We start from the raw sequence: 57671 nt of genomic DNA on the forward strand, positions 1-57671 counted from the left end.
CGTCGTAATACAGTTAATCGATGGAGCCAGGATTATATCATTTTCCGTCTTTTTGCAGGAAATGACCACGCATAAGAACAGTAAAAATGATAAGGCCAGTTGGATGGGTTGTCTGTTCATGAGCGTAAACTAACGATCTGCTTCTATTGGTACGTTGGTAATTAAATTCTGTTGCAACTGGTTAGTATAACTCTGGCAAACCAAGGTGAGTGACTGAACCTATGCAACGGTGCTTTCTATCCCACATGGCGGAAAGAGCAGGTAAATTGGCCAATCAGGTTATAACTCCTGTTTCTTCCCACTGTCTGAGCCAGTCTTTTTTCACCCCCTGTACCTGCGAGAAAAATTCGTAAAAAGGAACCATGTCGCTTGCGTAATTGCCCGTTGCATATAGGGGTTCGCCCAGGATAATAAGCTTGCGAGGCCAGTCGAAACCGACCGGAATAAAGGGAACGTGGGCTTCGAGGGATATGTAGTAAAAACCCGTCTTTAGTTTCGATACGTTGCTGCGGGTGCCTTCAGGCGCAATACAAATGTGAAGCCGTTCATGCTGATTGAAAACAGCAACCATCGCATCGACCAGGTTATGCGATTTATCACGATATACGGGCTTGCCACCTAATGCCCGAAATAACCAGCCTGAATACCAGGTGAATAGCGAACTTTTAGCCAGATACTGAATCCAGATGTGAATGGTGGGACGAATGCCCAGGCCCAGCAGAAAATCCCAGTTGGTTGAGTGCGGAGCAACTACCCAAATGGCTTTTGGTAAGGTTGGAATAGGGCCAACTACCCGCCAGCCAGCAATTTTGAATAACCAACGGGTAATGGCACCAAGCATAATAGTCAATAGTCGATAGCTAACCGTCGATAGTCAATAACTAGTAATCACGATCGACTATTGACACCCCGGCGGTCCGGTAAAATTAATACTTCCGATCGTTGCGCTCTAACCAACGGCCCGTTATAAACGAAGCGGCCAGCAGAACAGCGTAGAATAGAAGTGTCAAAGGTGTTGATAAATCCATGTCAGTATTCAGTTGAATGTCGCTGCAAAAATAAGACAGCCTTTTGACTTTAAACCTATAAGGTCTTTTAAACCTTGTAGGTTTTTATTACAAAACGCCCTTCGTGCTTGGAAGGTTGTCCAGTTCTTTAATGTCGCGTCGAACAGCCATCCTGATCGCTTTGGCGAACGCTTTGAAAATAGCTTCGATCTTATGGTGTTCGTTATCGCCTTCGACTTTGATATTCAGGTTGCACTGAGCCGTATCGGAGAACGATTTAAAGAAATGAAAAAACATTTCCGTAGGCATATCCCCAATTTTCTCCCGTCGGAACTCGGCATCCCAAACCAGCCAGGGCCGACCCGAAAAGTCAATAGCGACCTGCGCCAGCGCTTCGTCCATCGGTAACAGAAACCCGTACCGGCTAATGCCTCGTTTGTCGCCGAGGGCGCGTCGGTACGCTTCGCCCAAAGCTAAGGCTGTATCTTCGATGGTATGATGCTCATCAATGTGGAGGTCGCCGTTGACATGGATTGCCAGATCGGCTCCCGAGTGTTTAGCTACCTGGTCGAGCATATGATCGAAGAAGCCAAGACCCGTATGCATGTTGGCCCGACCTGTACCATCCAGATTTAACTCGACCCGAATCTGGGTTTCTTTGGTGTTCCGTTCAACCGTGGCTATACGCGATGGCAGCCGCAGAAATTCGTAAATCTCATCCCAACTATCGGTTTTGAAAGCAATCGCCTGTTGCATCGTATCCGTCAGGCCATCTACATCCGCAAATTGAACCGCCGATAACCCGTTTGGTGGCAGAAACAGAATCGCTTTGGCACCCAGATTAACCGCTAACTGTACATCCGTGAGTCGGTCACCAATGACGTAGCTATTCGCCAGATCATACGTATCGCTGAAGTAATCCATTAACATGCCAATGCCGGGTTTGCGAGTTGGCGAATTGTCCCGTGGGAAATGGCGATCAATGTGAACCGCATCGAACTGCACATTTTCACCCGCGAACGTAGCTAACATTTTGTTGTGGGCGGGCCAGAACGTATCTTCTGAAAACGAATCAGTACCGAGTCCATCCTGATTCGTCACCATGACCAGGGCGTAATCGGTTTCTTCAGCAATCCTGCGCATGGCTGAAATCGCTTTCGGAACGTAATCAAGTTTAGCTAATGAATCGACTTGCTGATCGGGCTGGGGTTCGATAATGAGGGTTCCGTCGCGGTCAATAAACAGTATTTTTCGCATAGTGGGCCAAAGTAAACCGACAAAGATACACTCTCGGAACATTGCATACGAAAATGTGTTATGTTTGCAGACGAGTTCTTGTAGTGGTTTGTTAGTGTTACCTAGATACGTAGTTTTTAGTTTATTAAGTAGTAAGTATTATACAGTGCCTTCTGGATAGTAGCCCTTGCCCCGTGATTACAGGCCCAAATAGTACCTCCTTCTAATTAATAGCTTGTTACCAAATAGCTTGCTTACGTTTTTAGTTGTGCATATAGAACAAACGATTAAAAAATCAGCTTATCTAAAAATACACACCATATATAAAGCTAGAATCACAAAAGAACAGTTTTGCCTTATAAAGGAATTACTCTATAAAATCATACAAATTATAAACTCTAAAGTAAGATATGTCTGCGACATCATCCAGATTAACCCGTATTGGGGTTTTTTATGACGGAAATTATTTTCTACACGTAAGTAACTATTACAACTATTCTCACGAAAGACGTAGTCGGATCAGTATCTCAGGCTTGCATGCATTTATTCGGCGGCAGGTAGCCGAAGAAGAAGGAGTCAATGAACGGTTGTGCCAGATTGTTGATGCCCACTATTTCCGGGGCCGTCTGAATGCGCACGAAGCTAATCAGCGGGGTAATCAACTCTTTTATGATCGCTTATTCGACGATATTCTGATGTCGGAGGGAGTCGTAACACATTACTTACCTGTTAAAACGTATCAGGGTTACCGGCAGGAAAAAGGGATTGATGTATGGCTGGCGCTCGAAGCATTCGAGTTGGCGCAATACAAAAAATTCGACGTAGTTGTGCTGATTACATCGGATGGTGACTACGTACCGCTGATCCGTAAACTGAATACGCTCGGCTCACGAATTATGGTGTTGAGCTGGGATTTTGAATTCCTGAACGAACAGGGTGAAAAACAAGTGACGCGCACCTCGCAGGATTTACTGGAGGAGGTATCGTATCCGGTTGGTATGCATGGAGTCATTGACGATCGGAGTCGCCGGAACGACATGGTCATTCAGAATCTTTTCGTAAAGCAGCAAACGCAGCCTCGGCCAGCTTTTGCAACGGCTGCCAATGGGAACAGCTATGCCACCGGATTCGCCAATGGACATTCTTACGACGATTATGCACCCATTGACGAACCCAACTACAATGTCGATCCAATGGTCGATGATGATCCGGAAGGGCGTAAGATCAGTACGGTGCGTAGCCTGAAAACGGGATATGGGTTCATTAATTTTCCGCCTAACAACCTGTTTTTTCACTATACAAGTTTGATAGATACTGATTTTAATGAATTGCAGGTCGACGATGAAGTTGAATTTACCGTCAGTCAGAATGCCGAAGGCAAGGATATCGCTGTTGACGTACGTCTGGTACGCTCGTAAGGATGAATAGCCTGCGCGTAACGGTTGATGACCTGACTACGTTCCGTTGGCGTGCGCTGGCCTGGGCTGTGTCGCAGCAGAATACGAAGGAAGGCTTTGTGGCTTTTCTGAACAATAATCATATTGCTTACCCGAATGACCCGTTTCCGAACCGACTCTTTATCGGTGCGAAGCGGGTCATTCCGTTTTCTGATGCGCTGACAAAGAGCGCAAACGTGTTTCAAACACTATACGCAGCTCATCGCGCTCAACCATCGTTTTTGGTTGGTTATTTTGGGTACGATCTTAAGAACCAGCTTGAATCGTTAAGCAGCCGTAACCCAAACCGACTAGGCTTTCCGGATGTCTATTTTGTTGAACCCGAATGGGTTATCGATTTCGAGTCAGAAGCAATAGTGATCAATGGGCATGGCGACCCAGACAAATTATGGGGCCAGTTACAAACGCACAGTCAACCCCATACCCCGTCTCCCATGCCCCGCGCCCAAATCCACTGCCGCGTTACGTCCGATGAGTACCAGACCAATGTTCGGCGGATTCAGCAGCACATTCGGGCGGGCGATGTTTATGAGTTGAATTACTGCCTCGAGTTTTTCAGTGAACGTACTCAACTCGACCCGTTGGCGACGTATCGCGCGTTGAACCAACGGTCGCCCATGCCGTTTTCGAGTTTTCTGAAAATTGGTCACCAGTACGTTATAGGAGCGTCGCCGGAACGATTTCTGAAAAAAGAAGGACGTAATATTTTATCACAACCAATCAAAGGCACCATCCGGCGTGGACAAACGCTCGAAGAAGACGCTAACCTACGGGCTCAGTTGCTGAACTCCGAGAAAGAACGGGCCGAAAATCTGATGATTGTCGATCTGGTTCGTAACGACCTTGCCCGTAGCGCCGAAACGGGTTCCGTACAGGTTGATGAGCTATTTGGTATTTACGGATTTCAGCAGGTCTATCAAATGATCTCTACTGTCTCAGCAACACTACGTGCGGACGTGACGTGGGCGGATGCTATCCAGAATGCGTTTCCGATGGGGAGCATGACAGGCGCACCTAAAATCCGGTCGATGGAATTGATCGATGAGTTGGAAGTGAGTCGGCGGGGTGTTTATTCGGGGGCGATTGGCTACGTAACACCCGACGGCGATTTTGATTTCAGCGTCGTGATTCGAACATTACTCTTCAACGCTCAACGTCAGTATGCCTCTTTTTCGGTCGGGAGTGCCATTACCTACGATGCCGATCCGGCGCAGGAATGGGAAGAATGCCTGTTAAAAGCGCGAGCTATTCGGGAAGTATTGGAAGAAGCTAAACAAGTGCGATTAACTCCCGATTAAAAAAAGTAACCTCTCGCTTGTGGAATTTCTCTTTTTTTATCCTCTTATACGATAAGGCTTGCAACGTTCAGGGATAAACTTGACTCATTGTGAGTGTGTTGACCGTTTACTAAATTTTGCTACTATAAATTTAGTTAAAAATCGTTAACGCATAAACAGAGCTACATTTATCCAATTAGCTTTGCCAGCATACTTCCTAATCTCTTTAGTACTAACACTCCATGAAAAACCTTTTCCTGTTGGCCGTGCTATGTCTACTGACGGCCGCGCTTTACGCGCAAAGTCCACCACCTGCCCGTTTTACACTTCAGGGACGTGCTGTAGACACGGCAGCGGCTCCGCTGGCCGAATCGACGGTTATGCTACTGAATCCGAAAGATTCATCGCTGGTTAATTTCACCCGAGCGAACACAACGGGGGCCTTCGCCTTCAAGAACATTAAAACGGGGACGTATACTCTGAAAATCTCGTTTGTTGGTTTCATTCCGTACAACCAGCTCATCAAGCCAACCGGCGAAGCGGTTATGGATCTGGGCGCGTTGAAAATGAAACCCATCACCAAAGAGTTATTCGAAGTGGTGGTAAAAACAGCGAAGGCTCCGCTAACGATCAAAGGGGATACGATTGAGTATAACGCCAGTTCGTTTAAGGTGCCGCCCGGATCGACGGTTGAGGATCTGCTACGTAAACTGCCGGGTGTTCAGGTCGATCAGGACGGTAACATCAAGGCGCAGGGACAGGACGTGAAGCGGGTAACGGTCGATGGGAAGAATTTCTTTGGGAACGACCCAAAACAGGCCACCAAAAACCTACAGGCCGAAGCCATTACGAAAGTGCAGGTCTTCAACGATAAAACTGAGCAGGCGAAGTTAACCGGCATCGACGATGGGAAGAAGGAAAAAACGGTAAACCTGGAGTTGAAAGAAGAATTTAAAAAGGGTGGGTTTGGGAAAGTAACGGCGGCCGCCGGTCCGGCTTCTAACAACGTATCGGCCCGTGCCGAAGCCAAAGGCAGTTATAATAAATTTAACGCCAAACATCAGTTTTCGCTCGTTGGCCTGGGCAATAACACAAACCAGCAGGGTCTCTCGCGCGATGATTATCAGGATTTTCGGGGGAGTAACGCTTACAACGCTAACCAAAACGCCGACTTCGGTTTCAGCGGGAATTACTTTTATTTTTCAGACAGTGGCGACGAGGGGTTAGGCATTCCGGTAAGTGGACGGCAGGGGGTAGGTTTCTCCAATAACGCGGCTGCGGGCGCTAACTACAACTACGATACGAAGCAGAAAAAAGTCAGTGGAAGCTACTACTACAATCAGACCCGCATCGACCTGAATGCCCGGCGTAATCGCGACAATACGTTACCGCAGGATCAGTACAAAACTGACGAGACCAGTAATCAGATTAATTTTAACGGGAATCATCGGGCAAGTTTACGCTACGAAAAGGAAATTGATTCGCTCAATACGTTGGTCTTTATCAACAACAGTCGCTACGGTGTTGGGAACGCGCAGCTTTTCCGGAAGCAATTGCTAACCCGCAGCAACGGCGCCATCACTGACAACGAAAGCGTTAATAACAGCGAACAAAAGCAATTCGCTATGTCGAACTCGTTGATTTACCGGCATAAAATGCGCAGTAAAAAAGGCCGCAGCTTTGCTGCCAGCGCTACATACGAAGTTAATACCAACGACGCTACGTTGAATCTGGATTCGCGCAATACGTATACCGGACCCATCAGCGCGGGTAATCGATTGCCGGATATTCATCAGGATCAACGCAATGATATTATTCGCAGTGAATATAAGGCAAGCCTGCAGTACGTAGAACCCTTTGCCAAGCGATACACCTGGGAAACCTTCTTTAATTTTAGCCTGCGCAATGACGAAGTCGACCATGACGTCTTCAATCGGGGTGATAGCCGGTACATTCGGAATGATACGTTGAGTCTTTATTATAAAAACAACTACGTCTATAATCGACTGGGGAGCAGCGTTCGTTATTCCTATAAAGGGCTGAATATATCGGCGGGTCTGGCGGGCCAGCGATTTACGCTCAACGGCGAGTTTGCACCCGACCAAACGGCGGCTACGTTCCAGAACATAAACCGGGTTTTTACGACCGTCATTCCAAACGTCGGGCTGAATTACAGTATGAAAAATAACCGGTATCTGGGGGCTGGCTATAACGTAAATGTTCAGATACCGACCTCACGCGATTTGCAGCCCGTTATCAATAACAGTAATCCGCTGTTTATCAACCAGGGAAACCCGGATTTACTGCCTCAACTGGGTCATAACCTGAACGCTTATTTCAACTATTTCAACCCAGGGAATTTTATCAATGCCTATATCAGTCTATACGGTACAAAATTCGTTAACCAGATTGTCTATAGTCAGAATACCGATCCTCAGACGCTGGTAACGGTGATCAAACCCGAAAACTTCTCGGGTGGTCAAAACCTGGGCTCCTACATCGGTTTTGGATTCCCGTTGAAAAAGACCAAAGCAACGCTGGATCTAAACGGAGGTTTCAATCTGGGCAATAATCCGTCCCGAATCAATGGCGTGATTAACGATACAAAAGTGCGAGGCTACAACCTCGGCGCCCGACTGAGCCTGACGCCCGTTGAGTGGCTGACGTTCTACGGAAATGCTAATGTGAACGTAACGAATAACGAATTTTCGATTAACCCGAACCGGAATCAGTCGTTTACGAACAACAACTTCAGTGGTGAACTGACGCTGAAACTGCCGCACGAATTTTACATCAATTCAAACCTGAACTACCGGGTCAACAGGAATGAGCAGTTGAATTTCGATCTGCGCATTCCAATCTGGAACGCATCGGTCTATCATATTCTGGGCAAAGCCAAACGGGCTGAAATCCGGTTGACGGCAATTGATATGCTGAATCGGAACGTATCGGTTTCGCTCAACCGGGGCGTCAATTACACCCAGTCGGAGACCATTGAAACGCTGGCGCGGTATTTTACCATTGGCTTTACGTATAACATGCGGGGCGTTCAGGCCAAAATGCGCCGGGACGGATATTGATATAACACGTATCTAAATTGTAACATGAAAAAACTAGTTTTCCCCGCTGTGGAGTCAGGTTTGAGAACCTGACTCCACAGCGGGGAAAACTGAAACTACTACCCAATGAAAAGACTACTCGTAATCCTGTGTTTGCTGATCAGCTCAGCAACGATGGCCCAGAAAACTGAAGGTGTTGTTACGTACGTTCGCAAAGAACAATGGCTGAAGATCATCAATCGACTGCCGTTTTTGAGTCAGGAGCAAAAGGACCGGGAGTCGCAGACCTGGAAAAACTGGGCCGAAAAGGACAAAGGAATCAAAATGAAAATGGCGTTCAGTCCCAACGAGAGTTTGTATACGTATTTCAGCGATGAACCCGAAGAAGGAGGCTATTCCTGGCGAAAATCGGAATACTATATCTATCGTAATTTCGAAAAAGAAAAAAAGACTGACATCATCGAGATGTTGGGCAAAACCTATATTATCGACGATTCACTGAACGCGCCGGTCTGGAAAATTGGGAATCAGATCAAAGAAGTGGCGGGCTATATATGCATGAAAGCCGAAACAGAAGACCCCATTAAAAAGCAGAAAATTACGGCCTGGTTTGCGCAGGATATTCCCGTTCCAGCTGGGCCAGAACGCGTCAATAGTTTGCCCGGCCTGATTCTGGAACTAGACGTTAACGATGGCGATATGGTGATTGAAGCGACAAATGTAACGTTTAAGCCGGTGACTCCCGATGATCTGAAACTACCTAAAACAAAAGGGAAGAAAATTAATGACAAAGTGTACGACGCGGTTATTCAGCAGAACATTGCCGAGAGCATGACAGCCCACCGAAACCCTTTCTGGACCGTTCGGTATTGAGTCTCGGTCTCAGCTGAGTTCTACCGTGAATCATAGACATGGGCTAATGGGGCTAGTGGTGTCGGGTTTGAGAACCCGACACCACTAGCCCCATTAGTGTAACATGACCAGATAGAACAGATTCGGAACAAAACAAATAGCCTGCCTGAATGTCCAACAAAAAGCCCCGGAAATCACTTCCGGGGCTTTTTGTTGGACAGAAACGCTGCTCTCTTACATGCCCTGTGTGCTAAACTGGACCTTATCGACGGCAAACAAAGGTTTTTGTCCGGCACTCGGGTTTACGAAAACGAAGTAAAGCTTGTGAACGCCCGTAACTGGTTGGCGGAACGGCAGGTTAACCATACCCGTTGCGCCAACTTTGGCCTCAACGTCTCCCAGCAACGTACCGGTTGGAGAATCCAGTCGAGCTTCCAGTTTGCCACCCGCCACCTGGTCGTTTGAGGCAAAGACCGAAGCCGTAACTCCCTGAATACCGGTTAAATCAATATCAGTAAATTCCAGGTAACTACCCGATTTTAAACCGATGGCTGATAGGCCAATTTTGGGAACATCATACTCGAAAATGTCCCGTTTCACATCGGCCGAAACCGCTTTCAGCATGGGCGACCGTAGCGCCAGCGACGTTGAACCCGTTAACGGGCCGATGGTGCCATTGCCCCGGTCAGTATACGTAGCGGTCAGTACGTAGGAACCGTCTTTTTTCTGCTGAGCCGGTACGTAATCGCCCGCAATAGGCTTACGATTCGCGGATTTATCATCGGCCAGGGAAAGAATGTAGCGGACCATGTCGGTAACTTCACTTTCTTTCAGTTGCGGGTGAGCACTCATAGCCTGTTCGCCCCAGACACCGCCACCGCCCGTAATGATCTTACGAACCAGTTTGCTTTCCACCTGCGAGCCTTTGTACTTCTTCGCTACGTCGAGATAAGCGGGCCCGATTGACTTTTGATCAATCGTATGGCAAGCTTTGCAATCGCTTAGATCAATTAATCGCTTACCAGTCGAATAACCTGTATTGGCCTGGTGTCCCTGCGCCAGCATCGTCTTATCGAAACCTTCAAGGTAGTCGATCGTCATCGTTACGTCTTCGGGGCTAATGCCTTTCTGCAACGTACCATCTTCTTTATCAACGACTTTTACGGCGTATTTGACTGGTTTGTCCGGGAAGTAAAACGTTTTGTTACCCGTCACGGCTACCTCTACTTTAGGCTCGTCATTGCCTACTTTGATATCCATCGTTTTCGTCGCTACGTTCCCGGCAGCATCAGTCACTTTTAGCGTAGTCGGATAGACACCTGGCTTCGCGAACGTAACGGTCGGGTTCGCCGTCGTTTGTTTCGGCATCCCCTTGCCAAACGACCATTCGTATTTTAGCGCATCGCCATCGTAATCCATCGACCCTTTCGAATCGAATTTCACGACCAGTGGAGCCCCACCGACCATCTTATTGGCATTGGCAACGGCAACGGGCTTACGATTACCCGCGTTATACGTGATGTGCGACAAGCGGGCATCGGCATTGGCACCGAACCATTTCTGACCGTATTCGATTGTGTAGAGCGAACCGTCATTGGCGAACTGCATGTCGATGATGTGCGAGAATTTCGTGCTGGGCATAAAGCCCTCCATTTTCACGAAATCGCCGTTTTCTTTCATCGTAACAGGGTGAATCCAGTCGCGAATCCAGTCGTATGCGAAGAATTTGCCATCGTAGTGACGAGGAAATTTTACGGCTGATTCCGGATAATCGTCGTAGTAATAGACCGGGCCGCCCATGGCGTTACGTCCACCTTTGCCAACAATATCCCCAAATTCCGGCGAATCGGCGTAAGGGTAATAAATGTAGGCTTTCTGAGCGGGAGGTAATTCTCTCAGGCCGGTGTTGTTCGGTGAGTCGTTGATAGGCTTCTGCGCATCAAATAATGGCCCGGTGGTGCTGTCGGCAAACGTACGCTGGTGATAGGGGCGGTTATCCGCTACGAACAGCGGCCAGCCAAAATAGCCTGCCTGCCGGGCTTGATTGATTTCGTCGTGACCACGTGGACCGTATTTCTCGCTGTTGTTACCAGCGTCTGGACCTACTTCTCCCCAATACAAGTAACCCGTGCGCTGATCGACCGAAATACGGTAGGGGTTGCGGTTTCCCATGACGTAAATTTCGGCTCTAGCTTTTGGATTACCTTTCGGAAACAGGTTGCCATCGGGAATGGTATACGTACCGTCAGCTTCCGGATGAATGCGTATGATTTTTCCGCGCAGATCGTTTGTGTTGCTGGATGTCAGGCGAGCGTCCCAGCCTTTACGACCTGGCCGTTCATCAATGGGCGCGAAGCCGTCGGAATTGAACGGATTGGTATCATCGCCCGTCGAAAGAAATAAATTGCCTTTCCGATCCCAGGCAATCGAGCCGCCTGTGTGGCAGCAGCCGTCGCGTTTGACGGGGATTGTCAGCAGCACTTTTTCGGTGTTCAGCAGAACGGTATCTCTTACGTCGTCATAAACAAAGCGTGACAGGTGCTGGGCTGTATCTGCAACGGTAGCACCTGTTACGGGAGAATAATAAACATAAATCCATTTGTTCTGCTTGAAGTTCGGGTCAACGTTGAGCCCCATCAGGCCGTACTCGAACTTGGTGAACACTGGGAAGTTAGCGACTATTTTTTTGGTTTTTTTTTTAGGGTCGTAAACGCTCAACTCCCCTTTGCGTTGTGCGTACAGGACTTTACCGTTGTCCAGCACGGCTAACTCGGTTGGTTCGTCCATCCCCTGAACCAGAACCTCTTGTTGAAAGCGAGTTTCTTCGGGGAATGGTTTCGTTTTGGCTTGGCCAAATTTCAGACTGGTCGCCATAACGGATTTGATCCCACCCAGAATGTGCTGCAGGAACATAGGATCGCTATACGATTCGTCGGTATGACCGGCGCCGGTATAAAACGACTTTCCACCGTCGAAATCACGGTGCCAGATGAAGGGGTGATTGTCGCCGTTTTTTCCGCCCTCGTAGGTTTTTTCGTCCAGCTTACCCAGCACTTTCATTTCAGGAACAATGCTCTTGTAGCTGTACCATTCGTCGAACCGTTTCCAGCGGTCAGGCAGCATTTTCGTCGATGGATGACTTTTATCAACGATAACGATCTCAGCGTTTTGCTGCTTTGGGTGATTTAAGAAATAAGCACCCACTAACTGATTGTACCAGGGCCAGTCATACTCGGTATCGGCAGCCGCGTGGATACCGGCAAAACCACCCCCTGCCTGGATATACCGTTCGAAAGCTGCCTGTTGTGCATCGTCGAGAACGTTACCTGTCGTACTAAGCCAGATAACCGCGCTGTATTGCTTCAAATTGGCTTCGGTAAATTTACCCGCGTCTTCGGTCGTATCGACAGCAAATCCATTCTCTTTGCCGAGTTTCATGATGGCCTGCTTGCCGACTGGAATGGATGCATGCCGGAATCCTTTGGTTTTCGAAAAAACCAGCACTCGATTCAGGGCAACCGGATTCTCGGTGGCAGCTGTTGTCGATCCAGCAGCTGTACTACGCTTGGCCATCGTTTGTGCCCAGCCCGGTATATCCGTACTGAGTAGGGTAGTGGCCAGCACACCCGTTAGTAGCCACGCACGGGTGGGAAGCCGTAAGTTTTTCATAAAGTTGTTAGGTTGGTTAAATAAATGAAAGAGTAGTTAAACCCTTAACTTATTTAGAGATACAATTGGCTTTTATCTAGAAACAAAAGTAACAAAAAAGCGAACTCCATAGAACAGGCATTCGCTTGTATTAAGGATTAAAATCAGCTTAATCTACTTTCTTGAAGGTCATTAATTGCTTTCCGTTTTGGAGAAAGGTTAGTTTGCCTTCCGCTACCTGATAAGCAAGGGGCTGAACCAGCGCATTCAGAAACGTATTTTCGAACGTACCGACTTCGCCTACACAAGCCATTTTGGTCATTGCCATAGGACCGAACTGAATCTGACGCGTATCGGCCTTGACCGTTCCGCTAAGCTGGTTGCAGCCAGTAGTGCCTGTAACCCGGCCTTCCGTCAAGGATATTTCCAGACGGGGTACTTCGTTACGCGGCCCACCGGCCTTAATGCTACGTCCCTGAAAATCAGTAAGTACCCAGATATCCTGCAATAAAGCCACTTTTTGCAGGGAAACGCCACAACCTACGTAGTTTTTACCCCCCACGTCGACCTGAACCCGGTAGTCGTACCGTTGCTTCGATACCGCATCGACACAACTATCAGGTCTAAAAACAACGTTCAGGCTACCAGACTCGGCTTTGGTATTATATCGAAATACACCATCCGAATCCGTCTGGCGCTCTGGGATGGACATGGTCAGACTGTCCTCTTTCCCTGCTTTAAAGACCATGTTTCCTTTCGATGGATTGATCCTCAATGACCAGGCAGGATCATTACCCAGAGCTACCAGTTCGTCACCGGATTTTAGGTAACGTGAATAATCAGCTAATTCGCTAATAGGCGAGAGCATGGACGCAAACTGGGTTGATGGTCGTCGGCAGGCAGCAACCAGAAAAAGTATGCCAAACAAAACGGTACGCATGTGCAATTGAATCAATAAAGTGTATTTGTAAGACTTACTGACAACAGAAAAGTTTAATAACTCTGGTAGTAAAGCACCAGAACTATAGTTTATTGTCACATTTAGAACAGCCTGATTATCATCACGGTTACTAGTTTACATACAACCGAATAGATACGTTATGAAAAAGGGCTGGCTTATTGTGGGATTGCTATTGCTAATCGGCTTTGCTGGAGCCTATATCTGGTATAAAAACACGACCGATAAGCGAGCGATTAGTGGCGATCCGCACGATAATACGCTCAAACCTCGCCTGGAGTTAAGCCGGATGAACATCAATGATATGAGCGATGAAGCCATCAATATGACGATGGAATTGCTTATCGATAACCCGTTGCCCGTAGGATTCAAGGCGCATCAGATGGACTATACGGTATACATTGCCAATACGCCTGTCATTAAGGACACGTACAAAAAAACGATCGAACTTAAATCAGGTGACAGTACGCTAATTACGTTGCCGGTCAAAGTGATGGCCAAAACATTAACGGACGTACTGAAAACTCTGGAACGGAAAGGCATTGATAGTACAACGTATAAGGTGCAAGCATCCTTTGCGCTGGACGTGCCGATTGTCGGCGAAAAAACATTCGCTGTTACAATTGAGCGAAAACTACCGACATTTTACATTCCACAGATTAAGATCGAGGACATCGACTTTGGTCCGTTGGGACTTAAGCGAACGGACGTAGCCACCAAAGTGAACATAGTGAATAAAAATAAATTTGCGTTCAGCATGGCCGATGCACGGTATACCGTTTCGATTGATGGCAAAGAGATTGCCGATGGTCATCAGCCCGATCCTGTTTTCATCAAAGCGCAGGCTACTACGCCTGTTATTTTTCCCGTTACAGCCCGGCCGGGCAAGACGCTGAGCGTATTACCTAAACTACTGTTCGATAAAAAAGGTACGCCCTATCGGGTTAATTTTAGCTGTAAACTCATTGACAAAAAGGGCAATATGGCCATCGACGACAGTAAGTTTGCGGCTGTGATCAAAGGTACGCTGGATGATTTAAGGAAGCTGAAAAAATAAGTTAGTCTACTTCTCTGCGACGTACTGCCTGTAGCAACTGGAACTGAAAATGTCGCGTGAGTACAATTCGTCCGTTTGATTAAGAACGTATATTTGTTCGATGCCTCACTACGCCAGGTCCGTTGGTTAGCACACGGACTGTGGAAACGTATCGGAAAATAGTTGTTATAAACTGGCCTATCATACCCCTGTGGAACTGGTATGATAGGCCAGGATCAACCGGATTACCTGATCAGCGAATGGCCCGTTTCTTACTCCTATTTCTTCTGGTCAGCGTTTTTTGTAGAGTTGGGCAGGCGCAGGACAGGCCTCGTTTAGATACACCTTACGTTTTAGAGCACTTTTCGCAGGAGAGAGGTCTTTCGCAGGGGACTGGCTATGATATTGACCAGTTTGACGATTACATGTGGTTTGCCACGCAGGACGGATTGAATCGATTTGATGGGTACGAGTTCAAAGTTTTTCGACCTGGTGGCAAGCACAGCCTGAATAACAGCGTTGTTCAGGCACTACTGGCTGACTCAAAGGGACGTTTCTGGGTGGGTACGGGGGGCGGCTTGAACGTATATGATAAAACCAATGAACAGTTCGATCAAGTTAGCAACGTATTTAAACGAGAGCACTTACTGGATACCGTTTCCATTGAGAAACTGCTTGAGGATAGACGGGGCAATATTTGGGTAATGACCGATGAGCGAGGACTATACCGTATAGACCCTAATACACAAAAAATCAACTCGTATTTTCCAGACGATAATTCGCTCTACAACCTCTGTCTGTCGCTTGATGGAGAACTTTGGGTGTCAACCTATCAGGGTATTTATCGATACGACGCTTCCAGAAACGCGTTCAGAACAGTCATAAATCAACAGCAGCTCGGCACACAGTCGCTTCTTGGGAGTATCGTGTTTGACAATCAGGGAAATCTCTGGATAGGCACGCGCGAAGACGGTGTATTTGTTGTCCAGGCGCCCCTGGCTGATCGATCCGTTCGTCATTACCGGCAGGGTACGACTGAACAGACGCTTAGTAGCAATGAGATGACCGCTTTATTACGTGATCATCTGGGCCGAATCTGGATAGGATCCCGAACCGGCGGCCTATCCCTTTATGACCCCACGCGTCAGACCTTTACGCAACTTGTTCACTCCAGAAATAACCCCCGAAGTCTGGCAGAAAACAGTGTCTGGAGCTTGTATGAAGATCGGCTGGGTATTATCTGGATTGGTTTCAGTAGTCACGGCATCGATAAATATGATCCACACCGCCTGTTGTTCCATACCCTGCAGCGCGATGCCGATAACTCATCACGCTCCCTACCTGATAATATGATTTTCAGGCTTTTTGGGCAGGATGATGATCTGTTTATTGGAACCGGAACAGGAGGACTGGCGCGGTACTCGCTAACAACGAAGCAAGTAACCCCTCTTCTGACAACGGGCGGTGTGCATAGGTCAGACGATGTGGTCAGTAATGAAGTACGAGTCATTGTTGGCGATTCGGATAAAAAACTCTGGCTGGCTAATGTGCACGGACTTATTCACTACGATCCCGTTAAGTGTACCTATCAGTCGTACAAATTCACGGATACGCGCAGGCAGTTGTACGTATATGCAGCTCATGTACTAAAGGATTCGGTGGGTCGGGTTCAGGAGATCTGGACGGGAGGGGGAGCAGGACTTTCCCGGTTCAATGTCCTGACGAAACAGTGGATAAATTGGGACGATATCCCCGCTATCAAAGCTGTTGCTACGTATACAGTTCGGCTGATGTATGCCGACGCCCGGCAAAACCTATGGCTTGGCACCCTCGGACATGGCCTAATCCGGTATAATCTGAAAACACGAAAAGTCACTACGTTCGATAGAAAAAACGGGTTGGCTTGCACCAATATTCGCTCCATGCTGGCTGATCGGGAAAAACTATGGATTGGTACTGATTGTGGACTATTTCTTCTCAATCTGAATACGTACCAGCTGAAAAAACACTATTCTGCCAGTGCGCCATCGGCTGCCTTTCGCTTACCGAACGACGTTATTTATGGGATACTTACTGATAATCAGGGGTATCTGTGGTTAAGTAGCAACAAAGGACTTACCCGTTTTTCACCAGTACGTGGAATTGCCAAAAACTATGATCGCAATGATGGCTTGCAGAGCGATGAGTTTAATACGAACGTTTGCTATCGTCGTCCAGATGGTACGTTATTCTTTGGCGGGATCAATGGCATTAACTTCTTTAAGCCCGATGACGTGAAAAAAAATACGTTTGTGCCTCCCGTACGAATCACGAACGTTACGGTTCTGGACAGTGCGTATGCCCCAAACCAACCTCAGCTGACGCTTTGTTATGATCAGAATTTCATTGATTTCACATTTACAGCCCTAAATTTTTCCAATACAGATAAAAACCAATATCAATATCAGCTAGAAGGCATTGATCCGACCTGGGTATACGCGCAGCATCGCCGTTACGCGAATTATACGAACCTGCCGCCGGGCCATTACGTATTCCGGGTGAAGGGCAGTAACGATGATGGTGTCTGGAACGAGCAGGGCGCTTCGATTCAGATCCTGATTGAGCCGCCATTTTGGGCAACCTGGTGGTTTCGGGCGTTACTAATTGTCTTACTGCTCGGCGGTATGTATGGTCTGTACCGCTATCGGATTTATGTCTTAAAGAGTCGTCAGGCACATGAGTTACGTGTATCGATTCGCACGCAGGAACTCGAACGGCAACGGGTTGCTAAAGAGCTACACGATGGAGTAGGCGCGAACCTGGCTGTGCTAAAAATGTACCTGGCTTCGTTAGGAACGCCAAACCTATCTGTCGAGGATTTGAAAACCCGTTCTTTGTCGGTGTTGAAAGCGTCTATCGATGATATTCGAAGCATCATTCACGACATGCACCCACGTAGCCTGACTGAAGCGGGTCTGGTTCCAACCATTCAGGAACTGGTTTCGCTTCTTAATGAAAGCCAGCAACTGTCGATTACGTTTGTTGCGCAGCACGTACCGCAAAAATTGTCCTCAACGGTTGAAATCAACGTATTCCGGGTTGTGCAGGAGTTAGTGCAAAATGCCGTAAAGCATTCACAGGCCAGTGACGTCTGGCTTACGCTTCGGTACGAAGAAGGTACGTTACAACTCACCTATCGGGACAATGGCCGGGGCTTTAATCCGTCGTTAGCCGAACGGCCATCCGGTAATGGGTTAGTAAATATCCGGCAGCGTATCGCTCTGTTAAAAGGCACCTGCCAGTTTACGTCGTCTGAAAACCAGGGAACCACCGTTGATATTAACGTGCCCGTATAGAGCGCAGTTTATCTCTTCTGCTTATCGCCTGGCAAAATTCTGCGTCAGAAACATAGCATCCGCTTTCGACCAGCCCTGCCGAGCCAGTTTTTGCTCCCGTTCAGCTGTAGCGGCATCACCTTTCAGCATAGCGACATGAGCCAGGGCATAATGCGTACCCGGATAATTTGGGTCGTGTTGAGCCAGAACCTTGGCCGACTCTTCGGCAAAATCGGTTAGCTTAAGTTGGTACGCTAGCTGGGCAATTATTTCCAGTTGGAATAATGCTTCTGCCCAGGGATCTGGACCCGACTGCTCGCGAGCGCTGGCCTGAAACTTACGAACGTCAGCCAGGCCTTTTTCACGTTCAGCAGGGTTGGATAAAGCAATCAAAGCTGCCAGGAACTTCGGGTGTGGATCGAGCCAGGCGTTAAGCCAGTCATCATAAGCCGCTTTTTTCGCTTCTTTTAATTCGTTTTGAGCCGCTTTCAGCGAAAGACGAGCCTGATCGAGCTGGTTTTTCTTTAACTGTGTCATGCCCAGTAAATAATGCCCAATAACCCGTTCGCCCGGTGTTTTACCTGTTGTCAATTCCTTTGCGATAGGAACGGCTTCTGCATCGCGGTTCAGCGTAATAAGTAAAGCCGGATAGCCCATTTTGTTGTAAAAGGTTCGCTCCGTATTGATAGGCCGTTCGGTCATGAACCGTTCTTTTACCAGCTGTTCTGCCTCCCGCATCCGGCCCTGATACTGATAGCAAAGCGCCAGCAGTGAAATATTGTGAATGTGATGCCAGTCGTACATCGACTCGTAGCGTTCGGTCTTGTAGAGATTTCGCTCAATGGCATCGGTTTGTTTCATCTGCGCAATGGCTTCATCAACATCTCCAGTTTTCATCAGGTCATGCCCATACATGTGCAAAGCGTGCGCCAGGTTCGGAGCCAGCCGGGCGTAAGCTTCACCATGCTCACGCGCTTTACCATAGTCGGCCATTCCTTCATAGGCATGGACCAGAAAATGGTGGGCGGATGGATTATTGGGCTGCGTCTGTAAGATTCGTTCGTAAATAGCGATGCTCGCCGTCGATGTGCCCTGCCCCCGACCAGAGGCATAACGCTCATAAGCATTACCTGCAATCAACCAAAGCTCAACATCCTGTGGAAAGCGTTTTACCGTCTGATTAATTTTTGATCGGTACTCATTCAGAAGCTTTTGATTATCGAGCGAATCAACGGCTTTCAACTGTGCAAAACGTAGATCAATGTGGCCTTTTTCACGATCAGAGGCATGGTTGGACAGTGCTTTTGCCCTTTCAGCAGATTTCCGGGCAGCCGCATTGTCGTCCATTTCCATGTAAGCCCGGCTTAGACCAACGTGTGCCATCACCATCGTCGAATCATGACGTAGTGCTTCATGAAACGAGCGAGCTGCTTCGATCAGAGCATACCCGTGCAGATAGCCCATACCCTGCTCAAAATAAGCCTGTGCTTTTTCATTTTTGGTCGAGGTGGGCGCCGAGAACTGTCCCACATCGGATCGGAGCGCAACCGGTTGTGTCAGCAACGTATTGGGAATGCCCCCCACGTGCGCCAGACCACAAACCGGTATCATCGAAACCGAACGTATCGACGAAGATTCTGACAGATGATAAGGCTCGGGTTTGCTTAGTGAGCCGACCAGCAGAATAAGTAAGAGGAGTGGTAGAAACGAGTACAGGTAATTACGTTGCATGAGATAACTGCTTGATACGTATTGAAAGTTAGCAACTTACTCAGATACAGACAAGTAAATACTACTACTTCTTATTTGCCGGTTATCATGCTGTCACCTGTTTTTGAGCCGTATAAACTAATGACTACATTGCTTGCCTGTTTAGAATTTATCCCATGAACCAATTTAACCCAAACCTCGCTTTGTGGATCTGGCAATTGATTAATCTGGTCCTTTTGGGGCTAGGTATTTTCGTACTGATCAAATTTTTGATCGTACTCTTCAAAGCCGATAAAGCTATTGACGAGGTGCGGGAGTATATCAAACGACGTAATTAACGTTTAACGCGCTACAAGCATTCGTTTGGCAAGTAATCCCTGTCCTGTTTCAACGCGGAGAATGTAGTCGCCTGTAGGTAAATTATTGACATTGAATCGGATGGACGTAGCGGATGGTCGGGACGTATCGATGGACATAAATCGCCCCTGCATATCGGCAACCTGTATCGACGTAATGCCCTGAGCGAGTCCACTCGCTTCGAGTATGGCTTCCGACGAGGCTGGGTTTGGGTAAAGCCGGGCATCGGCGAAAATAGGTTCCGTCCCCGTAACGGTCTGACGGAATACCGGCGCAACCTGAAAATCTTTGAACAACGCAGCTGTCTCGGTGCTGGCGTCGGTACCAAACCAATCCGTTAAAATGGCTGCGTACACCTGTCGGAAATCCGTCTGCATCTTCAGATTGCTATTATCCAGATCGCTCAGGTTTGGGTTCTTGCCCACCATCGGTGTCTTAACGCCATTACCAAAGACAAACATAGGAGCCGACGTGCCGTGATCAGTTCCGTAACTGCTATTCGAAATGGCCCGTCTGCCAAATTCCGAGAACGTCATGCCGATCACCCGGTCGTCAACTTTCAATTGACCTAAATCGGTCTGGAACGCCAGAATCGCATCCGATAAGGTTTTGAGCAGATTGGCGTGAGTGCCGGTCGTGGTATCAGTCGAAACCACCTGCGCTGCGTGGTTGTCGAACCCGCCCAGCGTAACGTAATAGACCTTGGTTTTCATGCCGCCACTGATGAGTCGGGCAATGATTTTGAGCTGCGCTGCGAGGGCGTTATTAGCCGGATACGTAGCGATGTTCTGTCCTTTGCCAGCCGCTGTCTTGATCTGCCCCGCGTAACTTACCGAACTGGCCTGCTGTTGCCGAATGTATTCAACCTGCTGTCCGGCATAACCTTTAACGTCTGTCGTAGGGTCGTTGGGTTTGTCGCCAACCAGACGGGCAAACGTATCAGGGTCCTGCAAAACAATCGCCATCGAGTCAGAGGGGCCAAGTAGGGTGGTTGCCGTTACGTAGCCAATCTGAATAGCGGGTGGATCAGGCATGGTAGCCGTTGGGTAGCTCGTCGGAAACCCAGGATATTGTTTGTCCAAATAACGACCTGCCCAGCCGGACGTAGATGTCTGGCTGGAATCAACAGCGGTCATCCAGATGTCGCTGGCCCGGAAGTGCGAAAAGTTCGGTGTCGGATACGATACGCCCTGGATGATGCTGAGTTTATTATCGTTGAAAAGCTGCTGCATGCCCGTCATGGATGGGTGCAGACCCGTTCCGGCGAAATTCTTTAGTTTAAGCGCTTTGGCTTCCGGTATGGCGATATTCCCGCGAAAACCCGGCGAGGTATAAACGCTCATCTGATCGAGCGGAATCACCATGTTCAGCCCGTCGTTACCGCCCTGCAACTGAATAATGACCAGTACGCGGTCACTCGCAGCGGCCAGATTGATCAGCGACTGGATGTATGACGAGGGACGGGCAAACGCCTTAGCGCCGAATCCGTCGATCAGGACCGGCAGAATCAGCGAGGAAGCTGCATGTTGTAGAAAGTTACGACGCTTCATAGTAATAATTATGAATGATAGAATGAGTGAATGGTTTCGCGGCAGCTATTCGCTCACCGAAACGTCGGACCGTCACTCATGCATAATTAGCTTATTTGATACAGAGCCGTTCGGAAAAGGTATTGCAGGAACGTAGTGAGCTTCATCTGAACGGCTTGTTTCTTAGCCGCGTCGTTTGGATTACGAACGTAGTCGTTCCACTCCACGGTCCACTCGTAGCGTGGCAGGGCGTTGAGTAACACCGTATCTGTCAGGAAATCTTTTTGCGTCTGATTGAGCGTAATCGCCAGCATCTGTGCCGTCATATCGTTCACCAGTTTAGCGGGATCAGTCGGGTCCGACAATGTTTTGGTATAAGCCAGTACGTCGATAACTGCTTTGCCGTTTAGCTTCAGCGCGTTCGTTGTCAGTGCGTCACTGAAGTATCCTCGTAAACCTAACGTAGTGGAATTGATCCATTGCTGGTAATAGCCGGTCTGGTAGTAAGCCGTCCAGCCGAAAACCGTAGGCGGGTTGAGCAAATCCTGCTGCTGCTCTTTGACTCGGGCGTAAACGTAATTGCCGATCTGATAATAAGCCGTAATGTTTTGCGTCGGATCGGGCGCCTGTAATCCCCAGAAACGCATCGTTCCTATTACTAAATCCGTTGGCGATTTGATCACTGCCCCGCGCAGCCCCTCATCGAAAAAATGCTGACTCTGGAATAAAGCCGCCAGTACGGGTTTCAGGTCGTAATTGTTTTTGCGGAATAGATCAGCGAGGGGACGGATGAAATTTGTTTCGATGGTGGCCGGAATGTCCGAGTTAACAAACCAGAGGTACAATCTTCGGCAGATGTAACGGGGCGTCTCATCGTTCCGAAGAATCATGTCCAGCAAATCGTTCAGCTCATCCAGACCCGCATTGTTTCCAGTACGTCCTTTGATAACCGTGTTCTGATACGTAGCCGAGAATTTTTTATCGGTCGTATCGTGCCTGTTCGCCCGGAATGCGCTGCTGATGGGGGCATTCACGGCATCGCGGTAGCCCGTATCGGCCCAGCCGGTGAGGACCTTAGCAGCAGCACGAACATCATCTTCTGTATAACCGCCGTTCCGTCCAATAGTAAAGAGTTCCTGAAGTTCACGGGCGTAATTCTCATTCGGTGTACCCGCTACGTTCTGATTCCCATTCAGGAAACGTAACATGGATGGGTCCTGGGTAATCGCAATCACGAACGATTTGAAATTGCCCAGCGCATATTTACGTAACAACGTATTGTACTGATACATGTACCGGTAATCGTTGACCGTCGCATCGTTTGTGACAAAGTGGTTCGACCAGAACAGGGTCATTTTTTCGAGCAGCGATACCGGTTGATTCAGCATCAGGTTCGTCCACCAGTACTTGACGTACGCGTTAAACGTTCCCTGATTGTTCGTATCGAAAGGCTGGTCATGAAACGTCTTGCTCGTTTTCAGATCGAGCGGAGCAGCAGGGGCAGCCTGATCGGCCAGTAGTTGGCTAACGATCTGGGTGGCCGTTTTGCCCGTTAATGCCTTAATCTGATCGGGCGTTGGACCGAAGGTTGCTCGCCGTAGCAGGTAGGCAACCTGAGCAGCCGTCAATGGTTGCGTATACGTATCGAGTAAAGCCACAGTATATGTTGATTGAGCGGTTATGGGCTGTTGACAATAAAGATACCTACAGGGTTTAAATTTTCTTACGTAATTAATTGATATTTAATGAGTAACAGGTAAATAGTATTGAAAATAATGAATACAAAAAGCCCTGAAACTACTCAGTTTCAGGGCTTTAAATTTTAGGTATTTTTGCCTAAAATTTGCTGGTTATTTTTACAGTTGAGGCTGTTCCAGGACCGCGGTTTCATTAGCAGGACCTTGTGGGCGGTTACGCATCCAGAACCACAGGAGTGTAAAAGCAACGATTAGTATAATAGGAAATGTCATCATGGTAGATAGGGTAGCCTGACCAGCGGCTAATTCCAGTGATGGACCAGATAGACCTTTGGCAGCGGCTTCGGCATGATCAGAATCAATCCAGCGACCAATGATCGGCTGGAAGATAGATGTTGATAGCATACCTACTCCGCCAATAATCGACATACCCAGCGCACCACTCAATGGAACCCGCTGAGCAACAAAGCCAATCATGGTTGGCCAGTTAAAGCATACGCCAAGACCAAAGATTACAGCGGCTAAATAAGCTATTGGACCCGTAACGGTACTAAACATGTAAATACCGATGGTGGCTAAGACCGCACCGCCAAGTAAAACACCCGTTTGACCAAATTGTGCTACAACTGGACCGGTGAAAAGTCTGCCAATCGTCATGACACCGAATGTCAACGCTAAAACCAACATGGCATCGGCTCCGCTGCTGCTTAAGACAACGGCAACCCACTGGTTAGGACCAAATTCAGTAATGGCTGTCAGCGCCATGCAGCAGAACAGAGCGATGTACAAAGGGGTGAGCATGGCCTGGAAATTTTTCGCCAATGACGTAACGCCTTCCACTTTTGGTCTTGGGAAAGCCTGGCCGAAAAACAGGAACGCATACACCACTGTCGGCAGCATAAGCACCCAAATTTGAGCCTGCCAGGAAAAACCAGCTTCGGTCATGAATTTAGATATCAAACTACCAATCACAATGCCACCGGGAAACCACATGTGAAACCGGCCCAGCATTTTGTTTAGTTTATTGCTGGAATACATATCGGCAATCATCGGATTACAGGCAGCTTCTGTACAGCCATTTCCGAAACCAATGAAGAAGGTGGAGAACAGCAGACCGACGTAGCCGCCCGCATAAATGGTTAGCAGAATACCCAATGTGTGGGCAACAACGGCAACCTGCATGATTATTTTTGGCCCTACCGTGTGATAGACGATACCACCGATCACCATTGAAATGGGAAAGCCAAAAAAGAACATCGAATTGATAAAGCCTAATTGCTCGGCAGTCAGTCCGAACTCAGTGCCCAGCTGAGGCAGAATACCCGCCCGGATACTAAAGGAAAAGGCCGTAGTAATAATGGCAAGGCAACTGGCGAGAAATAGCCGCGACGGATTAACCGCTGAATTAATTGACTGACTGATCGCTGGATTCATTTTCTGCAAGAGAGGGATTTAGTGAGTTTACAGATTGATTAAAAAGTAAAAGGCATTCAAGGGAATAAACTCCCCATTTGGAGTCGTTTTTGTGCAAAATTTCCGAAAAATAAGAGAAAACAGCTAATTTCCGGCCGCGAAATAATGATGGAATTCCGGCTTACTGTTCCGTTTATCGGTCAATGTCTCCTGGTTCCGGCTTGGGCGTAAGCTTCGTTAGCCCGTACCTTACATTGAATACAGTAAACTACCCCCCGTCATTCTCTTTTCTAATCTGTTTTCACTCAACTTCATTACAATGCACAGAAAATTGCGAATGGGTATGGTTGGTGGAGGACTTGACGCTTTTATTGGCGCTGTTCACCGCCGGGCCGCTGGTTTTGATAACGAAATCGAACTAGTCTGTGGTGTTTTTAGCTCATCGCCCGAAAAATCAAAAGCGACGGGCCTTGCCCTTTACCTACCCGAAGACCGGGTTTACTCGTCCTATGAGGAAATGATTGAGCGGGAAAAGGCGCTGCCCGAAGGGGAGCGAATGGATTTTCTCTCCATCGTAACGCCGAACCACATGCACTTTCCGCCCGCCAAAATGGCTCTGGAGAACGGTTTTCATGTGATGTGCGACAAGCCCATGACGATCAATCTGGCAGAAGCAAAAGAACTGGCTCAACTGGTTGAGGCATTGGGGTTAGTCTTTGGCTTGACGCATAACTACACGGGTTACCCGATGGTGAAGGAAGCGCGTGATATGGTACGTAACGGCAAGCTCGGGAAAATTCGGAAGGTGGTTGTCGAATATCCGCAGGGCTGGTTGTCGAAGAAAGAAGAAGATACCAACTACAAACAGGCGATCTGGCGCACAGACCCGTCTAAATCAGGCGCGGCTGGCTGCATGGGTGATATTGGCACGCACGCTGAAAACCTGGCTGAATACGTAACCGGACTGAAGATATCTGAACTCTGTGCTGACCTCACTACGTTCGTTCCGGGTCGCTTACTCGACGATGACGGAAACGTACTGCTCCGTTTTGAGGGAGGAGCCAAAGGGGTTCTGCACGCCAGTCAGATTGCTAATGGGGAAGAAAACTCCCTGAAAATTTACGTATGGGGTGAGTTGGGAGGCCTCGAATGGCACCAGATGGAGCCGAATACGCTGAAATACAAAACACAGGAAGGTCAGCGGATTATCCGTCCAAATGTTGGCGATTTGTCGGCGTCAGCCAAAGCGCACTGGCGAATGCCTGCCGGTCATCCTGAGGGCTTCTTTGAAGCTTTCGCCAACCTGTACCGAAACTTTGCTTATGCCGTGAAAGCGCACATGGAAGGCAAGCCTGCTGACCCAATCTACGACTTTCCAAAAGCCGAAGATGGTGTCCGCGGACTTGCCTTCATTGACACGGTTATTGCATCGAACCAGTCTGAAACGAAGTGGACGAAGTTTATTCAATGATGGTAGCCTGGACGGCCACGTCCGGGTAAGATAATCACTACAAAGACAATTACCCGGACGTGGCCGTCCAGGCCACAAAAGACCAAACTAATGCAAAAAATTAATGTTGGTGTCGTTGGTACCGGATTCATCGGGCCTGCGCATATCGAAGCGCTACGTCGCTTACCCAATACGAACGTCGTCGCCCTGTGCGAAGTGACCATTGAACTGGCTCGTCAGAAAGCCGATCAGCTCGGTATCGAACGGGCCTGTACGTTCGATGAGCTGCTTAAGATGGACGATATAAAAGTGGTGCACATCTGCACTCCTAATTTCCTGCACTACGCACAGTCGAAAGCCGCTCTGGAAGCTGGGAAGCACGTAGTGTGTGAAAAACCATTGGCTAAAGACCTCCACGAAGCCGAAGAACTGGTCGAGCTGGCGAAGAAAACCGGATTGGTTAACGCCGTTCATTTCAACCTCCGTTATTATCCGCTCGTTCGCCAGATGAAGGTGATGCGTGAGCAAGACAATCTCGGTGAAGTATACTCGGTAATCGGTTCATACTTACAGGATTGGTTGTTCTACGAGACTGACTACAACTGGCGTCTTGAACCCGACAAATCGGGCGATTCGCGGGCGATTGCCGACATCGGTTCGCACCTGATGGATAGTTTGGAATACATTACAGGGCTGAAAACCGTGGCTGTTCTGGCTGATTTCAACACCATCCATAAATTTCGCAAAAAGCCGCTCAAGCCCGTTGAAACGTATTCAGGCAAAATGCTCAAACCGGAAGACTACGCTGATGTTCCCATCAATACCGAGGATCACGCCAACGTACTGCTACGTTTCGATAACGGCAATAAGGGTGTTATTACGGTATCGCAGGTGTCGGCAGGTCGGAAAAACCAGATGAAACTGGAAATTGCCGGATCAAAGAAAACGTTTGCCTGGAACTCCGAAGCGCCCAACCAGATGTGGATTGGTAACCGCGACGGCTCGAATGAGTCGTTCCTTCGCGACCCATCACTGGCGCACCCCGATGCTCGTTCGGTCATGTCGTTCCCCGGTGGACACAACGAAGGTTTTCCTGATACGTCGAAGCAGTTGTTTAAAGAGGTTTACGATGCCATTGCTGCTGGAAAACAGCCTGAAAAACCAACCTTCCCGACCTTTGCTGATGGTTATCGAGAATTGCTCATTTGTGAGAAAATCCTGGAATCCAATCGGAAACAGGCGTGGGTGGAAATTTAAAAAGTGAAGCATTACTTTAGTGATGTAAACTTGAATCATAGAACCATGCAGTACCAGGAAAAATACAGCAACATCATTACCATAGAACCCGGAAAGCGTGGTGGTAAACCTTGCATACGAGGAATGCGGATTACGGTTGGTGATATTTTGGGATGGCTAGGGGGAGGGATGACTATAGAGGAGATCATTGAGGATTTTCCTGAACTAACTCGTGAGGATATTCAGGCCGCTTTATTTTTCGCAGCGGATCGCGATAACGGTACAATGTTGATGGCTGCCTGATGCGACTATTATTCGATCAAAACATCCGCAACGGCGGCCCGGCCATTTCGGGTAGTGAAACAATTAAAGGCCATGTTCCCGGATGTTTTGGGGGTTCGGGAATGTGGCCTATATAATGCCGATGGTTACCAGATATGGGAATACGCCCGTCAGGATGATTATACGATTGTTGCCTTCGATAAAGATATTCCGGTCATAGGCTCTGTGAAGGGCTTTCCTCCCAAAATTATTTGGTTAAGGACTGGCAATCTCAACAATTCAGCCATTTGTTTACTCTTTACTGATCATCTTGATCAATTCAACGCTTTTATTGATGATGAAAGGAAAGGATGCCTGATGGTATACCCTAATTCATCTTCTGACAATCAAACCATAGAAGAATGAAAACTATGAAAGGTCCGGGCATTTTTCTTGCCCAATTCTTAGGGGATACCGAACCCTTTAATTCGCTTGAGTCTATTGCCAAATACATGGCCGATCTCGGCTATAAAGGTGTACAGATTCCAACCTGGGACCCGCGTATGATCGACTTGAAGAAAGCTTCTGAAAGTCAGACGTATTGCGATGAACTGAAAGGAAAACTGAACGACATTGGCGTTGAAATCACGGAACTGGCTACGCACCTGCAAGGGCAGCTGGTCGCCGTACATCCAGCCTACGGTGCCATGTTCGATGGATTTGGACCAGCTGAATTAGCGGGCAAACCGAAAGAGCAGCAGGCATGGGCGGTCGACCAACTGATCATGACCGCCAAAGCCAGTAAAAACCTTGGACTAAAAGTTAGTCCGACATTTTCTGGCGCTTTATTGTGGCCATTTGTTTACCCGTGGCCACAGCGTCCGGCTGGGTTGGTTGATACGGGTTTTACCGAGCTGGCTAACCGTTGGAAGCCTATCCTGAACGCCTACGACGAAGCTGGTGTCGATGTAGCCTACGAACTGCATCCCGGCGAAGACCTGCACGACGGTATTACGTTCGAGATGTTCTTAGAAAAAGTTGACAATCATCCTCGCGCGGGTATCAACTACGATCCGAGCCACTTCGTACTGCAACAACTCGACTATTTGCAGTTCATCGACTTCTACCATGATCGTATCTATGCCTACCATGTGAAAGATGCCGAGTTTAACCCAACGGGCAAGCAAGGCGTGTACGGTGGCTACCAGGGCTGGGTTGAACGAGCCGGACGATTCCGCTCACTGGGCGATGGTCAGGTAGATTTCTCGGGTATTTTCTCGAAATTGGCGCAGTACGACTACGATCGCTGGGCTGTTTTGGAATGGGAATGTGCCCTGAAACATCCTGAGCAGGGTGCGGCTGAAGGGGCTCCTTTCATCGAAAGTCACATCATCCGCGTCACCGAACGCGCCTTTGACGACTTTGCCGGAACAGGCGCTGATGAAAATTTCAATAAGAAGGTGTTAGGACTGTAACCTTTGTTACTATTCGTTATTTCTCGTGGTGTCGGGTTCTCAAACCCGACACCATTTGTTATAGGCTAACTTATTTCGTCATGCGCGTCTTTGGTGAAATAGCGGGTATTCCAGAAGGGAGCGAATTCGAAAGTCGACCAGATTTATCGCACTACGGTATTCATAGACCCTTACAAGCGGGCATTAGTGGTTCACAAGTAGAAGGTGCCGATTCAATTGTTCTTTCTGGTGGCTATGAAGACGACAAAGATTATGGTAACGTCATTATTTATACTGGTCACGGTGGTCGCAGCCAAGTGACAGGATTTCAAGTTGCCGATCAACAGCTTAGTCACCAAAATTTAGCACTGACGCTTAGTTGTCAGAGAGGCCTTCCAGTGCGTGTGATACGTGGACATAGGCACAAGTCTGAATTTTCCCCAGTGCAAGGCTATCGATATGATGGCTTGTATCGGGTTGAATCTTATTGGCGAGAGAGAGGGTTATCAGGCTATTTTGTTTGGCGATTCCGTTTAATAAAAATTGAAAACTCAGTTAAGGTAACGGGAGTGGAAGAAGAACAGCCTATATATGGTAAATCTAAACGTATTGAAACAACTATTCAGCGAATAATCCGCAGTACAGAACTATCAGCTTATGTTAAGACTATGTATAATTTTCAGTGCCAAGTATGTATGGTAGAAATTAGTACAAACATAGGTTTTTATGCGGAAGCTGCTCATATTCAGCCATTAGGCGAACCTCATAATGGACCAGATACAATAGAAAATATTTTATGCCTGTGCCCTAATCATCATGTTATGCTTGATTTCGGTGGATTTGGTATTGAAGATGATTTAACGTTGATTGGGATTAAAGGAAAGTTATATAAGAAACCAAAACATATTATCGGTCAAACATTTTTACAGTATCACCGCGAGCATTTTGTGATAAATAATTGGTGATTAACCCTAAAATACTCTTTTACAGCACACTTTATTAGACATAAAGTTAACTCCAAAACCAAAACATAATTCACCATGGCAGGTCAAGGGTCGGGTGGCAACGTACTGGCTGCCCTTTGTAGTTTCTTCATTCCGGGTTTAGGACAGTTGTTGCAGGGGCGGCTGCTAATGGCTATTTTACAGTTTGTTCTGGCGGCTGTGCTTTGGTTTATCTTAATGGGATGGGTTATCCACCTCTGGTCTATTATTGATGCCGCCCGTTACGAGCCTGGTCGGTAGAAGTTAGCCTAGCGTTTTCTTTCCAGACGTAGCGAACACTACGTTATTGTTAAATCTGTACCCATGCAGCTCTTTCCTGTCTCATCCTCAATTTTATCCGCCCCGCATCTTGCTCAATTCCTACGAGAGAAATACCACCTAAGCGCTAACGTAACGTGCCAGTTGTTGAAAGCAGGCGTTAACCACTCCTATCTGGTTACGAGTGATTCAGCCAAATTCGTTTTTCGACTCTATAGTCTGAACTGGCGTACACATAGAGAAATTAGCGAAGAGATTGCACTTTTACAGCGAGTGAAAACGGGCGGTATTCCTGTTTCGTACCCTTTACCTGACGGAGACGGACACTACATACAGGAATTGAACGCCCCGGAAGGCAATCGATATGGCGTACTTTTTTCGTTTGCCGAAGGCGAAAAGCTGCTAACGTTTCCGGCTGATCTGCACTATGAACTGGGTAAAATTATGGCCCGGTTTCACCAAATTACGCATAACCTAACCATAGAGCGTATCACGTATACACCTCAGATTCTGCTGGTTGATTCGCTCGAAAAAGTAAAGCCATTTCTGCCTGCTGATTGCGATGAAATGCAGTTCCTGCTCAACACACAGCGTTATTTGCTGAAAGAGTTTGCTAAAATCGATTACAGCCAAACCCGAAAGGGCGTCGTGCATTTAGACATTTGGTTCGATAATCTGAATATCGCGTCGGATGGTACGATAACACTCTTTGATTTTGACTTCTGTGGCAATGGCCTGCTCTGTTTAGACATTGCTTACTACATTTTACAGATTCATAGTACCGAGACGGACGTAGACGAGTATCACAAAAAGAGAGAACGTTTTCTGGTTGGTTATGAGTCTATTACCAAAATCAGTGACGAAGAAAAGCGTCTGTTGCCGATCCTGAGCGAGAGTACCTATTTCTACTACATAGGCATTCAATGCGAACGGTTTGAGAACTGGTCGAACGTGTTTTTGAATGAGTTATATTTAAAACGAATGATTAACCTGCGTGTGAAACGGTGGTTTGATTTCAATAAACTGGCCGAAACGGATGAAAACCTGGCCTGATCATCGAATTCAAAAGCTGTTAGGTATTGATCTGCCTATTTTGCTGGCGCCCATGGCTGGTCCAGGTTCTGCAGCGTTAGCCATCGCCGTTGCTGAAGCGGGTGGGTTGGGTTCGCTTCCCTGCGCCATGCTGAATGCCGAACAGATACGTAGTGAAGTAACGCTCATTCGGCAACGCACTAAGCGACCGATCAACCTTAACTTTTTCTGCCATAAACCGCCACGAATTGATACAGAACAAGAAATCAAATGGCGCAAACGCTTAGAACCGTATTACCTCGAATTAGGCATTGATCCCAAAGCGCCTGTCCCCGTATCTAATCGAACTCCCTTTGATAGTACGCTATGCGATCTGGTCGTCGAACTAAAACCAGAAGTCGTCAGCTTTCATTTTGGATTGCCGAATAAAGAACTGCTGGCGAGAGTTAAAGCAACCGGTGCGAAGGTGTTGTCATCAGCTACTACGGTAGACGAAGCTCGTTGGCTTGAACAAAATGGTTGCGATGCGATCATCGCGCAGGGCGTCGAAGCGGGTGGGCATCGGGGACTATTTTTGAGTACGGACATTTCCACGCAGGTTGGTACAATGGCTTTGGTCCCGCAAGTGGTTGACGCCGTGACCGTACCGGTTGTTGCGGCTGGTGGTATTGCCGATGCGCGGGGTATTGCTGCCGCCTTTGCGCTGGGGGCTGCGGCCGTGCAGATTGGAACAGCGTATCTATTCTGCCCGGAAGCAAACGTTGCACCCGCTCACCGGGAAGCGCTACGTAACGCAAGAGAGACTAGTACAGTCCTCACGAATATCTTTACCGGTCGCCCGGCACGTAGCATCATCAACCGACTTATTCGCGAAGTTGGACCCCTGTCCGACGTAGCACCGGCGTTCCCGCTGGCGGGTGGTGCGCTCATGCCGTTACGTGCAAAGTCCGAAGCGCAGGGATCAGGCGATTTTATGGCGCTCTGGTCAGGTCAGGCGGCTCACCTGGGCCGTGAGCTTCCGGCGGGAGAACTGACCAGATTGCTGGCGGAAGAAGTTTTAGCGAAATTGTCAGCGTACGAATAGGCAATGCTGGATTAGCCTATACTTTTGGTCATAAATACAGAAGTCCCTATGACGCCCATCTTTTTTTCAACCCCGGCCGATTTTCGTAAATGGCTGTCGGAGAATTATGATAAAGCAACGGAAGTTTTGGTTGGCTATTACAAAGTCGGATCAGGAAAGCCAAGTATGACCTGGTCGCAGTCGGTTGATGAAGCGCTGTGTTTCGGCTGGATCGATGGCGTTCGTCGGTCAATCGATGCCGATAGTTACTGCAATCGCTTTACGCCCCGAAAGCCAAGAAGCATCTGGAGTGCGGTCAATATTCAGAAAGTTGAAGATCTGACGCTTCAAGGACTCATGCATCCGGCGGGTGTGGCAGCATTTGAGAAACGACAGGATAACCGATCGAAAATCTATGCATACGAACAAAAAGAGGTTAGCTTGTCCGATGAGTTTGAGAACGTGTTTAAAGCCAATGAACAAGCCTGGACGTTTTTTCAGAAACAGGCTCCCTCTTATCGAAAACGAGCGATGAACTGGGTTATGACCGGAAAGCAGGCGGAAACAAGAGTAAGTCGCCTGGAAAAACTAATGCGCACCAGCGAAGAAGGTCAGAAAATTTAAGTCGCTCAACGGTTTATGAAACAACAAGTTTATCGCCTGATCATCAGTTATTTTCTTGTGCTGATCGCACTGCTCGGTTTGAATGCATCCGGTTTGGCTCAGGTAAAAAAGGCCCAATTTCGAGTGGTGGCTATTGCTGAAAAGGGCGGAGGTGTTCATGCGCCTTTTGTTGCGGAAGCAAAAAAGTGGTTGGCTCAACTGGCAACTGAAAACAACTTCACGATTGATTACATCGACAATACAGAACCGATTAATGATGCATTCCTGGCCAATTACCAGCTATTCATTCAGCTAAATTATCCACCTTACATGTGGACAGATACCGCGAAAGAAGCTTTCCGAAAATACATCACCGAAGGTAAAGGGGGCGGTTGGATTGGCTTTCACCATGCGTCTTTATTGGGCGAATTCGACGGTTACCCAATGTGGCCCTGGTTTTCGGAATTTATGGGCGGCATTCGTTACAAAAACTACATCGCTACGTTTGCGAAGGCGACGGTCCATGTCGAAGCGAAAAATCATCCCTGTCTGAGGGACGTACCGGCTACGTTTGACGTAGAAAAAGAAGAATGGTACACGTATGACAAGAATCCGCGCCCGAACGTAAAGGTGCTGGCTACGGTCGATGAGTCGACGTACTCGCCTGATTCAGCTACAAAAATGGGGGGCGATCATCCGGTAATCTGGTCCAACGAACGCATGAAAGCACGTAACGTTTACATCTTCATGGGCCACCATCCCGATTTATTCAAAAACGATTCCTTTGTGAAGGTTTTCCGAAACGCTATTTTTTGGGGTGCGGGAAAATGACGTAGTAAACCAGAATAGAACGCGGATACCTCAGATCTTTATGAGTTAAGCTGTTCTTTCATCATAATAAATCATAGCAATCTGCGGTATCTGCGTTCTACTATTCACTTATAATTTCCCATGATCAAGAAGTTGCTTCTGTTGTTGATTCTGGTTTCCTGTCAGCTCCGGGCGCAGGATAGTAAAGTGCTTACCAATCAGGTAGGGTATGAATCGGCCAAAGCGAAGCAAGCCATCATTATGGCCGAAAAGCAGTTGACGATACCTGTTTTTCACCTCATCAATACAAAAACGGGTAATACAGTCTATTCAGGCCGGCCCGTATTTAGCGGATCCGTCAGCAAGTGGAAGAATTGGCTTTTCTGGACTGTTGACTTTAGTTCCTACACGACCGAAGGGACGTATCAAATACAGGTTGCGTTGCCGGGTAAAAACGTATCATCATACCCGTTCGTCATTGGCAGGAACGTATTGGAACAATACACGCTTTCGGATGTGATTTACTACGTTAAAGGGCAGCGAAGTTCGGGGCTGCTGGATAAAGCCGATCGAACGTTAGTGCTGGCTGGAAAGCCGTCCGATACGCTTGACGTGCACGGCGGCTGGTACGACGCGACTGGCGACTACGGCAAACACCTTTCCCACCTTACTTTCTCGTCGTATTTCAATCCGCAGCAAATCACACTGACGGCTTACAGCCTATTAAAAAGCTATGCGCAATTAACTAAGCGCAAAGGCACCGACTTTCGTCAGTTCAACCGTCGATTGCTTGATGAAGCGATGTATGGTGTTGATTATCTGGTACGTGTTCAGGCTAAAGATGGCTCATTCTATCGGTCAGTGAAAGCGCCGGGACCGGGTAAATTGCCCAAAGACCGAGTAATTCAGGCGGAAGATAAAGCGTATCGCATTAAGCAGTCGAAAGACCAGACCTTAACTAGTACGGCCGATGAAACAAACTGGCGAAAATACCAGGTAAGTTATCGGTCGGGTGGGGGAATGGCGATTGCCGCGCTGGCGATGGCTGCTACGTATGCGCCTGATCAAACCGGGGATTTTAGCCCAACAGATTATCGCAGGGCGGCCGAAAATGCGTTTGCTTTTCTGGAGAAAGAGAATGTAGCTATGACCAATGATGGCAAGGAGAATATCGTTGATGAGTACTGTGCGTTGACAGCCGCCACAGAACTGTATAAAGCTACCCAAAACGATACGTATCGAAAAGCCGCCGACAAACGTGCGCAGAATTTGTTGAATCGATTGGCGTCCTGGAAAACGTATCGCGATTTCTGGCGCGCCGATGATCAGGATCGGCCGTTCTTTCACCCATCCGATGCCGGTTTGCCAGTGGCCAGTTTGCTGTACTATTATCCATTAGCCCCGGCAGAAACACAGAAGGCGATCAAAGAAGCGGTTAAGCGTTCCATGACGTATGAACTGAACGTAACGCAGGAAGTGAAGAATCCGTTTGGCTATAGTCGGCAGCTGGTACAGGATACGCTTGGCAATCGGCGTACTACGTTCTTTTTTCCACATGGCAGTGAAGCCTCGCCCTGGTGGCAGGGAGAAAACGCTCGGATCGCATCAATGGCAACCGCTGCTCGTTTGTGCTCGCCTTTGTTCAGTGACGATAAGGTTTTTCAGGGAAAATTGGAGCGTTTTGCCCTTGATCAACTGAACTGGATTTTGGGCCTGAATCCATACGATGCCTGTATGTTGCAGGGAAGCGGCCACAATAATCCAACGTACGGATTCTTCGGCACCTTTGAGTATACGAACGCGCCCGGCGGCATCGTCAATGGTATTACGTCGGGACTGACCAATGAAGACGATATTGACTTTAACCTGTCGTATAAGATGACTGGAAAAGATAGTGACTGGCGCTGGGCTGAGCAATGGTTACCGCACGCAGCCTGGTATTTACTCGCTATATCGGTTGGTCAGGAGTAAAACAGTTTTACCAATTAGAGCCGTCCATGCCTGACTCAAGCGCAACTTCTTTCTTTACGGCAAGGCGATACAGTGGTCGCCCATTCAAGGTTTCGTAAATCAAACACAGTTTATCGTTAAAACTATATCGGCGTTTGAACACTCATGAGGTAAGGGTTCAAACGCCGATATAAAAAAGGTTTACTTCGTTTAAAACAGCTTGACAATGCGCGAAAGAGCCGCTGACAGAAGCAGCATAACTGCGACCAGACATAATCCGTAGTACAGACCAAACGATTCCGCGACGAAACCAATGACGGGTGGACCCGCCAGAAAACCAATGAAGCTGAACGTAGCGAACGTCGCTAATCCGGCGGCCGGCGGAATACCAGGAACACGCATCGAGGCACTATATAGAATGGGCGCACCGAGCGAGCAACCTACGCCGAGCAGCGCAAAACCGATTAGTGCGGTTGGTGGATAGGGCAGAAAAATAGCAACTAACAGTCCTAAGGCACCGACTAATCCACCGATCTGAAGCCAGCGTTTCGCCCCGATTTTAGGCAGAACCGCATCTCCAACAAAGCGCAGACTAGTCATTGTTAGCGAGAAAGCACCAAAGCCCAACGCTGCAATCTGACTGCTGGCACCGAGTGTCTCGCGTAAGTACACTGCGCTCCAGTCGAGGGCAGCGCCTTCGCCCATAGCCACTGCCAAACCAATAAAGATCATGATCGATAAGTCCAGATTGGGCAGTACGAACGATGATCCGGCTTTCTCACCCGATTCGGTTCGACTGCTCGACGGAATCGCGCTTAGCATCGGTTGCAGTAGGAACGTAATGAGTAAGACCAAGCCCGCCATAACGGCCATGTGCATCGAAGGTGATACGTGAAAAGCAATGACGGCCCCAGCGATCCCCGATCCAAGCAGACCACCTAAGCTCCACATACCATGGCAGGAAGACATGATCGAGATACCCTGTGTGCGTTCCACGTTAGTAGCCGTCGTATTCATCGCCACATTGATAAGCGCACTGGCCAGGCCAACCAGAAAGAGCCCAAATGCCATTACGGTCGTATTGGGCGCATTGATCGGAATGCAGATTGCCAGTGTCAGCGCTATCGCCGACCAGAAGCAGGCCCGCGCTTCGCCGAGTTTAGCGATGATCCAGCCTGTCAACGGGTTCATAATCAGAAGACCAATCGGCATGGCAAAAAGCGTCATGCCCAGGTCAGCGTCGGAGAGATGGAGCTTCTCCTTAATGTGTGGAATGTGCGCAACCCAGCTGCCAAAGAGCAGACTGTCAGATGCGAACACCAAACCAACGGCCAGTGCCTGCCGATTCAGGAAAAATGTCAGCAGATTTTGCACGAACACGTTTGGATGAAATTTATTACTGTCAATAGTTGTATTCATACCACAAAAATAGCCGGTCATGACCGGCTATTTTTACAATCTATTATCCGTTACCAATGCTCCATTAACCCTTTGGGTTAACAATCTATTCATTCATTGTTAACGACGTATTATTTTTGAGGTGCCCAGCCATGGCTTTTCGTAACTTTTCAACCTTTGGGAGAGATACACTCCGGATATAAGGCTGATCAGGATTCAGGGCGAAATAATTCTGGTGGTAGTTTTCAGCTGGGTAAAACACCGTGAGGGGCGTTACCTCCGTAACAACAGGGTTAGCATAATGCTTCGACTCGTTGGTACGTTTGATAGCCGCCTGAATTTCCGCTTTTTCTTCGGGTGTACGGTAAAAGGCTACTGACCGATAATCGCGCCCGACGTCGGGTCCCTGACGGTTCAACGTCGTGGGATCATGACCGGCAAAAAAAGCGTCCAGCAATTGCGAATAGCTAATGACTTTCGGGTCGTAGTAGACCTGCACCGATTCAGCATGACCCGTCCGATCCGTGCCCACTTGCTCATAGGTTGGATTTTTAACTGTACCACCCGCATAGCCTGAAATCACCTCCCGAACGCCTTTCAATTGGTTCATACCTTCTTCCAGAGCCCAGAAACAGCCTCCGGCAAACGTAGCAACGGCTTCGCCGGGTTTTACAGCGGGAAGTTTGGCGGGAGCATAATCTTTCGATTGCCCCTGTGCGCAGCCTGCCAGTAGCAGCAGACTCATCATCATTATGTGTATTCGTTTCATTCGTTTTGTCAAGAGTATTTCGTTCGTATATAAACGTTTAAAAAGCGTTTGCGGTTTCCCAGAATATGAGGAATAAAGGAGAATGGAGACACGCGAAAATTACCTGTAATTAATTTCTTTCCTCCCGCTCTTCCCTTTTTCTCCCTCCTCCCTTCTTATGAAACTTCAATTTGAAAAGATAGAGCCCGAAGCAGGAAGTTCCTTTCGGGTTATTCACCATACCGAGGTCGATTCCTGCGGGGTATACTGGCATTATCATCCCGAGTACGAGATTGTTTATATCCCATCGGGTGAGGGGCAGCGACGTATTGGGACCAACGTATCACGCTACGAAGCCGGTGAACTGGTGTTTATTGGCCCAAATCTGCCGCATCTTAATTACAGCTATGGTAAACAGGGCGATTATGAAGAAATTGTGGTACAGATGCGCGAGGATTTTATGGGGGAACCGTTTTTACAAAAGCCGGAATTAAAAACGGTCTGGCGCCTGTTTGAGCGAGCCCACACAGGATTGACTTTTGGCGATGCTACCAAACAAAAAGTCGGGCCACTATTAGCTCGACTCTCCACACAGACGTCATTTGAGCGCTTTTTGACTTTATTACGTGTGCTTCAACAACTGGCCGATGCGTATGATGTTAGTCCACTTCATAATGACGGTGTTCGCTTTGGTCTGAATCCGAAAGAGCAGGAACGTATCAACCGAATTTGCCAGTACGTTGAGCAGCATTTCGCCGATCCGGTAGACATTCACGCTGTTGCCGACCTGGCCAGCATGACGGTTCCGGCGTTTTGTCGATATTTCAAGCGCATGACCCGGCAAACCTACACCGACTTTGTGAATGAATATCGCGTCAATCAGGCCAGACGGTTGCTGCACTCTGCCCGAACGGTCGCAGATGTAGGTTTTGCCGTGGGATTCAATAACCTGTCTCATTTCAATAAGACATTCCGAAGCGTAACGGGGCAGACGCCCAGCACGTACCGAAAAGCGTTAGCAGGATAGGAATTACATAGTCAACGAGAACCTTCCCGTGTATCGATAAATTCCGCTACGTATCTACTCGCTGAAAACCAAAAATCCCCGTAATTGCTACGAGGATTTTTCATTCAGGATAGAATCGGAATCTACGGCATCAAAACTGTATCTATTACGTGAATCACGCCGTTCGACTGATTCACATCGGGGATAGTGACCGTGGCCGTACCACCTTTAGCATCGGTCAATTCGATTTTCTTACCTTTCTGCATGGCTGTCAACGTGCCACCGGCGACTGTTTTCAGCGTGGCTTTACCACCACCGTCTGTTATGGCTTTCATTAGATCGGCAGCGCTCATTTTACCCGACACTACGTGGTAGGTCAGAATCCCCGTGAGCGTTTGTTTGTTTTCGGGTTTCACGAGCGTTTCAACTGTTCCTTTTGGCAGTTTATCAAAGGCTTTGTTCGTAGGAGCGAATACTGTGAAAGGACCCGGTCCCGAGAGTGTTTCAACCAGGCCAGCGGCTTTTACAGCTGCAACCAACGTAGTGTGGTCTTTGGAATTGACAGCATTCTCAACGATATTCTTCGATGGATACATCGGAGCACCCCCGACAGTAACGGTCTTTTCCTGGGCAAACGAAACCTGACTTAAAGCCAGTAACGTAGTTATAGCAAATGCAAATTTGAGCGTCTTCATGTTGTTGTCTTTTTGGATTCGTGAAACTGTGTACTGAATGATTACTAGTGTTAGTCGACAACAGAAAGACTTACGCGGTAGCTGTGGTATTTGGATTTATTTTTATTGAAATTAATTTGTAAGTGCTTGATCAGTAGTAATTTCAATAGATATTTCTTTGGAGAAATTACTTAAGAATTCCTGTAGAACGGAGTGCCCATTTACAACCTAGGGAAGGTAATTTTTCAGAAAGTTATAGAGAAGAGGATAAAGAAAACAGTGACATTACCGTTGGCCTATACCTGTAGTAATGCGAATTATGGCTGTACGGTTTATTGGTAAAATTATCCTTAACAATTAAGTTGATATGACGTACTGAAGGGGGTTAGAATAGTGAGAACGTGTCTTTTTAGACACTAAACTAATGAGGTTGTGATTGTATCTCTTCAGAAGCAGATTGAATAGAACGACCGTCTGGAAATTTATAAGTACGCGTAAAAATGTCCGGTTGAATACCGCGCATTTTTCCACCCTGTTCAATAATAATACCGCCGTTTTTGAACTTTTGAGGGCTTACTGCCGGTCCTTCAAATGTAAACTCGCCGGGTATATAAATTGCCTGATTTATATCACGATCATCACGCTTTTTAAAGCCGTATACGTCCTCTTTATTTTCCCGCTTTTCTGTGGTTTGATCGGTAGAAACGGAAGTCATTTTTTTCTTGACGAATGCGCGCGTCGAATTGTACATGTCGTCCAGCTTCAGGTCTTCCTGCGCAAAGGTCATGATCTGCTTTAGTTCGTTTAGCGTAAGCTCATCCAGGTTTGCCCCTATTTTCTCAATTTCCTCATAAAGTTTTTCCGCCTGCTCCTGGGTAACTTCGTTGATGATGATTACATCGTTCCCATCTCCGGCGGCTGCCTGCCAGGTTTCATCTTTAGCATTATAAAAAATTATGCCTCGATCACCGATTGGCTTGCCCTGATAATCGACTATTGACTGGCCCGCATTGGGATGATCTTTGGGATAAACCAGTAATTCTCCATCCTGCTTAAAAGCTGGTACTGGAATGATAAACTTTTGGGCATTTGAGATAACCGGTGTACTATATCCGGGGCCAGTTTTTAGATCAGATGAAACGATTTTTCGGATTTCCATAGGAGTGAGTGATACAGAATCAGTCTGTTGGCTTTTTAACTGGCTGAAGTGAGGCTTCTTTTTCGCACATGCCATAAGGATAGTTACTACTAAGAATACGTTTTTTATACCCAATTGTTAACCGAACGTAGCGATAAGCCAATGGCTATAGAGACGGTAGTCTTTCTCAATAACTCCTTTTTAGTAGAAGTTGTCTTCAATTTTTCAACAGGATTTTAACTGCTGCAGACGTACTATTCGGATTGTTATTTATTCATCGGTATCTGATCTCTATTTAAGATTGAATAGCTTCGCTCCGTTCTACAAGATTGGATTGATCAAAAGTCCATACGTATTGGAACGACTTACTTATAGCTCTCTTACATAACCATGTCTATTCAGCAAAAACTCGAAAAAACGGGTCCACGCAAATTATTAGCCCTTGACGGAGGTGGTATCCGGGGCACTATCACAATTGAAATTCTGGCCAAGATCGAAAGCCTGTTACAGAAGGATTTGGATCGTGATGATACGTTCGTTTTGGCTGATTATTTCGACTACATAGCTGGAACCAGTACAGGAGCCATCATTGCGACCTGTCTGTCATTAGGCATGCGAGTCGATGCTATCCGGAAATTTTATCAGGAAAGCGGCTCCGCCATGTTCGACAAGGCTAGTTTGCTGAAACGATTTCGGTATACCTATGAAAAAGAGAAATTAACGGATAAACTGAAGGAAGTCATTGGAAAAGATACCACTCTGGGCGACGGAAAGCTGAAAACGCTGTTGCTGTTGGTTATGCGGAATGCCACAACAGATTCGCCCTGGCCAGTTTCTAACAATCCAAAGGCAAAATACAATGCAATGACTCGGAGTGATAGCAATCTTAAATTTCCTCTGTGGCAACTGGTCCGTGCCAGCACAGCCGCTCCGACCTATTTCCCACCCGAAAGCATTCAGGTTGGCGCGAACAACTTCATTTTCGTCGACGGTGGCGTAACGATGTATAACAATCCTGCCTTTCAGCTTTTCCTGATGGCCACGGTCGAACCGTATGCTCTGCAATGGCCTACGGGTGAGGATAACATGTTGATCGTATCGGTTGGGACCGGGTCGGCCGCTAATGCCAATGCTAATTTAGCGCCTGATGAAATGAACTTGATCTATAACGCTACGTCTATTCCGTCGGCGTTGATGTATGCGGCTTCCAATGAGCAGGACTTTTTATGCCGGGTGTTTGGGAAATGCCTGCACGGTGATGAACTTGACCAGGAAGTAGGCAACATGTGTGACGTAAAGGGCCCAACCGACAAAAAATTATTCTCCTACGTACGTTATAACGCCAATTTATCCCGGCGCGGTCTGGACGATTTGGGATTACTCCAGGTCGAACCGGAGCATGTCCAGAAAATGGACTCGGTTGATTATATCAATGAATTACAGGAAGTAGGAAAAGCAGTAGCAGAACAAAAAGTAGAGAAAACGCATTTTGCGAATTTTCTATCGTGACCTTATGCTGAATTTACCTGGTAAAATAAAAGAAACCCGTTGTTTTGCGGGTTTCTTTTGAAAAATTAACTCGTTATAAACGAGAGACTTATTCTGAAGGCTTGGGTAGCTTTCAGCGGCAACCAAACTAGTAACGCCAGCGCGTTCAAGGCTAATTTTCTGGCGGAGGCAAATGGTCTAAGAGTTGTTTGGCTAGTTCTCTTATTCGATTTAATCGCTCTGACGTAAAGGCGTTTGGCCACCACGTAACGTATCGCTCTAGTTGCCGGGCAGTCGATTCTTTAGCGAAGGCATACCCTGACGCATTCAGCTCATCTAAATAATCCCCGGCTTTTTCAACGGCCTTTTTTGTCGCCAGTTCATTCGCCGATGCGATGAAGGGCTTTAGCAAATACAGTTCAGCCAAACTACCAAGCGCCCAGATACGATTCTCGCCGGTAGTTTGTTGTAAGTCATTTTCTGCCGCAAACTTAGTGGCCGACCAACGCTCAAATTCATCCTCAAGGGTTTCTGCAAGGACGGCTGCTAGCGATAGATACTGTACGCCAGTCCAGTGGTTCGTAAGCAGTAGGTCATGGCCCTGCTGGTAATAATTTCTGGCTTTCTGTAAGGCGTCTTTCGACTGTAGAAACAGTTCACCCTTAGAGTCTTCAGAATTAAGAGTCTGTCTGTAACGATGTTCGGATAGGCGTTTATAAGCACTGCCCAATAGCCCATAATGTTCAGCCATACGGACTGCATTATAGGCGATACTTTTATTCTGGTCGAGGAGATTTTCTAGTTTAGTAATGGCACCGTTAAGCCGCTCTTCCACCAGGTTATAAGTAGTATTCTCTGGATTTACAGTCTCCAGCAGGTAGTCGGACCAGCTATTGGCGACTTTCAGGAGATTAAAAGCTGCTTTGAGTTGTACGTCTTTAAGCTGTTGGTCAAAATCGTCAGGGAACCGGGCATAGGCTATTAAACTCGCCCAATCGTGAATGTCTGGCTGGACTACAGCCTCTCGGGAAAAATAAAGTGCCATACGTGGGTCTTCACCCTGTAAAAGCCTCGGATAGAAGTCTTCAACCAATCGAATCGACCCTGTTTTTGACAGGGGAAACTGAGAAGCTAGTACGTAAGGTACGCCCGACTGGTGTAACACCTGCGCTAAACTGCCTCCGGGTACTAAATTGGTGCCTTCGTTACCAGAATCGCAGGCGGCAATTGTGACCACAGCCGGAAAGTTCGTGTGGTTACCTTGATTCAATAGTAGGGCTGCTGCCAACCTGTCTCCATCTACAGCATCAGTCTTTCGATCTGAAAAATCATTTCGTTTTTTATCCAGATGTAAAGCCAGCGCGAATCGCGGTCCCGTATCCGGGTCATCGATGGGCGTACCATGAGCCAGAATATGGACGTGCGTGTATGGAAAGTTCTGATTGACAGCCTCTTGAATAGCCGCCTGAAGTTTAGATAAACTGGCTTCGGGTAATTCGGTCAGCAGTGGACTATAATCGGCTTCCGGTTCAGGGTTATTTTTATCAGGGCAAACCCAGGGTAAAATGGCGGATTTTAGTCTCTCTAAATGTTCGCTGGCCGGAACTGTATTTTCGGGGGCCGCCCACACAAACAGAATTCGGGCTTTAGCTGGCCATGTGTATTTTTTCGGCGTTACCTGACGGACCTCCCGTGTAATTGTCGTAAAACGTTCTGCGTTTAGGAGCGATGAGCTATTGCTGGCATCCTGAAAATTCTTTGGTGTAAGAACAAGTTCGAAGGGGAGCATCGTCAACTCAAGGGGCGTCATAACCAGACGCAGATGAAGCCATCCTTTAATTTGACGAAATTCTGCTTCCTGTAAAGCCGGTATATCGTCAAATATTCTCGTGATAATAGCCTGAAGTTCACTCCTTGCCTGTTGAATAGACATATCGCCATTCCGGGCATTATAACGGAGGAGTCGGAGGTACCGATTGAATGAAAACTGCTCTAGTTTTATCTGGAAGTCAGCAGGGGGATTATCTCCACATAAAGCCAGATAGGTAAGGCTCGGCGATAGGTTCTGGTTATACGGTGTACCCGTCCGCAGTAACTCAACGGCAACAGAGCTACTGCCAGTCGGGTACACCGGCTGGCTTTGATCAGTCATGGTACGTACCGTTAAATATCGTCGGCTAAGCTTTTCTCGTTAAGATTTTCAGGCTCTACGTTATCATTTTCTTCTGCTCCCAGAAAACTTACGTTTCCACCGATCAGGCTTAACTTAAACAGGCCGAGCGCGATAACACCCGTTTTGCCACTGATATTCAAGCCAAGTTCTTTCGTCGTTTTCAAACTAAAGCTGGCTGACGCGTTGCCAATGTTAAATTGTGGTAATGCGCTCCCTGAGCCACCTATCGTGACGTCTGTGTCACCCGTAACAGTAGACAGAATTAACGGGTTTTGCGCTACGTAGACCTGAAAAACAACCTTGTAGACCCTACGCCAGGCATCAACCTTCTTCAATTGTTGAGCCACCTGGTTGACATTTTCAATAACCGATACGTTAATGATAGGCGCTTTAACCAGGAAAGACTTATCGTTCTGAAACTTGTACGTGATGTTCGCTTTTATGTCGCTCTCCGGGCTCACAGTGACCTCAGCGCCTGCACTGGTATCAACAACAATGGTATTATCTGAGACGAAACTCAGTGTGGCATCTTCTCCAGTTCCCTCGGTAAACGAAACATTAAACTCGTCTTTGATATTTCCCAATTTTTGGAATACACCATCCGAGATCAGCCCGTAATCACCGAGTTTGTAAGGCGTAGTAACAGGTACCCAGGCTGCGTGAACATTAAGTTGTCGCTCGATAATGGTTTCGAATTGTGCTGCAAGACCCATGAATAGTTTTGGTTAAAGGTTGAATTGATTTAAGCGTGGTAATAATACTGTTTAATGAGTCTTAGCGGCAGTAAATCAGAAGTTATTGACTAAGCGGTATTAGCCAACGTATCATTGAACAGGCCTCCGTAACTTCTGGATAAAGACTGACAATACCGTACCGTTGGCAAATCGGCCAAATAATCTTGTAAAAACAGACCGCCGGGTATCTGCCCGGCGGTACTGACCTTTAGAAGGTGACGAGCGTGGAGATGGATAGAATGGACAAGACAAAGTTGGCTTATGAAAATGAAGCTGGGTAGGGGTAATTGACGTGATTTTGGGATGGGAGAAGGACGGTCCTAAGACGGGGAAAATACGGTATTTATAACAATTTTTTAAGTTTATACTTTTGGTAGTCAAGATATTAGGTATCGGGTATGTTGTTGCTGATTATCCTGATGTTGTTCTAAATAATTGTTCTACCTAAGTTTCCTTTCTAATCATGAACTATTTACTGCCATGACACAATCAGATTTAGAATTTGCTGCGGAAACGTTGCTATCATTGCTTAAAAACGATAGAGAGCCTTTTTTTGACCTTTCTAAAGAGGACTTAGCTCGGGTGAAAAATGGATTACAAGAAAGCCTAGTAATTTCAAAAGATTTGGCTTTATTTGAAGGGTTAGCACCAGAGCCAGGCACTGGCACTTTTATAGATTTATTACCTGATGGAAAGCAAAGGGCTGACGGCTATAGATCATTTTTAGCTAATCTGAGTAATCTAGGTATGATTGGTGGTTTGAAGAATTTTTTAACATTCACTAAATTTCGTATTAATGCTGATCACATTCGGACTTTGGTAAATGATACACTTGATTCTTCTGGAAATAAGGCCACTTATTTGCTGATCCATCCTGGTCTAAAGCCTGACGGAAAATATACATTAGTACTAGCTGCTGGGGATCGGCAGGCCAAAACAATTAAAGTGGGTGCTAATCCTCAAGTATTGGATGAAATTAATCCATGTAATCCATGTGACAGGTTAGAACAATAGTTATTCACTATGCCTTGGTATCGCATCGTTCACTTTACAATTATGGCCCTGGCTATGCTGGCTGGGGCTGTACGTTTTCGGAAGTTAGCTATAAGCAGCCGTTGGATTTTCGCCCTGTTGATTATTACTGTTTTTAACGAAGGGGTGTCTTACTACTTAATTAAGACAATCAATAGTAATTTTATTACTTCTTACTTTTTTATTCCAATTCAGTATATATTGATTAGCAAGATATTTTACGTAGAGCTTTCAAGATTTCATATAAGTATTCAAGCAAGTATAGTCATATTAATTGTTGTAGCTTTAATAATTACATGGCAGAATATACATGAATTAATAACCATTTATCCAAGTTTACTACGTACCTTAAGTAATATATTTATTATCATATTGTGCTTGATATGGTTGCGTGAATTATTAAACTTTGATCAAATGCATCCCTTCACTGATTTTCCTTTGTTTTGGGTAAGTACTGGGTTCTTGTTATTTTCAATAGTTACGATGTTTAATTTCAGCGCTTTTAACTTTATAAACAATCGCGGACGACATTTCATGTTGCTTTTTCAGTACGTCCGTATTGGAGCTAATTTTACCCTCTACATTTTTTTATTAATAGCATTGTTGAGTAAACAAAGATCATTAGCATAAAATGATATGGGAAGCGTAACACAGGAAATCATTGTTTCTTTTGTGGCTTTTACGATCGTTCTGTTTCTATTGATCCTATTTATAATCATTTTCTCTTTCCTCTTCCAACGACGTCAGGCTCAATTTCGTCAGGAGCGTGAAGTTATGCGTGAAACATACCAGCGCGAACTCCTTCAGTCCCAAATCGAAACACAGAACCAAACCCTCGAATACGTTGGACAAGAGTTGCACGACAATATAGGGCAAATGCTTTCGGTGGCCATATTACAGCTGAATGGTCTCGATGACGATTTGACCGAGTCGTCGCATCAAGTGGCTGTGCGCCGAATGATTCAGACCATTGACAGTACGATACAAGCCGTGAGGCAATTGGCCAAGACGCTTGATAGTGGCACGGTTCGGCGGTTTGGTTTGCGTGAAAGCCTGTCGCTTGAATTAGAGCGTATTGGCCAGACCCGACGCTTTCAGACGCAGCTAGACGTGCAGGGGAAGTCCTACGAGCTGAGTGATGAGTCCGAAATTATTTTGTTCCGAATGGCTCAGGAATCACTCAATAACGCAATTAAGCATGCTCGTGCGAAAATACTCACCGTTACGATCGATTATCAACCCGATAAGTTTATTCTAACCATTGCTGACGATGGCAAAGGCTTTGACTTAACGGAGGCTACCAGTCGACAGGCCGGTGCATCCGGGTCAGGTGTTAACAATTTGTATCAGCGTGCCAAATTGCTGGGCGGAACGTGTGCCATCAATGCGCAACCCAATTCAGGTACATGTATAGAAATTAAGATACCTAATAAGCAAACCTGAAAAATAAAATCCTCATAAACTGATTTAAAAAAAATACTTGACTAACAGTATTGATAAAGGAGAGCTAACTAGTTAATTTACAGCCTGTAAAAGGCTATCCTCTCCTCTAATGTTCACATCCGTTGCTATTGTTGATGATCATGTCCTTCTGGCACAGGCTTTGTCTGATCTGGTTCAAAAATATGAAGGTTATAACGTGCTGTTCGTAGCAGAAAACGGGCTCGAATTAGTGACGCATTTAAAGCGTAAACAGATTCCGGATTTAATTGTCCTGGATTTGAACATGCCAGAAATGGATGGCTTTGAAGTTGCTCAGTACATTCAACGGAATCACCCTGACGTAAAAATAATTGCTCTTTCCATGTTTGACAAGGAGGAGCAAGTAGCCCGCATGGTTCGACTGGGTGTTCGGGGCTACTTGTTGAAAGGGTGTCGACCATCGGAGTTTAAATTGGCACTGGATGACGTCAGTAAGAAAGGCTTTCATTATTCCGAGTTCCTGACTAATAAACTGATTCGTAATCTGAAGCCTGGCGAATCGACATCCGATATAGCGATACCTCAGTTGAACGAGCGCGAAATCAAATTTCTTCAACTAGCCAGAAGCGAATTAACCTATGTCGCCATTGCCGATATCATGTGTCTCTCTCCACGAACGATTGATGGGTATCGCGAAGTACTTTTCCAGAAATTGAACGTGAAAAGCCGTACCGGTATGGTGCTTGAAGCCTTACGTTTAGGACTGATCAAACTACACGATTGACTAAACGGCTGCTATCTTTGTCGAAAATATGGACAAATGCAGCTGTTTCTTCACCCGGTTGATCTTCGCTTAACCCATACGTTTACCATTGCTCACGATAGCCGCGATGTGCAGCCGACGCTTATTGTCGAATTGCGGGATGGTGAGTATCGGGGTTTCGGTGAGGCTACAGCAACTCGGTATTATGGAATCACGATCGAGGGCATGATGGATTCGCTCGAAGCCATTCGACTACGTATCGAAGGCTATGATCTCACTGATCCCGAACTGTTTTGGGCTGATATGCAACCGCATCTGGCGAACAACCCGTTTGCGCTCTGTGCGCTCGACCAGGCTGCCTGGGATTTATGGGCTAAACGACAGGAACAACCGCTTTACAAGCTCTGGAATCTTGACCCGGCCGACAGCCCCTTCACCGATTATACCATTGGACTGGATACGCCCGAACGGATGGTCGAAAAGATGCAGGAACGTCCCTGGCCGCTCTATAAAATAAAACTAGGTCGTCCGGATGAAGACATTCATCTGGTTCAGACGCTACGTCAGTATACAGATGCTGTGTTTCGGGTCGATGCCAACTGTGGCTGGACAGCAACGGAGACAATTACTAAATCAAAGGTATTGGCCCAATTAGGTGTCGAATTTATTGAACAGCCACTTCCTGCCGACGATTGGGAAAGTACTAAACATGTATACGAACAATCGGCCTTACCCATTATTGCCGACGAAAGTTGCATCGTTGAAGCTGATGTAGACAGGTGTGCAGGGTATTTTCATGGCGTCAATATCAAATTGACAAAATGCGGTGGACTTACGCCCGCCCGGCGTATGATCGCTCGTGCTCGTGAGTTGGGTCTACAGGTCATGGTGGGTTGCATGACGGAGTCCAGCGTCGGTATTTCAGCCATCGCCCAATTGCTTCCGTTGCTTGATTACGCCGACTTAGATGGAGCGATGCTCATTGCCAACGATCCGGCAACGGGTGTTACGTTCGACTATGGTAAAGTTATTTATGCTACCGAGAACGGTACTGGAGCCGAATTGTCGATATGAACGAACGAGGGAATCAAGACCATCGGCCAGTGCGAACGAATGAAATTTTCGAGATCAATCACCTGCCGAATCGAACGGTAAAGCACGATGGAAAGGAATACCTTTTCTTTAGTGGAACGGCTTATCTCGGTTTGCCACAGCATCCGGCTTTTCAGCAATTAATGACGGAAGCTATTGGTCAATATGGCACCGTTTTCGGCAGTTCGCGAAATGGGAATCTACGGCTTAGTATTTATGAAGAGTCTGAAGCAAAACTGGCTACTAGCGTTGGAGCGCCAACTGCGCTGACGCTTTCGTCGGGCATGATGGCGGGGCAGGTTATTGTCAACTGGCTTCGCAGTCAAAACGCTACGTTCATTTACGGTCCAAATGCACATCCGGCTTTGTGGCACCAACCAGTTGTTACGTTGCCGAAGCTTTCCTTCGCGGACTGGTCGGCGCAGATAACCAATCAGGTACGTAGTGTATCGACAACCGGCGATAAACCGGGACCGGTTGCGATCCTGGTCAATTCGATCGAGGCTGTCCGCTCCGAATACTACAACTTCGACTGGGTAAATGATTTGCCCGATGAATTACCCATTACACTTATTGTCGACGATTCGCATGGCCTTGGTATATTGAATGAAGGACGGGGTATTTGGCCGCAGATTACCTGTAAGCCGAATCGCGCTGGCGGACCGATCCGATTGCTGGTTACGGCTTCGCTGGCTAAGGCGATGGGAATGCCAGGTGGCGTTATTTTAGGCGATCGCGATACATTGGTGTCGGTACGTCAGACGGCTTTTTTTGGGGCCTGTTCGCCCATGCCACCCGCCTGCTTAGATGTCTATTTGAGGGCTGATGCCTTATATGCTGACGGATACGAACGACTTGCTCAGAACATAGCGCTCGCTGAAAGATTACTGCTGCCAACGGGGTTGTTTCGTCATGCAACGGGTTATCCCGTTTTCTTCACCGAGCATGACGATTTATATCCATATCTGCTTGAAAACGGCATACTCGTTTATTCCTTTGCCTATCCGACAGCCGCTGACCGAGCCAATACACGTATCGTTATCAGCGCGTTTCACGAACTCGCCGATATTGAATGCCTAGGCGAGAAAGTCAATACGTATACAGCTACGTTTCATGAGTCTGCCCGGCGTTAGTTACTACGTTGTCTCGCAGGAGATTCGGTAGAAACTGCATTTCATTATTTTCTTCCTCGGTGAGTTACTAATTGGACGTATGTTTTCTTCTATTTTTGCGTAGTCACCTCTCTAATTTACTGACTCATGAAATATCTCCTCTGCCTTTTTATCGCATTAACCTTTGTCGCCTGTAAGAAAAATGAAGAAGCTGCACCGGACGCTGGAGCAACCGTAGCCGGAACGTATCAAATGACGTTGATCGGTATAACGGATGCAACAGGATATAAAGAGATTACGGTAACTACACCGCCAACAACGGCTACGGGAGTAATAACAGCCGTTCGAACAGATGCTAATAGTGTCAATTTAACGGCCAGAGCTGCAGTGGCCACGAGTCCTACTTCGACTACGTATGCAGTTTATGAATTTAATAACCCTATACCTGTGACACTCCAGCAAAACGGGAGCAGCTATGACATGCTATATAGCGGAACCAAGATTGGCACGGCTGATGGGACAACTATTGGTATTGACATCACTCAGCCTGCCAGCGGTACTACGATAGCTAATCGGACCGTGTTAAAAGGTAAAAAATAAGCGAACTATCATAAGCAGAACAGCTCGCTTTTCGTAAAAAGCGAGCTGTTCTGCTTATGAGCGAATATTTTCACTTTAACCCTACTAAAAAAGCCAGACTACCAGGCATTTGCTCTACGGAGCGGGATGACTCGTCTTCGATAAAATAGTGCTTTACCCCCGACTTTTTTGCCTGTTTTATAATTGCCGCTACACCTACGTCGCCCTGTCCCAGCGTTACGTTCGATTCGACATCCGAATGTCCCGTATTCGAATCCGGTGTGCCGGGCTTGCGATCTTTTAGATGCATCAGCGGAAAGCGTTTCGGGTATTTCTGCAACAAAGCAACGGGGTCATAACCAGGCGCTTTTACCCAGAAAATGTCCATCTCAAAATTGACGAATTTGGGTTCCAGGTTTTCGGCTAGATAATCGAAGAATGTACCGTCCTTATACGTCTGAAATTCATACCCGTGGGTATGGTAACAGAGCGTAACGCCATTGTCGGCCAGCAACTTACCTGCCGTGTTGAAGACATCGACGGCCCGATCAGCATCAAACAGCGTAAATGCATCGCTACCGTGGGGAATCCAGAAACAGGCAACGTATTTGGCACCCAGCGCTTTGGCTTCGGCCAGTACCTTCGGTACGTTATTGTCCAGATCTTCAAAACTGGCTCCGACGCTGACGGCTTTAATATTGTTCTGATCCAGTACTTTCCGAAAGTCAGCCGCACTCAGGCCGTATGTTCCAGCAATTTCGACTTCCCGAAAACCCATCTGTTTTACCTTCGCCATCGTACCCGGAACATCTTTCGCAAACTGATTCCGAAAACTATAGAGTCCCAGACCTACGGGTGCTGCTTTCTGGGCCAACGTAGCCAGACTGGATACCAGCATTCCGACGAGAAGAAGTGTAGCGTTTGTCTTCATAATGTCAAGATTGGAAGTGGGGTGAGTTTATCGGTTGGGCGCTGATGTGTTACCTGCTGACTATGACCACAAACGACGAATGGCACGTTATCTACCCGTTTGTGTTGTGAACGTACTTTCGAAAATCTTATCGGCGTTACCGGTCTCAAATCCTTCGCGTCGATGCTGGCGGGTTACCTGATCGGCAGGCAGGTTTCGGAATTGAGGCAATATGCGCCGTTCGGCAAACTCGACGTATGACCCAGCAATACGAAATAACTCTCCACCAGCAAATTCGGCGTCGATCATCTGCGCTACCGTTGACGCTTGCCGCAAATCGCCATCTGGGCTGACTTTGATCGTCCCGCCCGCTGAATTGAGCCGTAAACCCTGACTTTCCAGAAAGGCGACGAATTCTTCGATGGTATTATAACCTGCTTTCAGATTATGCACGCTGATCGTAAAGTGATTCAGGTAATAGCGGTTGTAAATTACCCAGGCTGCGTACTCGCTTCCTTTCAGCAAAGTTTGGTAATCGGTTAGTGTCGGCGTGGTCCAGAGGGGCTGGTGCAGGAAACGATCAACGGCTTCAGCGTCATCCAGATCCAGCGCATCGACTGGGTCGCTCTTAACCGTGTCGGTATAGCGGTGAATGATACGTTGCGCTTCGTCCGACAGTTCATGGACGCGTAGTTCACTGGCAAAAATGCGGGGATAATGCGGTTCTGGGGGGCTATACCAGTAGGCCGTTAGTTTCTTCTCAATGAAGTTGTATTCATCTCGCTTCTCGTAACCATAATGCAGGAAAATCTTCTCAAACGATGCGATACCGAGGTTAGGCACGCCCATCGTCCGGAAGGCAATGTGATCATTCTCGATCTCATTCGGCGAGGTAATAATGCCTTCTGAAATCATGGTGTTGAAGACCTTCTGCACATCAGGAACGCGCTCGCTGTACCGGCGCATAAGGCCGTCCAGTACGGCATCCAGAGTTTGGGTAGGCGATGATTTTATCATACGTTCAGTTCGTTCAGGAATGTACGCTTGTCCACCGGGTGCGAGCCAGCAGTACGTCCTTGCCAGATTCAGGCTGAATAATTCGGTGGACGAACGTATCAGCGGCTTCAGAGGCTGACTGCACCTGAAGCGTATCGCCCCAGTGGCTTTCGGTCCGGTAAACTAAATCAATTTGGATTAATTCACTAGTCTGGAGGACTTCTTTATCGATTGCTTCGAGAAGCCATTGCACATACGCTACGTTGTTGACGTGCTGATTCTGATCGATGCTGAGCCAACCTACTTCTACGTCTTTTTGTTGAGTGGGCACAAACGGGTTCGTTTGAAAATCGGGCTTGGCCGATAGTTTCGGTAAGGGCTCGAGACCCGTTGGTGGATTCAACTTTTTGATAAAATCAGGTAGCGGTACCATCCCCCGTTTCTCGATACTAAAAACGAGCCATACGCTTGTAGCATCAGCCAATAAAGTTCCGGCTTCGTCTTCTACCCGAAAATCACGATAGATGAAAAATTTCTCGACAACAGTTGGATACGTAATGACTCTGATCGTTTGACTATATCGGGGGTATTGGTGCATCTGGAGTCGAAAGCGCATCAGCATCCAGCCAAATCCCTGGCGTTCTAAATCAGCGATGCCAATGCCATAATCGATAGCGTTTCGGTTTGCTGATTCCTGCATGAAATTCATCAGCGCCGGTATGCTCAATCGTCCGAAAGCGTCGCACTCGTACCCCCGCAACGTAAACGTGTCGGTTTGAATAAAAGCCATATACTAACTAATAAAAGGACTAAAGGTACCACGGTCGGACGGACGTTTCCGCTTCAGTCCGACCTTGAAACATAAATACGGACTAAAGCGGAAATGTCCGTCCGACCGTGGTACCTCTGCAAAAATAAGTCCTATTTACTACTTCCAACCGACGAAGGACCGCTCATGCCTTGTGAAAGGGCAAGCAACTTATCGCTCAGCGTCTGAATAGCTTTTTTGTAACGGGTTTCCAGGTCGGGCAAGTTAGCTGTCGATTTCAGTGAGGCTTCATACAGTAGACCCGGCAGCATCCAGGACGCATAACCGCTGTTTGGATCGGATGAGGCATAGAGCGATTTATACCAACCGCCAAACGCATTGCCTTTTGGATCGATGAACGAACGTTCCAGCAGGCGTAGTTCTTTATTCAACTCCACTAATTTATCCGTCCGACCCGTTTTTAGGTAATTCTGCCGAGCCATTTCACAGGCGTCTGCATTCTTTTTCAGATCAGCGACTACGTTCAGAATGGGTGAAATCGAGTACGTTGGTGCATACGTCTGAATCGCTTTTTCGGCGGCTTTCAGGTGAACTTCCAGATCGGCTGGGTAACGCACTACGTCGTAAGGGACGAGATCGGCGTTGGCGAGACGGAGGGTCATCGTACCGACTACCTGCTCCATCATCGGTCCCATCTTATAGGTCGGATCGGCGAATTTGTCGTAGAAATACAGATCGTCGTACTGGGAGTGATAGAGGGTTGGGCCCTCTGTGCCTGCACTTAGCGACGGAATGCCGATGTGCATATACGGCGCAATATGGTCTGAACCACCACCAAGATTGCCAATCGTTGGCTCGCCGGCTACCATCGCCGGAGCTGAGGAGCCCGTTACGCGGGTTGGGTTGCCAGCGGCTTTATGACCCAGCCAGTGTTGATACACCGTTTTATTGGAGTCTGGATATTGCACGGACTGCGTGGCTTCAATAATCAGCTTTTTCATTGACGGCGACGCGCTGGCACCAAACGTCCGACCCGAGACGGCCGCATCGTAGTTCATGTACGCCACAGCTTTCTGGCTCAGTTCATCCCGGAACTGTTCGCTCCATTCGGCCGAGCCAATTACACCCGGTTCTTCAGCATCCCAATGACAGACTTTAATGGTTCGACGGGGGCGTTGTCCGGCTTTCGCCAATTTGCCCATTGACTCGGTCATGCTGAGCAACATAGCGGTTCCGGAGTTCGGGTCCGTCGCGCCGTACGACCAGGCATCATAGTGGCAGCCCGCAATGATCCATTCGTCGGGAAATTCGGCACCGGTCAACGTACCGACAACCTGATAAATGCGCTGAATGGTTTTTTCCTGCTTCACCATCAGCCGTACTTTGAGGGCTGATCCGCCTTCGAGCCGGTACGTATACGGCAAACCACCCTGCCAGCCGGCCGGCACTGCTTTCGCGCCAGTCATGCGTTTCAGAATTTCAGTCGCTGAGCCGTAGGGGAGGGGCGTTACCGGAATTTTGTGTATGCCAACCGCATTCTGATCGAGTCGTTTGGGCGTGTTTTTGGCGTCCATCGGCAGAGCTGCTTCGCCGGGCGTAAGCGGATCGCCGGTGTAGGGCGTTGTGATTAAGGAGCCGCGCTGAATCACACTTTCGCTGTAATACGGTCCTTCAGGGAAGGTCAGTCCACGCATGTAGCCGCTGTCGGCCGGATCGGTGTAAATGATGACGCCAATGGCACCGTTTGCCTGTGCGAACTGGGCTTTGTAGCCTCGAAAATTGCCACCGTAGCGCGCTATCACGATTTTGTCCTTCACCGAAATACCCATGGCTTTCAGCTGCTCAAAATCTTCCTTTCGACCGTAGTTCGCATAAACGATTTCAGCTGTTACGTCGCCAGATCCTGACCAGGCATTGTAGCCAGGCGTCAGGCGTGGGTCGCTGCTGTATTTGTCTTCCTTGAATAGAAACTCGCGGGTATTCAACGGCTGACGTACCGGCTCGACCAATTCGACGGCAATGTCGCCGGGTCCTTTGGGTAGCAATACGTCGTGTGGGTAGATGTCCACCTGCCAGCCCGCTTTGCGCATGGTTTCGGCAATGTAGTCACGAACCTGCTCATTTTCTTTCGAGCCCGTAATGTGTGGTACGCTACTTAGTTTTTCGAGGTGATTTTTAAACGCTGCCGAAGATTGTTTGGCCTTAAAATCAGTCTCCAGCTTGACCTGAGCAGCCTGGCGGGCCGGAACAAAACCCGTTAAGTTCGGAGGGGTATTCGACTGAGCCTGCGCGGCAACTACGCTTAGCGCTAAAGCAATAACCCGGCCGGACGTTTTTAGTAAAGGAAGAGATCGCATAAGAATCAGGTTGTATGATTCTCAAATATCGGTATTTACTATGGGAAAGCTGGAAATATGCAGTTGAATAGTTGGCAAATAAAAAAAGAGACGTAGTTTATACGTCTCTTTTCAATAGAACTTAAAGGTTGTTTATTTGGGCTTGGCGAAAATCGTTTGATCAACCGTCCCATTTACAGAAACTTTGGTCAGTTTGGCCGTAATCGTACCAGGAGCACCAGGCGCTGTAATTTCGCTTGAGTAAGGAATGTTTACGCCATCAACTGCCTTATAATCAGAAAATTTGGCCGTTGTCTCCCCCTGTTGACCACCCATACTAACTGTTCCTTTAAAGCCCAATAGCTGGTAAGAACTAGCATCTACATAGTAATTGAACGTACCTTCAGGACGAGTTGTCTTGATAGTAAATACATCCTTTCCATCAAATTTTTCTTTACCTGCTAATTCGTAGGGAATCTTATCGGATTTAGCATAAGCTAACTGAAACATAGGCGGTTCAGTTGCACTTTTAATTGACTTCAGTGCCTCAGCGGGCATATCCTGTGGTGTGTTACCACCCATCATTGGATTGATCATCCAGCCCTTGTCACCATCGATAACGTTTGTGATTTGCTGGCCCATGACGGAAATATCACTTCGCATCGATTTTCCGACGATAAACGTACTTTTGGACGTTAGATCCATTCCCTGAATTGACATTGTTTGTTCATATTCCAGCGTTTTGATAGCCGCGATTTTGTCAGCTCCACCCAAAGCCGCTACGTGCTTCGTAATCACTTCGTCGGCTGTTTGGGCAAAGGATAAAGCCGGAATTGCCACCAGGGCAACAAAGGTAATCAGTTGTTTTCTCATGAAAATTTTAGTCAGAAACTATACCAAAGATACTGAATTGGCTGCGTAAACTACGCTGTAATACTCCATATAATTGACGAATCCGTCGCATCGTTATTGCATAGCTGGCAACTTTCGCGGGCGATCGGCTTGCAGGGCTGACGGTCGTTTTCTACCTTCATTGACTGAAACCTATACTTACCAATCTTAAGATGCTGTCAACAACCCGTATTAAGCTTTCCGTCATGATGTTCCTCCAATTTTTTGTGTGGGGAGCCTGGTACGGGCAGATGAGTAAATACCTTTTAACCCAACTTCATTCGACTGGCGATCAGGTCGGGAATGCCTACGCGGCCTTCTCGCTGGCTATGATTATTGCTCCCTTCTTCGTGGGAATGATTGCCGACCGCTATTTTGCCGCTCAAAAAGTGTTAGGCGTTCTGAATCTGCTGGGTGCTGTGGTTCTCTATTTCATCACGCAGAATACTGATCCCAACAACTTCTTTTACCTGATTCTCGCGTACTGCATTACGTTCGCGCCAACGCTGGCACTGACTTCATCGATTGCGATGCAGCAAATGACCAGTCCCGAAAAAGAGTTTCCGGGTATTCGCGTTTTGGGCACAGTCTCCTGGATTATTGTCACAAACATTGTTGGCTTCTATGGTTTCGGCGATAAAGTGACGATTTTTCAACTGTCGATGTATTCAGCGCTCGTGCTGGGTGTTTTCTCGTTCTTTCTGCCTGACACGCCCCCTAAAGCCACTACGGCTACGTC

General features: G+C 47.5%; 48 protein-coding genes (2 of these 48 only partly in view). 28 read left to right on the top strand and 20 right to left on the bottom strand.

The genetic code is table 11. From position 1 onward, the window contains the following. The 3 genes from IC230_RS10910 to hisB all read right to left on the bottom strand — a co-directional run. On the bottom strand, positions 1-120 hold the 5' portion of the coding sequence (locus tag IC230_RS10910) for a DUF3500 domain-containing protein (protein WP_191039018.1). It extends 1275 nt beyond the left edge of the window; 120 of the gene's 1395 nt are visible here — the first part of the coding sequence; the start codon lies at positions 118-120; its stop codon lies beyond the left edge, outside the window. Positions 121-274: 154 nt separating this feature from the next. Then, positions 275-841: a 1-acyl-sn-glycerol-3-phosphate acyltransferase gene (locus tag IC230_RS10915; RefSeq protein ID WP_191039019.1), complete on the bottom strand. Its 567-nt coding sequence runs from the start codon at positions 839-841 to the stop codon at positions 275-277. A gap of 274 nt (positions 842-1115) precedes the next feature. Beyond that, positions 1116-2264, bottom strand: a complete 1149-nt coding sequence (gene hisB, locus IC230_RS10920; protein WP_191039020.1) for a bifunctional histidinol-phosphatase/imidazoleglycerol-phosphate dehydratase HisB — start codon at positions 2262-2264, stop codon at positions 1116-1118. A 389-nt stretch (positions 2265-2653) separates the two neighbouring features. Between hisB and IC230_RS10925 the strand changes: the two genes are divergently transcribed. The 4 genes from IC230_RS10925 to IC230_RS10940 all read left to right on the top strand — a co-directional run bounded on the left by IC230_RS10925 (position 2654) and on the right by IC230_RS10940 (position 8909). Continuing rightward, positions 2654-3661 carry an NYN domain-containing protein gene (locus IC230_RS10925; RefSeq protein WP_191039021.1) on the top strand — a complete coding sequence of 336 codons (1008 nt, stop codon included), beginning with the start codon at positions 2654-2656 and terminating at the stop codon, positions 3659-3661. 2 nt (positions 3662-3663) lie between these two features. Further along, on the top strand, positions 3664-4998 hold the full coding sequence (pabB, locus tag IC230_RS10930; protein WP_191039022.1) for an aminodeoxychorismate synthase component I: 1335 nt from the start codon (positions 3664-3666) through the stop codon (positions 4996-4998). Between the two features lie 221 nt (positions 4999-5219). Continuing rightward, entirely contained in the window at positions 5220-8057 is a 2838-nt protein-coding gene (locus tag IC230_RS10935) for a TonB-dependent receptor domain-containing protein (RefSeq protein WP_191039023.1), read from the top strand. A gap of 105 nt (positions 8058-8162) precedes the next feature. Further along, positions 8163-8909, top strand: coding sequence for a GLPGLI family protein (locus tag IC230_RS10940; RefSeq protein ID WP_191039024.1), 747 nt, complete (start codon positions 8163-8165; stop codon positions 8907-8909). A gap of 213 nt (positions 8910-9122) precedes the next feature. Here IC230_RS10940 and IC230_RS10945 read toward each other — a convergent pair whose 3' ends face one another. Together IC230_RS10945 and IC230_RS10950 are read right to left on the bottom strand one after the other, a co-directional pair. After that, positions 9123-12557: a ThuA domain-containing protein gene (locus tag IC230_RS10945; protein WP_191039025.1), complete on the bottom strand. Its 3435-nt coding sequence runs from the start codon at positions 12555-12557 to the stop codon at positions 9123-9125. Positions 12558-12705: 148 nt separating this feature from the next. After that, positions 12706-13476, bottom strand: a complete 771-nt coding sequence (locus IC230_RS10950) for an META domain-containing protein (RefSeq protein ID WP_191039026.1) — start codon at positions 13474-13476, stop codon at positions 12706-12708. Between the two features lie 160 nt (positions 13477-13636). Between IC230_RS10950 and IC230_RS10955 the strand changes: the two genes are divergently transcribed. After that, complete coding sequence (locus tag IC230_RS10955; protein ID WP_191039027.1) at positions 13637-14551, top strand: LEA type 2 family protein; 915 nt, start codon at positions 13637-13639, stop codon at positions 14549-14551. Positions 14552-14790: 239 nt separating this feature from the next. Continuing rightward, on the top strand, positions 14791-17865 hold the full coding sequence (locus tag IC230_RS10960; protein WP_191039028.1) for a sensor histidine kinase: 3075 nt from the start codon (positions 14791-14793) through the stop codon (positions 17863-17865). Positions 17866-17886: 21 nt separating this feature from the next. On the opposite strand, the gene IC230_RS10965 is transcribed toward IC230_RS10960, so the two are convergent. Beyond that, the gene (locus tag IC230_RS10965) at positions 17887-19575 is read right to left on the bottom strand and encodes a tetratricopeptide repeat protein (RefSeq protein ID WP_191039029.1); all 1689 of its coding nucleotides are present in this window, start codon (positions 19573-19575) and stop codon (positions 17887-17889) included. A 155-nt stretch (positions 19576-19730) separates the two neighbouring features. Between IC230_RS10965 and IC230_RS10970 the strand changes: the two genes are divergently transcribed. Beyond that, entirely contained in the window at positions 19731-19892 is a 162-nt protein-coding gene (locus IC230_RS10970) for a hypothetical protein (RefSeq protein ID WP_191039030.1), read from the top strand. 3 nt (positions 19893-19895) lie between these two features. Here the strand turns inward: IC230_RS10970 and IC230_RS10975 are convergent, their stop codons facing one another. The 3 genes from IC230_RS10975 to IC230_RS10985 all read right to left on the bottom strand — a co-directional run bounded on the left by IC230_RS10975 (position 19896) and on the right by IC230_RS10985 (position 24571). After that, positions 19896-21461, bottom strand: coding sequence for a DUF1501 domain-containing protein (locus tag IC230_RS10975; RefSeq protein WP_191039031.1), 1566 nt, complete (start codon positions 21459-21461; stop codon positions 19896-19898). A gap of 86 nt (positions 21462-21547) precedes the next feature. Continuing rightward, entirely contained in the window at positions 21548-23098 is a 1551-nt protein-coding gene (locus IC230_RS10980) for a DUF1800 domain-containing protein (protein ID WP_191039032.1), read from the bottom strand. Positions 23099-23296: 198 nt separating this feature from the next. Continuing rightward, positions 23297-24571 (bottom strand): MFS transporter, encoded by a 1275-nt coding sequence (locus IC230_RS10985; protein WP_223860587.1) that lies wholly within the window; start codon positions 24569-24571, stop codon positions 23297-23299. 316 nt (positions 24572-24887) lie between these two features. Between IC230_RS10985 and IC230_RS10990 the strand changes: the two genes are divergently transcribed. The 12 genes from IC230_RS10990 (at position 24888) to IC230_RS11045 (ending at position 35692) form a co-directional block, all read left to right on the top strand. Continuing rightward, positions 24888-26021, top strand: coding sequence for a Gfo/Idh/MocA family protein (locus tag IC230_RS10990; RefSeq protein ID WP_191039307.1), 1134 nt, complete (start codon positions 24888-24890; stop codon positions 26019-26021). Positions 26022-26111: 90 nt separating this feature from the next. Next, positions 26112-27257, top strand: a complete 1146-nt coding sequence (locus tag IC230_RS10995) for a Gfo/Idh/MocA family protein (protein WP_191039033.1) — start codon at positions 26112-26114, stop codon at positions 27255-27257. A 45-nt stretch (positions 27258-27302) separates the two neighbouring features. Next, positions 27303-27539 carry a DUF433 domain-containing protein gene (locus IC230_RS11000; RefSeq protein WP_191039034.1) on the top strand — a complete coding sequence of 79 codons (237 nt, stop codon included), beginning with the start codon at positions 27303-27305 and terminating at the stop codon, positions 27537-27539. 54 nt (positions 27540-27593) lie between these two features. Beyond that, positions 27594-27923 (top strand): DUF5615 family PIN-like protein, encoded by a 330-nt coding sequence (locus tag IC230_RS11005; RefSeq protein WP_191039035.1) that lies wholly within the window; start codon positions 27594-27596, stop codon positions 27921-27923. After that, positions 27920-28972, top strand: coding sequence for a sugar phosphate isomerase/epimerase family protein (locus IC230_RS11010; protein WP_191039036.1), 1053 nt, complete (start codon positions 27920-27922; stop codon positions 28970-28972). Before IC230_RS11005 ends, IC230_RS11010 begins: the two co-directional genes overlap by 4 nt. An 80-nt stretch (positions 28973-29052) precedes the next feature. Next, entirely contained in the window at positions 29053-29916 is an 864-nt protein-coding gene (locus IC230_RS11015) for a YDG/SRA domain-containing protein (protein WP_191039037.1), read from the top strand. A 75-nt stretch (positions 29917-29991) separates the two neighbouring features. Further along, complete coding sequence (locus tag IC230_RS11020) at positions 29992-30195, top strand: hypothetical protein (RefSeq protein WP_191039038.1); 204 nt, start codon at positions 29992-29994, stop codon at positions 30193-30195. Between the two features lie 63 nt (positions 30196-30258). Continuing rightward, on the top strand, positions 30259-31266 hold the full coding sequence (locus IC230_RS11025; RefSeq protein WP_191039039.1) for a phosphotransferase: 1008 nt from the start codon (positions 30259-30261) through the stop codon (positions 31264-31266). Beyond that, positions 31250-32329, top strand: coding sequence for an NAD(P)H-dependent flavin oxidoreductase (locus IC230_RS11030; protein ID WP_191039040.1), 1080 nt, complete (start codon positions 31250-31252; stop codon positions 32327-32329). Before IC230_RS11025 ends, IC230_RS11030 begins: the two co-directional genes overlap by 17 nt. Positions 32330-32377: 48 nt before the next feature. Further along, positions 32378-32932 carry a YdeI/OmpD-associated family protein gene (locus tag IC230_RS11035; protein WP_191039041.1) on the top strand — a complete coding sequence of 185 codons (555 nt, stop codon included), beginning with the start codon at positions 32378-32380 and terminating at the stop codon, positions 32930-32932. 15 nt (positions 32933-32947) lie between these two features. Beyond that, positions 32948-33742 carry a ThuA domain-containing protein gene (locus tag IC230_RS11040; RefSeq protein ID WP_191039042.1) on the top strand — a complete coding sequence of 265 codons (795 nt, stop codon included), beginning with the start codon at positions 32948-32950 and terminating at the stop codon, positions 33740-33742. Positions 33743-33862: 120 nt separating this feature from the next. After that, a complete protein-coding gene (locus IC230_RS11045; RefSeq protein WP_191039043.1) occupies positions 33863-35692 on the top strand; it encodes a glycoside hydrolase family 9 protein in 1830 nt (609 codons plus the stop codon). Between the two features lie 189 nt (positions 35693-35881). On the opposite strand, the gene IC230_RS11050 is transcribed toward IC230_RS11045, so the two are convergent. Together IC230_RS11050 and msrA are read right to left on the bottom strand one after the other, a co-directional pair. Then, positions 35882-37090 carry an MFS transporter gene (locus tag IC230_RS11050; protein WP_191039044.1) on the bottom strand — a complete coding sequence of 403 codons (1209 nt, stop codon included), beginning with the start codon at positions 37088-37090 and terminating at the stop codon, positions 35882-35884. Between the two features lie 85 nt (positions 37091-37175). After that, the gene (msrA, locus tag IC230_RS11055; protein WP_191039045.1) at positions 37176-37838 is read right to left on the bottom strand and encodes a peptide-methionine (S)-S-oxide reductase MsrA; all 663 of its coding nucleotides are present in this window, start codon (positions 37836-37838) and stop codon (positions 37176-37178) included. A gap of 157 nt (positions 37839-37995) precedes the next feature. Here msrA and IC230_RS11060 point away from each other — a divergent pair, with 157 nt between their 5' ends. After that, complete coding sequence (locus tag IC230_RS11060) at positions 37996-38844, top strand: AraC family transcriptional regulator (protein ID WP_191039046.1); 849 nt, start codon at positions 37996-37998, stop codon at positions 38842-38844. A gap of 122 nt (positions 38845-38966) precedes the next feature. On the opposite strand, the gene IC230_RS11065 is transcribed toward IC230_RS11060, so the two are convergent. Together IC230_RS11065 and IC230_RS11070 are read right to left on the bottom strand one after the other, a co-directional pair. Further along, entirely contained in the window at positions 38967-39518 is a 552-nt protein-coding gene (locus tag IC230_RS11065) for a fasciclin domain-containing protein (RefSeq protein ID WP_191039047.1), read from the bottom strand. Between the two features lie 400 nt (positions 39519-39918). Then, positions 39919-40656: a hypothetical protein gene (locus tag IC230_RS11070; RefSeq protein WP_191039048.1), complete on the bottom strand. Its 738-nt coding sequence runs from the start codon at positions 40654-40656 to the stop codon at positions 39919-39921. 369 nt (positions 40657-41025) lie between these two features. Between IC230_RS11070 and IC230_RS11075 the strand changes: the two genes are divergently transcribed. Continuing rightward, positions 41026-42144 (top strand): patatin-like phospholipase family protein, encoded by a 1119-nt coding sequence (locus tag IC230_RS11075; RefSeq protein ID WP_191039049.1) that lies wholly within the window; start codon positions 41026-41028, stop codon positions 42142-42144. A 151-nt stretch (positions 42145-42295) separates the two neighbouring features. Here the strand turns inward: IC230_RS11075 and IC230_RS11080 are convergent, their stop codons facing one another. Further along, the gene (locus tag IC230_RS11080) at positions 42296-44275 is read right to left on the bottom strand and encodes a CHAT domain-containing protein (RefSeq protein ID WP_191039050.1); all 1980 of its coding nucleotides are present in this window, start codon (positions 44273-44275) and stop codon (positions 42296-42298) included. 11 nt (positions 44276-44286) lie between these two features. After that, entirely contained in the window at positions 44287-45009 is a 723-nt protein-coding gene (locus IC230_RS11085; protein WP_191039051.1) for a hypothetical protein, read from the bottom strand. A 501-nt stretch (positions 45010-45510) separates the two neighbouring features. Here IC230_RS11085 and IC230_RS11090 point away from each other — a divergent pair. The 6 genes from IC230_RS11090 to IC230_RS11115 all read left to right on the top strand — a co-directional run bounded on the left by IC230_RS11090 (position 45511) and on the right by IC230_RS11115 (position 51051). Beyond that, on the top strand, positions 45511-46044 hold the full coding sequence (locus tag IC230_RS11090; RefSeq protein ID WP_191039052.1) for a hypothetical protein: 534 nt from the start codon (positions 45511-45513) through the stop codon (positions 46042-46044). Between the two features lie 654 nt (positions 46045-46698). After that, complete coding sequence (locus tag IC230_RS11095; RefSeq protein ID WP_191039053.1) at positions 46699-47505, top strand: sensor histidine kinase; 807 nt, start codon at positions 46699-46701, stop codon at positions 47503-47505. Between the two features lie 109 nt (positions 47506-47614). Beyond that, the gene (locus tag IC230_RS11100) at positions 47615-48268 is read left to right on the top strand and encodes a response regulator transcription factor (protein WP_191039054.1); all 654 of its coding nucleotides are present in this window, start codon (positions 47615-47617) and stop codon (positions 48266-48268) included. A gap of 36 nt (positions 48269-48304) precedes the next feature. Beyond that, positions 48305-49321 carry a dipeptide epimerase gene (locus IC230_RS11105; RefSeq protein WP_191039055.1) on the top strand — a complete coding sequence of 339 codons (1017 nt, stop codon included), beginning with the start codon at positions 48305-48307 and terminating at the stop codon, positions 49319-49321. Between the two features lie 29 nt (positions 49322-49350). Further along, a complete protein-coding gene (locus IC230_RS11110; RefSeq protein WP_317171784.1) occupies positions 49351-50472 on the top strand; it encodes an aminotransferase class I/II-fold pyridoxal phosphate-dependent enzyme in 1122 nt (373 codons plus the stop codon). 126 nt (positions 50473-50598) lie between these two features. After that, on the top strand, positions 50599-51051 hold the full coding sequence (locus IC230_RS11115) for a hypothetical protein (protein WP_191039057.1): 453 nt from the start codon (positions 50599-50601) through the stop codon (positions 51049-51051). Between the two features lie 70 nt (positions 51052-51121). Here the strand turns inward: IC230_RS11115 and IC230_RS11120 are convergent, their stop codons facing one another. From IC230_RS11120 to IC230_RS11140, 5 genes are all read right to left on the bottom strand, one after another. Next, positions 51122-51961 carry a sugar phosphate isomerase/epimerase family protein gene (locus IC230_RS11120; protein WP_191039058.1) on the bottom strand — a complete coding sequence of 280 codons (840 nt, stop codon included), beginning with the start codon at positions 51959-51961 and terminating at the stop codon, positions 51122-51124. Positions 51962-52048: 87 nt separating this feature from the next. Then, positions 52049-52957 carry a DUF1338 domain-containing protein gene (locus IC230_RS11125; RefSeq protein ID WP_191039059.1) on the bottom strand — a complete coding sequence of 303 codons (909 nt, stop codon included), beginning with the start codon at positions 52955-52957 and terminating at the stop codon, positions 52049-52051. A 13-nt stretch (positions 52958-52970) separates the two neighbouring features. Then, positions 52971-53726, bottom strand: a complete 756-nt coding sequence (locus IC230_RS11130) for an acyl-[acyl-carrier-protein] thioesterase (protein WP_191039060.1) — start codon at positions 53724-53726, stop codon at positions 52971-52973. A gap of 131 nt (positions 53727-53857) precedes the next feature. Then, on the bottom strand, positions 53858-56062 hold the full coding sequence (locus tag IC230_RS11135) for a M28 family peptidase (protein WP_191039061.1): 2205 nt from the start codon (positions 56060-56062) through the stop codon (positions 53858-53860). Between the two features lie 132 nt (positions 56063-56194). Next, entirely contained in the window at positions 56195-56914 is a 720-nt protein-coding gene (locus IC230_RS11140; protein ID WP_191039062.1) for a LolA-like protein, read from the bottom strand. A 191-nt stretch (positions 56915-57105) separates the two neighbouring features. Between IC230_RS11140 and IC230_RS11145 the strand changes: the two genes are divergently transcribed. Next, a protein-coding gene (locus tag IC230_RS11145; protein WP_191039063.1) for a nucleoside permease crosses the window boundary here: on the top strand, positions 57106-57671 show its 5' end (the start). Its footprint extends 658 nt past the window's final position; only the first 566 of its 1224 coding nucleotides appear in the window; the start codon lies at positions 57106-57108; the stop codon falls past the right edge of the window.

Source organism: Spirosoma validum, assembly GCF_014699035.1.
Lineage (GTDB): Bacteria > Bacteroidota > Bacteroidia > Cytophagales > Spirosomataceae > Spirosoma > Spirosoma validum.

Coding starts and splice junctions, on each gene's coding strand:
- IC230_RS11120 (WP_191039058.1), bottom strand. CDS start 51,961: ATGAAGACAAACGCTACACTTCTTCTCGTCGGAATGCTGGTATCCAGT.
- IC230_RS10975 (WP_191039031.1), bottom strand. CDS start 21,461: ATGAAGCGTCGTAACTTTCTACAACATGCAGCTTCCTCGCTGATTCTG.
- IC230_RS11115 (WP_191039057.1), top strand. CDS start 50,599: ATGAAATATCTCCTCTGCCTTTTTATCGCATTAACCTTTGTCGCCTGT.
- IC230_RS11065 (WP_191039047.1), bottom strand. CDS start 39,518: ATGAAGACGCTCAAATTTGCATTTGCTATAACTACGTTACTGGCTTTA.
- IC230_RS10985 (WP_223860587.1), bottom strand. CDS start 24,571: ATGAATCCAGCGATCAGTCAGTCAATTAATTCAGCGGTTAATCCGTCG.
- IC230_RS11100 (WP_191039054.1), top strand. CDS start 47,615: ATGTTCACATCCGTTGCTATTGTTGATGATCATGTCCTTCTGGCACAG.
- IC230_RS11060 (WP_191039046.1), top strand. CDS start 37,996: ATGAAACTTCAATTTGAAAAGATAGAGCCCGAAGCAGGAAGTTCCTTT.
- IC230_RS11045 (WP_191039043.1), top strand. CDS start 33,863: ATGATCAAGAAGTTGCTTCTGTTGTTGATTCTGGTTTCCTGTCAGCTC.
- IC230_RS10960 (WP_191039028.1), top strand. CDS start 14,791: ATGGCCCGTTTCTTACTCCTATTTCTTCTGGTCAGCGTTTTTTGTAGA.
- IC230_RS10950 (WP_191039026.1), bottom strand. CDS start 13,476: ATGCGTACCGTTTTGTTTGGCATACTTTTTCTGGTTGCTGCCTGCCGA.
- IC230_RS11135 (WP_191039061.1), bottom strand. CDS start 56,062: ATGCGATCTCTTCCTTTACTAAAAACGTCCGGCCGGGTTATTGCTTTA.
- IC230_RS11030 (WP_191039040.1), top strand. CDS start 31,250: ATGAAAACCTGGCCTGATCATCGAATTCAAAAGCTGTTAGGTATTGAT.
- IC230_RS11000 (WP_191039034.1), top strand. CDS start 27,303: ATGCAGTACCAGGAAAAATACAGCAACATCATTACCATAGAACCCGGA.
- IC230_RS10970 (WP_191039030.1), top strand. CDS start 19,731: ATGAACCAATTTAACCCAAACCTCGCTTTGTGGATCTGGCAATTGATT.
- IC230_RS11040 (WP_191039042.1), top strand. CDS start 32,948: ATGAAACAACAAGTTTATCGCCTGATCATCAGTTATTTTCTTGTGCTG.
- IC230_RS11035 (WP_191039041.1), top strand. CDS start 32,378: ATGACGCCCATCTTTTTTTCAACCCCGGCCGATTTTCGTAAATGGCTG.
- IC230_RS11020 (WP_191039038.1), top strand. CDS start 29,992: ATGGCAGGTCAAGGGTCGGGTGGCAACGTACTGGCTGCCCTTTGTAGT.
- IC230_RS11025 (WP_191039039.1), top strand. CDS start 30,259: ATGCAGCTCTTTCCTGTCTCATCCTCAATTTTATCCGCCCCGCATCTT.
- IC230_RS11085 (WP_191039051.1), bottom strand. CDS start 45,009: ATGGGTCTTGCAGCACAATTCGAAACCATTATCGAGCGACAACTTAAT.
- pabB (WP_191039022.1), top strand. CDS start 3,664: ATGAATAGCCTGCGCGTAACGGTTGATGACCTGACTACGTTCCGTTGG.
- IC230_RS11075 (WP_191039049.1), top strand. CDS start 41,026: ATGTCTATTCAGCAAAAACTCGAAAAAACGGGTCCACGCAAATTATTA.
- IC230_RS10945 (WP_191039025.1), bottom strand. CDS start 12,557: ATGAAAAACTTACGGCTTCCCACCCGTGCGTGGCTACTAACGGGTGTG.
- IC230_RS11080 (WP_191039050.1), bottom strand. CDS start 44,275: ATGACTGATCAAAGCCAGCCGGTGTACCCGACTGGCAGTAGCTCTGTT.
- IC230_RS10940 (WP_191039024.1), top strand. CDS start 8,163: ATGAAAAGACTACTCGTAATCCTGTGTTTGCTGATCAGCTCAGCAACG.
- msrA (WP_191039045.1), bottom strand. CDS start 37,838: ATGAAACGAATACACATAATGATGATGAGTCTGCTGCTACTGGCAGGC.
- IC230_RS11050 (WP_191039044.1), bottom strand. CDS start 37,090: ATGAATACAACTATTGACAGTAATAAATTTCATCCAAACGTGTTCGTG.
- IC230_RS11015 (WP_191039037.1), top strand. CDS start 29,053: ATGCGCGTCTTTGGTGAAATAGCGGGTATTCCAGAAGGGAGCGAATTC.
- IC230_RS11010 (WP_191039036.1), top strand. CDS start 27,920: ATGAAAACTATGAAAGGTCCGGGCATTTTTCTTGCCCAATTCTTAGGG.
- IC230_RS11140 (WP_191039062.1), bottom strand. CDS start 56,914: ATGAGAAAACAACTGATTACCTTTGTTGCCCTGGTGGCAATTCCGGCT.
- IC230_RS10990 (WP_191039307.1), top strand. CDS start 24,888: ATGGGTATGGTTGGTGGAGGACTTGACGCTTTTATTGGCGCTGTTCAC.
- IC230_RS10935 (WP_191039023.1), top strand. CDS start 5,220: ATGAAAAACCTTTTCCTGTTGGCCGTGCTATGTCTACTGACGGCCGCG.
- IC230_RS10925 (WP_191039021.1), top strand. CDS start 2,654: ATGTCTGCGACATCATCCAGATTAACCCGTATTGGGGTTTTTTATGAC.
- IC230_RS11125 (WP_191039059.1), bottom strand. CDS start 52,957: ATGATAAAATCATCGCCTACCCAAACTCTGGATGCCGTACTGGACGGC.
- IC230_RS11095 (WP_191039053.1), top strand. CDS start 46,699: ATGGGAAGCGTAACACAGGAAATCATTGTTTCTTTTGTGGCTTTTACG.
- IC230_RS11070 (WP_191039048.1), bottom strand. CDS start 40,656: ATGGAAATCCGAAAAATCGTTTCATCTGATCTAAAAACTGGCCCCGGA.
- IC230_RS11130 (WP_191039060.1), bottom strand. CDS start 53,726: ATGGCTTTTATTCAAACCGACACGTTTACGTTGCGGGGGTACGAGTGC.
- hisB (WP_191039020.1), bottom strand. CDS start 2,264: ATGCGAAAAATACTGTTTATTGACCGCGACGGAACCCTCATTATCGAA.
- IC230_RS10965 (WP_191039029.1), bottom strand. CDS start 19,575: ATGCAACGTAATTACCTGTACTCGTTTCTACCACTCCTCTTACTTATT.
- IC230_RS11105 (WP_191039055.1), top strand. CDS start 48,305: ATGCAGCTGTTTCTTCACCCGGTTGATCTTCGCTTAACCCATACGTTT.
- IC230_RS11090 (WP_191039052.1), top strand. CDS start 45,511: ATGACACAATCAGATTTAGAATTTGCTGCGGAAACGTTGCTATCATTG.
- IC230_RS10915 (WP_191039019.1), bottom strand. CDS start 841: ATGCTTGGTGCCATTACCCGTTGGTTATTCAAAATTGCTGGCTGGCGG.
- IC230_RS10955 (WP_191039027.1), top strand. CDS start 13,637: ATGAAAAAGGGCTGGCTTATTGTGGGATTGCTATTGCTAATCGGCTTT.
- IC230_RS10995 (WP_191039033.1), top strand. CDS start 26,112: ATGCAAAAAATTAATGTTGGTGTCGTTGGTACCGGATTCATCGGGCCT.